This window comes from Streptomyces sp. NPDC102441 (assembly GCF_044765585.1).
GTDB lineage: Bacteria > Actinomycetota > Actinomycetes > Streptomycetales > Streptomycetaceae > Streptomyces.
Genome location: NZ_JBIWKH010000016.1, coordinates 1 through 55565 on the forward strand (window position 1 = coordinate 1; position 55565 = coordinate 55565).

A 55565-nucleotide genomic window follows, 5' to 3' on the forward strand; every position below is an offset into this window, starting at 1 on the left:
TTCACCGGCCCCTGAGCCGTGGTCCGCACCTTGCGGATCTCGAAGTCCATCGCACCCCTTGAGCTGGGGTGTTGCGACAACCACTAGAACCTAAGGGTGCGCCGGGCCCTTCGGACGTCAGGTCGGGGGAAGCGGCATCGGGGGGACAAGCCGCTTCCCCCGGTGAGAACGGGGACCGTAGGTCCTCGCCGCGGTCGGGGGAAGTCACGCGGTGGGGACCTCGTGGAGGTCCCGTTCCTCGGCCCGCGCATTCCTGCCTGAGCTGCGGGCTCACACCCCATCCTCCTCCCTGCCGTAAGCCGCACCCGACGACAAAGGGCCTGAATCGACGGGTCCTTAGACCCTAAAAGCCTCATCAGTGATCGGAAAACGGCCAGCGGATACGGCCATACGTGCGGCTAGAATCACCCGACTGCACGAGTGATCGAAAGGGAGGGGCGGACCGTGGTGCAAGCAAGGAAGATCGCGCTCTACATGATTGTGGTCTTCGTGCTGTACACGATCATCACCTCTCCCGAGCGGAGCGCCGACCTCGTTCAAATAGGGTTCGAGGGTGTTTCCAGCGCCGCGCAGAGCGTCGGAGACTTCATGTCCGAGCTCGTGAAGTAGGAGAGCCACCATGATCCGCCACCTGGTCCTGTTCAAGCTGAACGACGGCGTCGAGCGGGACGATCCGCGCGTCGTCGCGGGCGCGGAGGCCTTCCGGCAGCTCGAAGGGAAGATCCCCGAGCTGCGGTTCTGGGAGTGCGCCTGGAACATCACCGACCGGCCCATCGCCTACGACTTCGCCATCAACTCGGCGGTCGCCGACGAGGACGCGCTCAAGCGGTACATCGAGAACCCCGAGCACCAGGCGGCGGCCGGACAGTGGCGCGCGTTCGCCACTTGGGTGATCGCCGACTACCCCTTCTGACCCTTTCGGATCACCGGCCCCGCAGGCCCCTCCCCCACAGGAGAGGGGCTTTTCGGCATGTTTAAACCAAAACACCCTCAACACGACTCCATGCGGTGCTTGCACACAGTGGACATGTCTTGTGATGCTATGACCGCTTTTGACGGATGAGTTGACCGTAGTTGACCGCAAAGGGGTGGCGACACCGTGCCGGCCAGTACAGCGCCTCAAGTCCCGCCCCAGAACGTCCAGACGGACGACATCCAGACCGAGACCCCCGACCCCACCGCACCGGCCAGAACCCGGGGCGCGGACACCAGGGCACTGACCCAGGTGCTGTTCGGACGGCTCAAGGACCTGGAACCCGGCACCCCGGAGCACCACCGGGTGCGCACGGCACTGATCGAGGCGAACCTGCCGCTCGTGCGGTACGCGGCGGCCCGCTTCCGCAGCCGCAACGAGCCGATGGAGGACGTCGTCCAGGTCGGCACCATCGGCCTGATCAACGCCATCGACCGCTTCGACCCGGAACGCGGTGTCCAGTTCCCCACGTTCGCCATGCCCACCGTGGTCGGCGAGATCAAGCGCTACTTCAGGGACAACGTACGGACCGTGCACGTGCCACGGCGGCTGCACGAGCTCTGGGTCCAGGTCACCGGTGCCACGGAGGACCTGACGACCGCTCACGGCCGCTCACCGACCACCGCCGAGATCGCCGAGCGCCTGAAGATCTCCGAGGACGAGGTCCTCGCCTGCATCGAGGCGGGCCGCTCCTATCACGCGACCTCGCTGGAGGCGGCCCAGGAAGGTGACGGGCTGCCAGGACTCCTGGACCGTCTCGGTTACGAGGACCCTGCGCTGGCCGGTGTCGAACACCGCGACCTGGTCCGGCATCTGCTCGTCCAGCTGCCCGAGCGCGAACAGCGGATCCTGCTGCTGCGCTACTACAACAACCTGACGCAGTCCCAGATCAGCGCCGAACTGGGTGTCTCCCAGATGCATGTGTCAAGGCTTCTGGCCAGAAGTTTCGCCCGACTGCGATCCGCAAACAGGATCGAGGCGTAACCGGAACGGGTAGACCCCGGGAGGACGGGATCCGGGGGCGTAAAAGCCTCACACCCCCTGTTTCCTGCACAGTTTCGGCGCTGAGTTGTCGACAAGTCACTACAGCGTGTTGCCGACATGTGACATTCTGCTGGAACCGCGTTTGCCGCAGCCCCACCTCCGGTATTCAGGTGGAGGCTGCGTTCCTCCGATGGTCGTGGCCACCGCGACCGTCCGCGACCTCAAGGGGGTGGCATGTCCGCAGAACAGGGCAGCTCGAAGGTGCTCACGCTCACGAAGAGCGTGCCGGCACCAGCCGTGCTCACCAGCTCGCCGGAAGCCATCGACACCCGCACCCTGTCCCGCTCCCTGTTCCTGCGGCTCGCCGCGCTGGGTCCCGCCTCGGGCCCCGACGGAACGGACAGCCCTGAGCGGGCCTATGTGCGGGACACACTCATCGAGCTCAACCTCCCGCTCGTGCGGTACGCGGCGGCGCGGTTCCGGAGCCGTAACGAACCGATGGAGGACATCGTCCAGGTCGGGACGATCGGCCTGATCAAGGCCATCGACCGCTTCGACTGCGAACGGGGCGTGGAGTTCCCCACGTTCGCGATGCCGACCGTCGTGGGGGAGATCAAGCGCTTCTTCCGCGACACCTCATGGTCGGTGCGGGTGCCGCGCCGGCTCCAGGAGCTGCGGCTCGCCCTCACCAAGACCAGCGACGAGCTCGCCCAGAAGCTCGACCGCTCACCGACGGTGCCGGAGCTGGCCAAGGCGCTCGGGGTCTCCGAGGAGGACGTGGTCGACGGCCTGGCCGTGGGCAACGCCTACACGGCCTCATCCCTGGACTCACCGTCCCCCGAGGACGACGGCGGCGAGGGCTCGCTGGCGGACCGTCTGGGGTACGAGGACGCGGCGCTGGAAGGCGTCGAGTACCGCGAGTCCCTGAAGCCGCTGCTGGCCAAGCTCGCCCCGCGCGAGCGGCAGATCATCATGCTGCGCTTCTTCGCCAACATGACCCAGTCGCAGATCGGCGAGGAGGTCGGCATCTCGCAGATGCACGTCTCCCGGCTGCTGACCCGGACGCTCACCCAGCTCAGGGAGGGGCTCATCGCCGACTGACCCCTGACGGGTCGGCACGCACCGACCGAGGCCGCCGGGACGCCATGAGCGCCGCCCCGGCGGCCTCGGCATGTCCGGCCTTCCGAGGGGCGGGCGGGCAGCCCGTGGACGCGGAACGCTCCCGCGCCGACGGGCGGCGCGGGAGCGGCGAGGGCGTACACGCTCACGTGGACGCCTGGCCGGCCCTCGGGCCCCGGAGAGGGGCCACGCGGTCCGGCCGTCGAAGGGGACGGGCGGTGGTCAGCCGAGCGCGAGCCAGGCGACCGCGCCGAGGACCACGATGACCGCGACGACCGCGACGATCACCCCGGTCTTCGAGCCGGACGAGGCCGCGACGGGCTGCGGCATGCGCTGCGGCTCGCCCTCGTCGACAAACGCGCGGAACATCTGCGTGCTGCCCGCCGGGTCGTGAGTGCCCTCGGGGCCCGGCTGCGGGGCGTGGGGGTTGTGTGCCATGGGCCAGGACACTAGCGAACGCAGGCCTTCCGCCCAACCCCTGGGTCCATGGGGCCTGATGCCCTTCCTCCGCGCACACGGCCCCTTCACCCGTCCGCCGGAGCGCTCCGTGCCGTCCCCATGCGCCCCCGCACACCTCTCGGCCTGTGTCGAGGAACACATTCGACGGGGCTCCGGCGCTGTGGTCTGCAGGCTTGACCCGGCACCTACACAGCCTTTTGCGTTCCTTTACTTCTGCAAGGCCCATTTCGTTTGCCTGCGGCAACCAACCGCTTCTATCGTTGCCCTAAGCAACAAGATGACCTCGCGAAACGCCTGGAGGGCCAGTGGCAGCACGGAGCCAGTACGAAGAACTGGCCCGGCAGCTCAGCGCCGTCGGAGCCGTCAAGCGGGGACTCGCCCGCATCCTGCCCGCCGAGTGTCCCGGTGGCTCGGCCACCGTGTTGATGCTGCTGGCCAAGTACGGCGAGATGCGGATCTCCCGGCTTGCCGAGCTCCTGTCCGTGAACATGTCGGTGACCAGCCGCCATGTGACTCACGTGGTGGAGAGCGGCTGGATCGAACGGTCTCCGGACCCGGCGGACAAGCGGTCCCGCATCCTGCGGCTGACCCCCGCGGGAAACGAGCTGATCGACGAGCTGAACCGGCGGACGACGGAGATGTTCGCCGACCACCTCATCGACTGGTCCGACGAAGAAGTCGGTCAGCTCAACACGTTGTTGTCCCGGCTGCGCGACAGCTTCTCCTGCCGCGGCTCCGGAGGGTGTACCCCCGGACGGCACAGCGGCGACTGCCGCACCGAGCCCTCGGACAACTCGCACACCCGTACACCCGTGTAACAGAAGCAAAGAGAAGGAATTCAATGGCTACGACCACACCATCCGGTGTGCGGGGCGGCCACGCCAAGCACGGGGCTCCAGAAGCCCCCGCAGGCACGCCGATGACACACCGGCAGATCATGGAAGCGCTGACCGGGCTGCTGCTCGGCATGTTCGTCGCGATTCTGTCGTCGACGGTCGTTTCCAACGCCCTGCCCGAGATCATCTCCGACCTCGGCGGCGGCCAGAGCGCCTACACCTGGGTCGTGACGGCCTCGCTGCTGGCCATGACGGCCACCACCCCTCTGTGGGGAAAGCTCGCGGACCTCTTCAGCAAGAAGCTGCTGGTCCAGATCGCCCTGGTCATCTACGTGGGCGGCTCCATAGTCGCCGGCCTCTCGACCAGCAGCGGCATGCTCATCATCTGCCGTGTGGTGCAGGGCATCGGCGTCGGCGGTCTCTCCGCCCTCGCCCAGATCGTGATGGCCGCCATGATCGCCCCGCGCGAGCGCGGGCGCTACAGCGGCTACCTCGGCGCGGTCTTCGCCGTCGCCACCGTGGGCGGCCCGCTCCTCGGCGGTGTCATCACCGACACCAGCTGGATGGGCTGGCGCTGGTGCTTCTACGTCGGTGTGCCGTTCGCGATCATCGCCCTGATCGTGCTCCAGAAGACCCTGAAGCTCCCCGTGATCAAGCGCGAGGGCGTCAAGATCGACTGGACCGGCGCGTTCTTCATCAGCGCCGCGGTCTCGCTGCTGCTGCTCTGGGTGACCTTCGCCGGCGACAAGTACGACTGGGTGTCCTGGCAGACCTACACGATGCTCGGCGGCACCGTCGTCCTCATCGCGCTGTTCCTGTTCATCGAGTCCAAGGCCCGCGAGCCGATCATCCCGCTGCGCCTCTTCCGCAACCGCACCATCACGCTGGCCTCCGCGGCCTCGCTGTTCGTCGGTATCGGAATGTTCGCGGGCACCGTCTTCTTCAGCCAGTACTTCCAGCTGGCTCGGGACAAGTCGCCGACGATGTCCGGCGTCATGACCATCCCGATGATCGCCGGTCTGTTCCTCTCCTCGACCCTGTCGGGCCAGATCATCACCAAGACGGGCCGCTGGAAGGCCTGGCTGGTCACCGGTGGCTTCCTGCTCACCGCGGGCCTCGGAATGCTGGGCACCATCCGGTACGACACGGACTACTGGCAGATCGCGATCTTCATGTTCGTGATGGGTCTCGGCATCGGCATGATGATGCAGAACCTGGTGCTCGCCACGCAGAACCAGGTGGCCCCCGCCGACCTCGGCGCGGCCAGTTCCGTCGTGACGTTCTTCCGTTCCCTCGGTGGTGCGATCGGCGTCTCGGCGCTGGGTGCCGTCCTGGGCAACCGCGTCACCGGCTACGTCAAGGACGGCCTCGCCGACCTCGGACCCGAGGGCGCCGCACTGGGCCACGGCGGTACGGGTGGCGGGGGCATCCCCGACCTGGACTCGCTCCCCGGTCCGCTGCGTACGGTCATGGAGGTCGCCTACGGCCACGGTGTCGCCGACGTCTTCCTGTTCGCCGCGCCTGCCGCGCTGCTCGCCTTCCTGCTGACGATCTTCATCAAGGAGGTCGCCCTGAAGACGAGGGCCGGCAACGACAGCGCACCCGCCGAGACGGAGTCCGTCGAGGCCATCACCGGCGCCGCTTCGACCGCTGAGGGAACGGCCGGGGTCGCCTCGGTCGGCACCCCGGCGGAAACGGCCGTCACGAAGGAGCTCACCATCCAGGGCACGCCCGTACGCGGTGTGGTGCGGGGCGCCGAGGGCGCACCCGTCGCCCGTGCCGCCGTCACGCTGATCTCGCTGGGCGGCCGGCAGCTGGGGCGCTCCGTCGCCCAGGCCGACGGCGGCTACGTACTGGACGCGCCGGGTTCCGGCAGCTACGTCCTGATCGCCTCCGCCGACGGCTTCCAGCCGCAGGCGTCCACCGTGGTCGTCGGCGACGAGCCGCTGGCCTACGACATCCTGCTCGCCGGTACGAGCGGTCTCTCCGGGACCGTAAGGACCGCCGAGGGCAGCACCCCGGTCAAGGGCGCCATGGTCGTCGTGACCGATGTGCGCGGTGACGTGCTCGCCACGGGCGTCTCGGGCGAAACGGGTGAGTTCACCTTCGGTGAGCTGATCCCCGGCTCGGTGACCGTCGCCGTCACGGCCGCGGGCTTCCGTCCGATGGCCCTGCCGGTGGAGGTCGGCGGCCAGGGTGTCACCCGGGTCGAGGTGGCCCTGCGGTCCGGTGCGCTGGTGCGGGGTGTCGTCAAGGCCGGCTCCCGCCGGGCGCCGCTGAACGACGCCCGGGTCACGCTGGTCGACGCGGCCGGCAACGTGGTCGCCACCTCGACGACCGGGGAGGACGGCGTGTACGCCTTCACCGACCTGGACGCCGGTGAGTACTCCGTGATCGCGACCGGCTACCCGCCGGTGGCCGGCTCGCTGACCGTGAGCGGCGGCGGGGTCGACGGTCACGACATCGAGCTCGCCCACCCGGGCGAGTAGGAACGTAAGTTCCACAAGGACCCCTGGCGGGACGGCGCTTCGAGCGGAGAGGCTGTCTCCGCCGGTGGAAATGGGCCCCGTGGCGGGAACGGCAGGCAGGGGACGGCCTGCCGATCCCGCCCCGGGGCCCGACTCATTGAGTCGCTGCTTCAAGCAAGTGATTTGAGCAAGGAGAGAACACGGGATGGGACTTCGCGCACAGGTACGTACGCGGGACGGCTGGGCGGTCCAGCACGCCGTCGTGACGGTGACCGACATGACGGGCACCCAGGTGCTCCGGGCCGCCGCCGACGAGGACGGGGCCGTCCGCACCGACGACCTCCTGCCCGCCGGCGCGTACACGGTGATCGTCACAGCGGTGGGTTACGCCCCCGCCGCGTCGACCGCGCTCGTCACGGCCAGCGGCCGCGTCGAGGCCGGGACCGTGGTGCTGGCCAGGCAGGGCGGGGTGGAACTGCCGCCTCCGGGCATCTGGTCGCTGGACCCGGTGCACTCCTCGGTGGCCGCGGTCGCACAGCACCTGGGGATCTCCAGCGTGCACGGCCGGTTCACCGATTTCGGGGGCCGCATCGAGATCGCCGAGAACGTCCAGAACTCCAGGGTCGAGGCCTTCATCGCCTCCACCAGCATCGACACGGGCAACGCCATGCGGGACAAGCACCTGCGCTCGGCGGACTTCCTGGACGTGGAGACGTTCCCGGAGCTCACCTACCGCTCCAGCGCGCTGACCCCCGCCGGGCCGGACCGCTGGACGGTGCACGGCCTGCTCACGATGCACGGCATCGCGCGGGAGGTGGACCTCGACCTCAGCTACCTGGGCACCGGACCCGACCCGTGGGGCGGGGTGCGGGCGGCTTTCAACGCCACGGCGGAACTGCGCCGCGACGACTTCGCCATGAACTACAACCAGGTGCTCCAGGCGGGTATCTCCGCGATCGGCACGACCCTGCGCGTGGAGCTCGACATCCAGGCGGTCCAGGGCGACGCCGTCCCCGGATAGGTCCACCCGAACTAGGGTTGGCCGTATGGCACCCAACATCGCGACCAACACCGCCGTGGAACTCGGGGAACTGCTGGACTTCGTGCGGCCCAGGCACCGGGCGATCCTGCTGACCACCCGGTCCGACGGCCGCCCCCAGGGTTCCCCGCTCACCTGCGGGGTGGACAGCGCGGGGCGGATCGTCGTCTCGACCTACCCCGAACGGGCCAAGACCCGTAACGCCAAGCGGGACCAGCGGGTCAGCGTGATCGTCCTGTCGGACGAGTGGAACGGACCGTGGGTCCAGATCGACGGCTCGGCCGAGGTGATCGACTCACCGGACTCGGTCGAGCCCCTCGTCGAGTACTTCCGCTCCATCTCCGGCGAGCACCCGGACTGGGACGAGTACCGGGCGGCGATGATCAAGCAGGGGAAGTCCATCATCCGGATCACTCCGGAGCGCTGGAGCCCGGTCGCCACCGGCGGCTTCCCCGCCCATCTGGCCGGCGGCTGAGCGTACCGATGATGCCGCCCCACCCGGACCCGCTCGCGCGGGCCCGGCTGCTGACCTCCCCGTCCGTCGGCCCGGCCGTGGTCCGTGAGCTGGAACGGATCACCGGGCGACCGGCCGTGCCCGCGTACACCACGCCCGGCGGCCCCTTCGTGTACGTGGGGGACATGCTGCCCGAAGCGCTGCGGGCCGCCCCGGGCCTGTTGTGGTTCCACAGCGTCAACGCGGGCACGGACGCGCTGCTCGCCGCCGGGCCCTGGCCCGAGGAGGCCCTGCTGACGCGGACCGTGGGGCGGATGGGCGAGCGGATCGCCCAGTACACGCTGGCCTGGGTGCTCGCCGAGTGCCAGTCGGTCCCGGAACACACCGCACAGCACTCCAGGTCCGAGTGGCGCCGCCTCCCGTCCGAACTCGCCGCCGGACGGACCGCCGTCATCCACGGCACCGGGCACATCGGGTCCGCGGTCGCCGGCCTGCTGCGGGCCTGCTCCGTACGCACGGTGGGCGTGGGCCGCACTCCCCGTGCGGTGCCGGCCGGCTTCGACCGCGTGGTCATGGCCGGCTCGGACGAGGAGACCGTGGCGCTGGCGGACGCCCGGTGGGTGGTGTCCACCCTGCCCCTGACGAGCGCCACCGAGCGCTTCTTCGGCACCGCCAGATTCAGTGCGATGCGGGGCGCCGGCTTCGTCAACGTGGGCCGGGGCGCGACGGTGGACATGGCCGCGCTGGAGGCCGCGCTGCACAGCGGGTCGGTCCGCCGCGCCGTACTCGACGTGCTGCCCGACGAGCCCGCGGGCCCCGGCGACCGCGCCTGGCGGCTGCCGCGCACGGTGGTCACGTCGCACTCGGCCGGAATCACGGCCGACGAGGACGTCGTCGCCGACTTCGAGTCCTGCTGGGAGGCGGTCGCCGAGGGGCGTACGCCCCCGCTGGCCGTGGACACCCGGCGCGGCTACTGAGCGTCCTACGGGTGGCGCGCCTCGCGTTCGCACGTCGCCTCGATGCCCGCGATCAGGAGGTCCAGCGCGAACGTGAATTCGCGGTCGCGCATCTCCTCCACCGTGTCCCCGCCGCGCGCGTCCATCAGGTTCTCCGAGGGCCGCATGGCCCGGTGGGCCTCCGGGTCCGCGCGGATGGTACCCATCGCCCGCTCCAGGTACTCGTCCTGGGTGAGCCCGGCCTGCACGGTGCGCTGCACGAAGTGCCCCTCGATGGTGCCGAATCCGTAGACGAACTGGAAGACGGCCGCCATCGCGCCCGTCCGTCGCTCCATCGGCAGTCCGGTGGCCCCGACGACGTCCTGGACGGCGTACGAGAACAGCATCGAGTGCGGTCCGATGTTCAGGAAGCTGCCGATCAGTGCCGAGACCCAGGGGTGGCGGACGAACATCTTCCGGTAGCTGGTGGCCAGTTCGCGCAGCCGGTCGTGCCAGTCCGCGTCCTCCTGCGTGGCCGGGATCTCGCCGAAGACGGTGTCCAGGGCGAGTTCCAGCAGGTCGTCCTTGGTGTCGACGTACCAGTAGAGGGACATGGCCGTGACATCGAGTTCGGCGGCGAGGCGCCGCATGGAGAACTTCGCGAGGCCGTCGGCGTCCAGCAGCCGGACACTCGCCGTCGTGATCCTTTCCCGGTCGAGGCCGGCCGGCTGATCCGCCTTACGGGTGCGCGAGGGTGTACGCCGGTCCAGCCACACACTGACCCTGGATGGGTTCTTCACACGGTCTGCCGCGGACCCCATGCGCACACTCCTTGTCTTGCGGGAGCACTCGCGTACCGGCGCTCCTCCTCGATGCTATGCCCGTCCCCTGGCACCCTCGGCCCGCTCCGCCCGCCTCAGCAGGACCGCGGCGAGCAGACCCCCGGCCAGGACAGCCGCCGCGCCGACCAGCTGGCTGGTCTCCAGACCCGAGGCGAAGGCGTCCGTGACGCGCTCCCGGCCCGCCGCCCCGTCGGCGGCGGCGAGCGCGGCGGGCAGCGAGGCGGCCCCGGCGACTCCCGGTACGAGCGCGGCGAACCGGGAGTTGAGCACGGCTCCGAGCACGGCGACCCCGAGCCCGTTGCCGAACTCGGCGAGCGTGCCGTTCACCCCGGCGCCGACGCCCGCCTTCTCCGGGGGGATGGCACTCATGATCGCGTTGGCCATCGCGGGCATGGCGAGCGCGACGCCCGCCCCCATGACGACCAGGCCGAGCAGCATGCCGCCGTAGTCACGTCCGCCCAGCAGCGCGATCGCCCCGAGTCCGGCGGCCAGCAGGCTCATCCCGGCGGCGATGACGGCGGGCGTACCCAGCTTCCCCACCAGCCGGGCGCCGAGCCCCGTGAGGTTGAGCGCGACGACGGTGAGGGCGAGCGGAGCCGTCCGCAGGCCGGCCTCCAGCGGCTCGTAGCCGAGGACGAACTGCAGGTGCTGGGTGAGCAGGAAGAGTGAACCCGTCATCCCGAAGGCGACGAGGATCGCGCCCGCGACCGCACCGGTGAACCTCTGGTTGCGGAAGAAGCGCATGTCCAGCATCGGGTACGGGACATGGAGCTCCCACAGGACGAACCCGGTGAGGACGGCGGCACCGGCGAAGGCCGTCAGCAGGACCGGGCCCGAGCCCCAGCCGTGCTCAGGTCCGGAGATGATCGCGTACACGACCGATGCCATGCCGAGGGTGGAGAGCAGCGCCCCGACCAGGTCGGGACGGTCGCCCTGGGGGTTCCTGGACTCGGGGACGAGCCGGACGACGGCGATCAGGCCGATGACCGCCACCGGGATGTTGATCAGGAAGATCGCGCCCCACCAGAAGTGGTCGAGCATCGCCCCTCCGATCAGCGGACCGGCCGCGAAGCCCAGCGAGCTGACGGTGGACCAGATACCGATCGCCTTGACGCGCTCGGTCTCGTCGAAGATCTGCACCACCACGGCGAGGGTGGTCGTCATCAGCAGCGCGCCTCCGACCCCCATCCCGGCGCGGGCGGCGATCAGCTGTCCTGAGGACTGCGCGAGCCCCGCCGCCAGTGAGCCGGCGCCGAACAGCGCGAGTCCGGCGACCAGCATCTTCTTGCGGCCGTAGCGGTCGGCGGCGCTGCCCGCGGTGAGGACGAGACCGGACTGGACGAGTGCGTAGGCGTTGATCATCCACTGCACATCGGCGGTCGAGGCGTGGAGGTCGGCGGTGAGTGAGGGGATCGCGACGTTGAGGACGGTGTTGTCGAGCAGCACGGTGAGCTGGGCGAGGCAGATGACTCCGAGGATCACCCAGCGCCGCGCGTGGCCGCTCCGGGGGGTGAGGTCGTTCTGTTCGGCGGTGGTCGCCGTCATGCGGGCTCCTGGTTCCGGTGCACTTGTACGGTGTATGGGGCGCGTTCTTGTACACCGTAAGGCATCCCTGTACGCCGTACAACACTTTTCCGGTGGCCATCGGAAGCGCGAAAGGGCGGTGGCCCCGGAGCCTTGCTCCGGGGCCACCGCCCTGCGCTGATCCGTCGCTGCGCTCTCAGCCCTTCGGCTGGGTGAGGTCGTAGAAGGTCGCGCTCCCCGCGGTGACCTCCTTGAAGTTCTCCTCCACCCACGTCGTGATCCGGGAGGAAGAGCCTTCGCCACCTCCACCGCCCATGCCTCCGCCGCCGGAGCCGCTCGAGATCAAGTAGTGGATCTTGCCGTCCTCCACGTACTTCTTGAACTGGGCGAGCGTCGGGGACGGGTCGCTGCCGTTGAATCCGCCGATCGCCATCACCGGGTCACCGGTGGCGAGCTGGTAACTCGCGGCGTTCTGCGAGCCGATGGCCGCGGCGGCCCAGGTGTAGGCGTCGGCGTTCTGCTTCAGGAGCGTCTTCGCCTCGGAGTCGACGGAGGCGCCGTTGAGCAGACCGCCCATGCCTCCACCGCCGCCCATGCCGCCTTCGCCCGCGCCGCCGCCGGGCATGCCGCCCTGCTGACCGCCGGGAGCCTGACCCTGCTGGCCCTGACCCTGCTGGCCCTGACCCTGCTGGCCCTGGCCCTGCTGGCCCTGGCCCGGCATCCCGCCGCCGGGCATGCCGCCGGCCTGCGCGTTGCCCTGTGCCTGGCCGCCCTGCTGGGTGCCCTGGCCGGGGGGCTGCATGCCGCCGCCCTCACCGCCGCCGGGACCGCCGCCCCGGCCGCCACCGGGGCCGCCCATGCTCGCGCCCGACGGGCCCGCCGTGACGATCGAGCCCTGGTGCCCGGTGTTCAGCGTGCTGATCGTGTACGCCGTCGGGCCGGCCAGCGAGGCCGCGAGGCCCAGACCCGCCACGCCCAGCACGAGCCCCCGGCCCAGCCGTGGAGCCAGCAGCAGCCCCACCGCGGCCAGGAGGCCACCGATCAGGACGGCCCATCGCAGCCACGGGAAGTAGTCCGGCGTGCGCCCCAGCAGGACGTACGACCAGACGGCCGTCGCCGCGACGGTCACGCCGAGCGCGGCGCCCGCCCACCACTTGCCCCGTTCCTCCCAGAGGATCGTGGCACCCATGCCGACCAGCGCCGCGATATAGGGCGCCAGGGCCACCGTGTAGTACTGGTGGAAGATGCCGGCCATGAAGCTGAAGACGAAGGCCGTCATCAGCAGCGACCCGCCCCAGGCGAGGAACGCCGCACGGGTCGTGTCGGTCCGCTTCGCCCGCCAGGTCAGCCAGACACCCGCGACCAGCAGGATCAGCGCCGCGGGCAGCAGCCACGAGATCTGGCTGCCGATCTCGGAGTTGAACATGCGGCCGACGCCGGTCTCACCCCAGCCGCCGCCCATGCCGCCGCCACCGCCGCCACCGCCACCGCCACCGACGCTGCCGGTCTCCTCGCCGTTGATCCGGCCGAGTCCGTTGTAGCCGAAGGTCAGTTCAAGGAAGGAGTTGTTCTGCGAGCCTCCGACGTACGGGCGCGAGGAGGCCGGCCACAGCTCGACGATCGCCACCCACCAGCCGCCGGAGACGACCATCGCCAGGGCCGCCAGACCGAGCTGGCCGAACCGCTTCCGCACGGACACCGGCGCGAACACCGCGTACAGCACGGCCAGCGGCGGCAGGATCAGGAAGGCCTGCAGGGTCTTCGACAGAAACGCCAGACCCACCGCGACACCCGCCCAGACCAGCCACTTCGTCCGGCCGCCCTCCATCGCGCGCAGCACGCAGTAGACGGTGACGGTCATCAGGAGCGCGAGGAGCGCGTCCGGGTTGTTGAAGCGGAACATCAGCGCGGCGACCGGCGTCAGCGCGAAGACCGCCATCGTGATCAGTCCGGCGGGGGCGCTGAAGCGGCGGCGTACGGCCCCGTAGAGGACACCGGCCGTGGCGACGGCCATCAGCACCTGGGGCGCGAGGATCGCCCAGGAGCTCAGGCCGAAGATCCGCACCGACAGGGCCATCGGCCAGAGCGTGGCCGGGGGCTTGTCGACGGTGATCGCGTTCGCGGAGTCCAGCGAACCGAAGAAGAAGGCCTTCCAGCTCTGGCTGCCGGCCTGCACGGCCGCGGAGTAGAAGGAGTTGGCGTAGCCGGACGCGCTCAGATTCCACAGGTACGCGAGCCCGACGACCAGCAGCAGTCCGAGGAAGGCGGGCCTCGCCCAGCGCGGGTCCTCGGGCCGGCCCCGGCGGATGCGCCGCGACAGCGGCTCCCGCCTGCCGGCGGCGTGCGCGGGCGCCCCTGGGGTGTCGGGCGGGGCCTGGAGATGGTCGGAGTGGGTGGCGGCGGTCATCGGACGTTCCTCAGTTCGTGTGCGGCACCCTGGCGGGCGTCCTGGTGGTCGGTGCGCCGGTCGGGGAAGACCCAGGCACGGAAGAGCAGAAACCGCAGCACCGTTGCCGCGAGGTTGGCCGCGATCAGCACGGCGAGCTCGGTGCCGTGCGACGCCGACCCGGACGCCGTGCCCAGGGCGGCGAGCGAACCGCTGGTGAGGGCGAGCCCGATCGCGAAGACGACGAGCCCCTGCGCCTGGTGGCGCACGGCACCACCCCGGCCGCGTACGCCGAAGGTGAGCCTCCGGTTCGCGGCCGTGTTGGCCACTGCGGACACCAGCAGTGCCGCCGCGTTGGCGAACTGCGGGCCGACGCCCAGCCGGAAGAGGGAGTACAGGGCGAGATAGGCCAGGGTGGAGAGCGCGCCCACGACGCAGAACCCGACCAGTTGCCTGGCCAGTCCGCGCGGCACCCCTGGCACCGCCCGGTCGCGGGGGTCGTCACCGAAGGGCCGCGCCAGACGGTCCAGCGGAAGCGCTCCGGTGGCCAGGGCCCGGCCCACCCGCCAGACACCCCTGAGGTCCTCGGTCGCGGTCCTCACGATGTGCACCGTGGAGTCGGGGTCGTCGACCCAGTCGACCGGCACCTCGTGGATGCGCAGCCCGGCCCGCTCGGCGAGCACCAGCATCTCGGTGTCGAAGAACCATCCGGTGTCCTCGACCATCGGCAGCAGCCGCTGCGCCACCTCGCCCCGTATGGCCTTGAAGCCGCACTGGGCGTCGCTGAACCTGGCGGCCAGCGAGGAGCGCAGGATGAGGTTGTAGGCCCGCGAGATGAACTCCCGCTTCCCTCCCCGCACCACCCGCGAACTGCGCGCCAGACGCGAGCCGATGGCCAGGTCGGAGTGGCCCGAGATCAGCGGGGCGACCAGGGGCAGCAGGGCGTTGAGGTCCGTCGAGAGATCGACGTCCATGTAGGCGAGGACCGGGGAGTCCGAGGTGGACCAGACCGTCCGCAGCGCACGGCCCCGGCCCTTCTCCTCCAGCCGGTACGACCGCACCTCGGGGATGAGGGCCGCGAGCCGGGCCGCCACCTCGGGCGTACGGTCGGTGCTCGCGTTGTCCGCCACGGTGATCCGGAATCCGTAGGGGAACGTCCGCGCCAGATGGTCGTGCAGGCGCAGCACGCACGTTTCGAGGTCCTTCTCCTCGTTGTAGACGGGGACCACGACGTCAAGTACGGGAGCGCCGACCGCTGCGGCCAGGAGATGTTCCCGGGCCGGCAGGGTGCTCCAAGGAGTGTCGGTTCGCATGACACCCACACTCGCCAGCCGCGCTGTCACATCCGTGTGCTGGGCCTGTGGCCGGCCTGTGAGTGCCCCACGGAAGCGTCGTGGGCTGTATCGCCCCGGTTCACCGGCGTGTCACGAAGCCGTTCCCCCCGGGTGCCGCAGTGGTTCTCCGTCCCTTCTCCGTACACCGCGTCGGCCGGCAGATGGACCGCGAACACCGTGTTGCCGGGCACCGAACGCACCTCGGCCAGCCCGCCGTGGGCGGAGACGACGGCCTGCACGATGGCGAGGCCAAGACCCGTCGACCCGGCGTGCCGTGAGCGTGAGGCGTCGCCGCGCGCGAACCGTTCGAAGACGCGCGGCTGCAGCTCGGCCGGGATGCCCGGACCGTCGTCCTGGACCTCCAGGGTCACCCAGGGCAGCTCCCTGCGCGCCTGCCGCACACGGGCCGTGACCGTGGTCCCCGGCGGGGTGTGCGTGCGCGCGTTGGCGAGCAGGTTGACCAGCACCTGCTGGATCCTCGTCGGATCGGCCGACACCGTCGTGGGCACCTCGGGCAGTTCCAGCCGCCAGTGATGGGTGGCTCCGGACGTACCGTCGGGGGCCCGGTCCGCGACGCGGGCATCACTCACCGCGTCGATGACGAGCGGCGAGAGATCGGTGCTCTCGTACGAGAGCGGCCGTCCGGCGTCGAGACGCGCAAGGAGCAGCAGGTCCTCGACCATGCCCGTCATCCGTTCCGCCTCGGACTCGATCCGTCCCAGGGCGTGCCGGGTGTCGGGCCCGGTGCTCTCCCGTCCCCGGCGCGTCAGTTCGGCGTACCCGCGGATCGAGGCGAGCGGTGTGCGCAGCTCGTGGCTGGCGTCCGCGACGAACTGCCGTACCCGCGTCTCGCTCTTCTGTCTGGCCTCCAGAGCCGAACCGACGTGGCCCAGCATCCTGTTGAGTGCCGCGCCGACCTGGCCGACCTCCGTACGAGGATCGGCCTCGGCGCCCGGGACGCGTTCGAGCAGGGCGACCTCGCCGCTGTGCAGCGGGAGTTCGGAGACCCGGGTCGCCGTGGCGGCCACCCTGCGCAGCGGGCGAAGGGCGACACCGACCATCGCGGCACCGGCGATCCCGGCGGCGATGAGACCGGCCCCGGTGACACAGACCTCCACGACGATCAGGGTGTTGACGGCCTTGTCCACCTCGGCCGTGGGGATGCCGACCAGGACGGACGTACCGTCGCCCGACGGGGCGACCTGCACGCGGTAGCCGCCGAGCCCGGGGAGCTCGACGTCATGGGCTTCACCGTCCGGGGCCACGTCGGCGGCTTCGAGGGCGTCCTCCTGCGCACCGGTCAGCTCCTCGGCGCTCTGCCGGGCATCCGGGCCCTTGATCACCTTCGACGTGGTGACGGAACCGCCGGAGACCACGGCACCGAACGTGTCGGGCGTCCCCCTGCCTATGAAGGCCAGCGGCCCCTCGGCGTTGCTCTCCGGGCCGCCCCGGTCGATCTTGCCGCTGCCCGGCGGAGGCTCCTTGGCCAGCATGGCGATGTCGTGCAGCTGGCTGTCCAGCTTCCCGTCCATATAGCTCTGGAAGGCGATCGCGGTGACCGAACCGATCACAGCGGCGACCACCGCGATGAGCGTCACCGCGTACACGACGAGACGGGTGCGGAGCGTCCAGGGGCGGCGCGTGCCGGCCCTAGTCACCGGGCTTGATGAGGTATCCCGCCCCACGCCGGGTGTGGATCATCGGGGTGCGCCCCGCGTCGATCTTCTTGCGCAGGTAGGAGATGTACAGCTCGACGACGTTGGCCTGACCGCCGAAGTCGTAGTTCCAGACCCGGTCCAGTATCTGCGCCTTGCTCAGCACCCGGCGCGGATTGCGCATCAGGAAGCGCAGCAGCTCGAACTCGGTCGCCGTGAGGTGGATCGAGTCGTCGCCCCGGTGCACCTCGTGGCTGTCCTCGTCCAGCACCAGGTCACCCACGACGAGCGTCGACTCACTGCGGGCCGAGGCCGTCCCGGAGCGCCGGATCAGCCCGCGCAGCCGTGCCACGACCTCCTCCAGGCTGAACGGCTTGGTGACGTAGTCGTCGCCGCCCGCCGTGAGCCCGGCGATCCGGTCCTCCACCGCGTCCCGCGCGGTCAGGAACAGCACGGGCACGTCGGAGAGCTCGCGCCGCAGCCGGCCGAGCACCGCGAGACCGTCCATGTCGGGGAGCATGACATCGAGGATCACCGCGTCGGGACGGAAGTCACGCGCCGTGCGGACGGCACCCGCGCCGTCCCCGGCGCTGCGGACCTCCCACCCCTCGTAACGAAGGGCCATGGAGAGCAGCTCGGCAAGCGGAGCCTCGTCGTCCACGACCAGCACGCGGATGGGGTTGCGGTCGGGCCTGAGCAGTTCTGTACGCCCCTGGGGCGAGGTCGTCGTCATGGCTCAAGCCTGTGAGACGGCCGTGAGAGCGAGCTTTCGCCTACCTGTGAATTTCCTGAGAAACGCTTCGGAGACCGGCCTGTCCTACGCGGCGGAGGAACGGCCGTCCTACCGGAAAAGCTCGCTCGCGTTCCCGTGGCAGACCGCCCGCAGCCATTCGTCGCCCAGCCCCAGCCGCTCCAGGGCGTGCAGCTGGTGGGCGTACGGGTACGGGATGTTCGGGAAGTCCGTGCCGAGCAGGATCCGGTCCCCCAGATCGGCGAGGCGGCCGCGCTCCGTGGGCGGGAACGGCGTGAAGTCCTCGGTGAAGTCCGTGAACGCCATGGTCGTGTCCAGCCGTACGCCGGGGTACGCCGCCGCCAGCGCCATGAACTCGCCGTACTCCGGCATCCCCATGTGCGCCACCACCAGCTTCAGCCGGGGATGGCGGGACAGCACACGGCCGATCGGCCCGGGGCCCGTGTGAGCACCGGGGGCCGGCCCGGAACCGCAGTGCGCCACCACCGGGATCCCGGCCTCCGCGAGCAGCCCCCACACGGGCTCCAGCAGCGGATCGGTGGGGTCGTAACCCCCCACCTGGAGGTGCGACTTGAAGACGCGCGCCCCCGCCTCGACCGCCTCGCGCACATAGGTCTCCACGCCCTCCTCCGGGAAGAAGGTCGCGGTGTGCAGACAGTCCGGCACCCGCGCGGCGAAGTCCGCCGCCCAGCCGTTCAGCCAGGCCGCCATGCCGGCCTTGTGCGGGTAGAGCATCGAGGTGAACCGGAGCACGCCGAACGAGCGCAGCAGCGCGAGGCGCTCCTCCTCGTCCCGCCGGTAGGTGATCGGCCACACAAGACCGGTCAGCGGACCCACCGAGTCGAAGTACGCCCACACCTTGCTGAGCACACGCTCCGGCATGAAATGCGTGTGGACGTCGATGATCCCGGGCAGCCCGAGCCGCTTCCAGAACCGCACCACGTCGTCACGGTCACGGTCGTCGCCGCTCATCCGCCCCACCCTCTGCCTCAGACGTCTCGCACCCCTCGTGCGCCACAGGGAACGATCCCGGCGACGATCTCAGAACAGCCCGTCCTGCACACCACCGCCCCCCAGAGCCACGACGGGCACACCGATCCCCGCCCGCGCGTCGGCGGCCACCAGGTCCCAGCCGGTGACGAGCCGCGTGTCCAGCACGACGATCCCCTCGTCCACGGTCTCCAGATGCAGATCGGGCCCGGCCGCCGCCACCAGCCGCCCGGCCACCACGCCACCGTCCACCAGCCCGGTCACCACCCGCGCCGCCACCCCGGCGCCGTCGAGGCCGAACACCCCGGCGTGGTCCACCGCCTCGAACGGCAGCCGCTCCAGCGCCTCCGGCCACCCGGCGCCCTCCAGGGCGGCGGCCCGCCCGTACAGCCCCTCGATCTCGGCGGCCCGTTCCGCGGCCCCGGGCAGCCCGCCCCGCACCGCGCGCTTGCGTGCGTACGGGATGCGGTCGGGCACCCCGAGCGCCGAGCGCAGCAGCTCCTCCGTGCGCCGTGCGGCCATCAGCGGGCCGCGCCCCAGCCAGCTGAACACCACGGCTCCCTGCTCCCGCAGCCGCGCGGCGTCCCGTGCCTCCCCGGTGATCCCGACCTTGACCATGCCCGGCCCGAACCAGGCCAGATAGACGCGGTACGTACCCGGGTCGTCGGCGATCGTGTCGGCCGCCACCGAGTGCGCCCGGTCCAGCCGCGCGCACTCCGCGCACCGCGCCCCCGTGCTCCGTACGGGCACCACGGCCCCGACGGGGCACGGGTTGCCGCGCGCCCCCACACAGTGCCGTTCCCCCTCGGCCCGGAAGCCGAGCTCCTTCCCGTACGCCAGGACACTCACCCGCGCCCGCCCGGAACCGTCGTTCCGCACCCACCCGAGCACGGGCTCGCCGTGGGGCCAGCGCAGCCCGGTGCACCGCCAGCCGCTCATGGGCCCCTCCCGGTTCGTGTTTCTCCAGAGTAGGTTTCTGGAGACCACCCGTGTCCGTCTCCCGCCCCTCCAGGACCGCTGCGGCGCTAGGATCCGAGCCATGGCTCTGACCATGGATGACGTGGACCGGTTCGAGGCCTTCATGCCCCGCCTCGAGGCCATCGCCTACCGCCTCCTCGGCTCGGCGAGCGATGCCGAGGACGCCGTGCAGGACACGTTCCTGCGCTGGCAGGCCGCTGACACCGGCCGTATCGAGGTTCCCGAGGCCTGGCTGACGAAGGTCCTCACCAACCTCTGCCTCAACCAGCTCACCTCGGCCCGCGCCCGGCGCGAGAAGTACGTGGGCCAGTGGCTGCCCGAGCCGCTGCTCGCCGGGGACCCGATGCTCGGCCCCGCCGACACCGCCGAGCAGCGCGAATCCGTCTCGTACGCCGTCCTCGCCCTCATGGAACGCCTCTCCCCCAACGAGCGGGTGGTGTACGTGCTGCGGGAGGCCTTCGGCTACCCGCACCGGAAGATCGCGGAGATCCTCGACATCACCGAGTCCGCCGGCCAGCAGATCCACCACCGCGCCAAGAAGCACGTCGCGGAGGGCAGGGCCCGCAGCGAGGTCGACGAGGCGGCGGCCCGGCGGGTCGTCGAGGAGTTCATCGAGGCCGCCACCAGCGGCCGGACCGAACCACTCGTGCGGCTGCTCACCGATGACGCCTTCTCGATCGGCGACGGCGGCGGAAAGGTCCCGGCACGCACCAAACCGTTCGAGGGCGCCCTCGCGGTCGCGACGTTCATGCGGGGCCTGTTCAAGCCCGGCAAGGGCAAGCGCGCCCTCGCCGGCGGCTCACCCGAGGTCTACGCCACGACCGCCAACAACGTCCCCGCCCTGGTGGCGGTGGTCGACGGCCGGGTCATCGGCATCTTGTGCCTGGAGATCACCACCGACGGCATCGCCGCGATCCGCGCCCAGGCCAACCCCGACAAGCTCGAACGCGCGACCCGGCGGTGGGCGGCCTCCAACCACGGAGAGCCGCTGCTCAACCTGTACTGATCTCGATGTGACCTGCTTCACAACCCGCTCCTGTCAGGAAACGGCGGGCTGCCCGGTTCAAGGGGTGAACCGGGCAGCGACCACCGCGAGACAGGAGCAGGGAAATGAAGCACCGCATCATCGTTCTCGGAGCCGGATACACCGGAGCCATCGCCGCCGGCCGCCTCGCCAGGCGACTGCGCCGCGAGGATGTCGCCATCACCCTCGTCAACGCCGAGCCCGACTTCGTCGAGCGCGTCCGGATGCACCAGCTGGCGGCCGGCCAGGACCCCAGGCCCCGGCCCTTCAGCGAGATGTTCGCGGGCACCGGTGTCGAGCTGAAGTTCGCGAGGGTCACCGGTGTCGACGTCGACCGCGGGACCGTCGCGGTCATCGACGCGAACGGCGCCGAGGAGCTGGAGTACGACAGCCTCGTGTACGCCCTCGGCAGCGCCTGGAACCCCCAGGGCGTCCCCGGCACCGCCGAGCACGCCCACGAGATCGCCGGCCGGCCCGGAGCGCTCCGGCTGCGCGAGCGGCTGGCCGGTCTGGACGCCGGGCAGCCCGTGGTCGTCATCGGCGGCGGCCTCACCGGACTGGAGGCCGCGACCGAGATCGCCGAGACCCGCCCTGACCTCGACGTCGCCCTCGCGACGCGCGGCGTACTCGGCGACAGCCTCTCGGCCAGGGGGCGTCAGCACCTGCGGAAGGTCTTCGGCAAACTCGGCATCACCGTGCACGAGCACACCGCCGTGACCGGCGTGGAGGCCGACCGCGTCACCACCGCCGACGGCACGGCCGTCCCGGCCGCGGTCACGGTGTGGACCACCGGCTTCGCCGTCCACCCGATCGCGAAGGCCACCGCCCTGGAGGTCAACGACACCGGCCAGATCGTGGTCGACGGGACCATGCGCTCGGTCTCGCACCCGGACGTGTACGCCATCGGCGACGCGGCCATGGTGACGGGCCCCGGCGACAAGCCGCTGCGGATGTCGTGCGCCTCGGGCGTCCCCACGGCGTGGCAGGCCGCCGACGCGATCGCCGCACGCCTCACCGGCGGGAAGCTCCCGAACACGACCCCCCGCTACTTCAACCAGTGCATCTCCCTGGGCCGCAAGGAAGGCCTGATCCAGTACGTCACCGCCGACGACCGAGCGGTCCGGGCGGCCCTGACCGGCCGGCTCGCCGCCTTCTACAAGGAACTGGTCTGCAAGGGCGCGGCCTGGGGCGTCGCCAACCCGACCCTCGGGATCCCGACCCGCCGCCGCCCGGTGGTGCGCGAACAGACCCAGGAGGACCTGGCCGTCAGCGCATCGCCCGCCTGACCTGACCGGCACCGTGTGAGGCCGCAGCGCCTGACACCGCAAGGCCCCTGGAGTGCTTGGGTTCCAACGGTCCCCGCCAGGGGCCTTCCTCATGCCCGTAGGCGTTCCGGGTCGGTACGCCCACGGCGCACCCCGGTGAACTCGTACAACAGCACCTCGTCCACGAGCCGGTTCGTGTACAGACGGCGGGTGTCCCTCTCGCCGAGGTTCTCCAGGGCGGCGAGCACCAGGCCCGGGTCCGTCGCGGCGGCCGAACGTAACTCGACGACCTCCCCGCGCGTCAGCCCGTCAATGCCGTCCGACGGACTGACGGCACCCACCGACACCACGCAGCCGGCGGACTCGGCCGACGACTCCCGCACATCGGTCACGGCACGCCGGAATGCCTCCGGCGGCTCCGTACCCCCGTGCCCCACGGGCGCCTCCCGGTCACGTGCCAGGGCCGTGGTGATCCAGGCCGCCGGGCGGCTCGGCCGCCACCCGACGGCCGAGCCGCAGAGCTCAGCGGCGATGTCGCGGGCATCAAGACCCCGGTCGATGAGCGGGCGCAGCGCGAACGCGAGGCGGCGCAGCCCCTCGTGCTGGGTCCAGCCGACGAGCGGTCGCACCTGCCGGGCGACGGCGATGTCACGGGCGACCTGGAGCGGCGACCGCCGCCGCCCGTGGCCGGGTGTCGCGCGCCCGCGCGAGGTGTAGTTCGACTTCCCACTCACATCAGCTGTGCGTACGTCGTGGTGGGGCCCGGAAGAATGGGGCTCACACCCGCCTGAACTGCGCTTTCCCTCAGGCGAGTTATCTACAGGCCGAGGCCTTTCCTGTGCTGCTCCCACCGCACGGTCCCGGCCCGCGTCCGTCACGCCGCACACCCGCGCCCCGTATCCGGCGCCCTCCAGGCGGTGGCCCATCGCGGAGTCGTACACGGCCGGGATCGTCGCGGCATAGATCGTCGCCATGCCCGCGTACCGGCGACCGGACAGGTGCAGGTTCCGCTTGCTCCCGTGCCGCTGCCACACCAGCGCGCCCAGCTCCCGCAACACCCGGACGTGCCGCTTCACCGTCGCCGCCGACACCCCGCACCGGGCGGCGGTGCCCTCCAGGTCGTACAGCACCAGGCCGAGCCGGTAGTCCATCCGCCCGGCCAGATCGCGCGCGACGGCCAGCGTCGTCGCCCCGGCTCGTCGATGCAGGCCCGCCTCGACGAGCCACACCACCGCCCGCAGCCACGCGCCCGGCCGGGCGTGCCGGGAGGCCGTCGCGTCGAGCTCCTGGAGGAGGCGGGGAACGGGGATCCAGGCCGGATCCGGGCATGACGGAGAAGCGCAGCACGAAGCCGCGCCGATGGGGTGGCGCATCACAGTCCGTGGGGTGAGGGGCGGCCGGTTCTGGGCCGCGGGGGTTACGGAAGCGGGGCCGTCACGGACGGCTCGCGGGCATGGGAGTGGTCACCACGCGGGTACTGGCTGTCCTACGATCGAACGCGAATCCTTCTCTTCACATGGGTGGATTCCGGATCGGCGGGGTGATGACCCGCTGGTCACTACGGCCGGGCGGTGGTCTCCACACCGCCCGGCCGTCCACTACTCAGCCGAGGCCTCGGTGCTCTTCTTGGGGCGGTTCTTCCCGGACCCGGAATAGCCCCGCTCGATGTCCTGCACGGTTCCGATCGAGACCCCCAGGCTTTCGGCGATCTCTCGGTACGTCACCTTCTGCGACCGCAGGTGCAGCACGATCCTCCGGCGGTGCTCCTTCAACCTCTTGGTGCGCTCGGTCTGATCTCTGAGCAGGCGGCTGATGATCTGCGCCTTCTCTAGCGAGTCCTCCATCGACTCGATGGCGTCCAGGCCATCGAAGACACGTTGCACCTCCTCCCTCTCGGCCAGCCCTTCGCCTTCTGTCTCGGCCATCCCGTTCCTTCGAATCGGGCGTGCCGCTTGACTTGCATTATGGGGGCCCCATAAATTGGCCGTCAAGTGGCGCCGCCACCCAGCAACAGAAAGGCCCCGGCCCGGAGTTCGTACCTCCATATGGCCGGGGCCAGTCAGAACCCTGAGATCACCAGGAGACCGACCATGCGCCATCCTTCCACCCCGGACTCCCCGCCCGACAGGCGGCTCGTCACGCTGCCGCCGATCGTGGAGCTGTCCGCACAGCAGCAGCGAGGCGTGCACTGCGTCTTCTGCGGCACGACCCTGCGCACCGGGGCGGTCCGCGACCTCGGTCCGCAACTGATCGAGGCGCACGGATCGGTGGTCCGCTGGTTTCCCCGCAGCTGTCTGTCCTGCCCGAAGGAGCAGGCATGCCGCTGATCTGCGATCGCTGCGGCAGGCCGATCGCTGCCGGAGACGGGGAACGCGTGGTGATCCACAGCGCGTCGGGGGCGGGCGGCGCGGTCACCGTACACAAGGCGTCCTGCGCCGGTTCACGGTCACGGTCGGCTCCTAAATGAGTGCTACCCATCTGCAGTCCGACACGGAGTCCGTCTCCTTCACCGACCTCTCACTGAACCCCAAGGCAGTGGCCGCGAAGGCCGCTTCTCTGGGAAGACTGCGGGTCACACACCGAGATGCACCGGACATGGTGCTGTCGACGGCCGGCTACGCGGAGCACGCGGAGGAGAACCTCTCGACTGCGTCCCGGCTTTTCCTGGCCCTGATGAAGCAGGACGAGGGCGCCCGCTCTCTCCCGCTCGCCCTTCCTGAGGTCTTCCCCTGGGTCGGACACCTGGACGAGGGAGAGGTCCGCGAGTTCACGGTGGAATTCGTCGGTGCCTTGTCGGACGCCGCTGAACTCGGCGCCAACGAGGCGGCCCACCGTGCGATCGTCTCCTGGCGGGCCACCGCTCGCATCAACGCCGACCCCGACCAACTCCGCGAGGCCCTGCGCCCGCTGGCGGGCGTGGACCTCGGCCCGGTCGAGGCCCACACGTGAGCCCGAAGAAGGCGACCGGGTCAGCACGCCTCCTCTCAGCGGCTGGAATGTCCTTTACGGCACGACGGAAGCGGCTGTCGGCTGGGAAGAGCTCTGCCGGGTCGCCCTCCCGAATGCCCCGGAACGGCCACTAGCCGACCTCGTACCGGCCGACCTCCAGGAAGTGGCGCAGCGCTTCCGGGGTGTTGTCGTCGAGAGCAGCACCGGCCGCTGCGCGCAGGGCGTCGCTGATGTCGGGGTCGGCGAGGAGCCGGGAAATGGCGACCCCGTCGTCCTCGGCCTGGGCCAGGCGGTAGCCCGTCTCCAGCCAAGCGCTCGTCTGCTGGGGATTGTCGTTGTCGAGAAGCTGGTTGACTTCCGCGATGACGCGCCTGCCGCTGTCCGGGTCGGCGAGAATACTGGCGAGCGCGACCCGGTCGTCCTCGGCCTGGGCGAGGGGGTAGCCCGTCTCCAGCCAAGTGCGCATCTCCTCCACGGTGCTGCTGTCGAGGAGTGCGTTCGCCTCCCGGATCACTCGCTTGCCGCTGTCGGGGTCGCCGAGGATGCGGGCTATCGCCACCCGCAGGTCGTCTGCACTCATCTCATCGTAGGGCGAGCCGGCCGTCGCGACGGTGCCTGCGGGGGCGATGGACGCGGCCATGGACGGGGTAGCGAACAACAGCGCCGGGGCAAGAGCGCCTGCGGCCACAGCAAGGATCACGCGAGTCGATCTCATGAGGTCAACCACCTTTGTCATCTTCAAGGAGTGCGTTGCTGGGGATCCTTGCAGAAAGGGGCGGGGCAGCGCAGTGCCTTCCCGCAGCACGTAGCGCGGCCAGCCAGGGCGAAGGCAGAGGGAGGCCGCGCCGGACAGCGCGCCCGGTAGGCCGAGGACCGCTGCGAGCAGGCGCTTCGGCAGTCAGTGGGAGGTTGAGGACACGAAAATCGGGCATAACGCCCGCGTTTTGGTCCGTTTCCTCCCAGTGACCAGCTGAACCCGGCGGTCGAAGCAAGCCCAGCTGTCCGACGCGATGGGTGGTACTGGCTGAGCCGTCCCTAGCTGCATCGATGCGCTGAAGACCCAGGCGACTAGCCCCTGGGTCTTCTCCATGCGGCTCGTCTAGGCCGATGAGGCGCCGACGGTCAATACGTAGTCCACGTCGACAGAGAAGTCGCCTGATTGCCCATGGATCCTCAGTGAGTGCGCGCCGGGAGCCAAGAGCGGCAGCTGCACCCAAAGACCGCACGCTGTAGCTGTGAAGCGGCCTTCCTCCCCGGTGACCTGGTTGTCTTGTACGCCTTCCACCAGGATCGAGTCACCTTCGTAGGTCTCCGGTTTCACCGGTTTACCGTCCAGCGCCACGGTCCCTTGCGCTCGCCCCATGAAGGCTGCACAGCTCTGGTCGTCTCCGACAAGGTTGATGACAGGCACAGCGATCGGACGGCCGTTGGGAATTTCGCACGCGCGTACAGCCCGACCGCCATGGGTGCCGGCCAGAAACCACACGTCGGGCGGTTGATTGCGTCCGCACCTGCTCCCGTTGGTGTCAGTGACAGGGTTGGTCGTCTCAGGCTCCGAGGCGACCCATGTCCACCATCGGCCCTGTAGCTCCGCGGAAAGGATCTTTCCGTTCTCCGCCACCGGCGCCGTACTCATCGAAGCTGGACCCTCTGTGTCACCCGAGCCTCGGGCTGTCCGTGTCCCACACCCCACCACGGCTGCCAGCACGACAGCAGCTGTCAGGCTCGCTGCCCCAACCCTGAACCACATATAGCCCCCTCCGGCCGTACGCGCCGCCCGGCATCAGAGCCGACGCGACATGAGCGGACACCGTATCCACGGGTTGGGGACCAGGCTGCTTCGAGCCCGTTGCTGTACTTCGCTGCTGTACGCACAACGTGAGAGGCCCCCAGGATCCCTCCTGGGGGCCTCTCACCTGCTGTGCACTCGGCAGGATTCGAACCTGCAACCTTCTGATCCGTAGTCAGATGCTCTATCCGTTAAGCTACGAGTGCGTGTCCTCGGCCTGAGCCTTGGTCCCGCCTCCCGGGCTTTTCTGCCCCGTCGGCGTTGCGAGAACAACATTACATGACCTGCGCCGGGACGCGAAATCCATTACCCAAACCTCGCCTGACCTGCGAAAACACCGTTCTGGAGCAGGTTTTCGGGGCCGGGTACGACCGAAGCCCCGTGCCTGGGGCACGGGGCTTCGAGTTCCTGCGGAGGCGGAGGGATTTGAACCCTCGATGGGCTTTAAGACCCAAACCGCATTAGCAGTGCGGCGCCATAGACCGGACTAGGCGACGCCTCCAGCACACCCCACGCGAGCGCGGGTGGTGCGTGCAGATGATGACACAGTCGAGCGCGCTGTCACCAATCGCCGCCCACGGTACTAGGCAGGTGGGCGGCGAGGCAAAGCGCCCTGCGGCGGGTGTTCCTGTCCGCTGTTCCGGCCGTGTGCCCGGCCCGGGTAACGCCCGCGCCCGGCGCCCCCGCGCGACCGGTCGGTGTTCGAGTGCGTACGGCTCTTCCGGTCGGCCCCCCATGAGTTGCGCAACGTGCGGGCGTAAGGAGCGTTAGAGAGGACGAGGGCTCCGCCCTCGGTCCTTCACCCCGTGTGCCCGGCGCGCGCCTCCACCCGGCGCGTGCCCGAGCAGACCCGGCGCGCTCCTGGGCGCGCCAGAACAACAGGAGCCCCGCATGCTGCGCCGTCTCACCCTCACCGCCGTCGCGTCCCTCGCCGTTCTGGCCGCCGCAGCGCCCGCCGCCACAGCGGCGTCCCCCCTTGTACCGCTGCCTCCCCTCCCCCTGCTCCAGGGCGACTGGCCGGCGGCGCAGAACACGGAGACCCGGCTCACCGTGACGGTCTCGGACTCCGGCAATCCGACGGCCGACGGAGTGTTCGAGCTGGAGTGCGGTCCTGCGGGCGGCAGCCACCCGGAGGCGCAGCGAGCCTGCGACCTGCTGGACGAGGCCGTGGAGGCCGGGGACAACCCCTTCGTGGCCACGGACCGCAACGCCATGTGCACCCAGCAGGCCGGCGGGCCGGCCGCCGCCCGGGTGCAGGGCACCTGGCAGGGAGAGGACGTCGACGCGCGCTTCAGCCGGGCCAACGGCTGCGAGATCTCGCGCTGGAACAATCTCGTGCCGGTGCTCCCCTCCGCGAGGTAGCCGGCTGGGCGACGCGGGGGCCAGGCACCCGGCCCCGGCCCCCGCGCGAGTTAGCCGGTTCGGCGGGGCGTGCGCCGGGAGATTTCGACCGGGCCTGAGGGCGCGCACAGGGGCGCGTACAGGCCGCCCCGGGCGGCCTTGCCGGCCGGGTTCCGGGGCGGTTCCGGGGGCCTCCGGGCGCACCCCGGAATGCATCAGTGCACGTCAGAGGGGGCGCTCGCCGTCACGACATAGTCCACCGGCGTACACCGTGTGCACAGAACCTTGGTGAGAGCTCCCCCTCATCCGCCGCCCGCCACGCGCTCCCTGCCTTTAGACTCCTCCAGTGACAGCCTGAGGCCCGAGGGGCAGGATGGGGCCCGCTGTCGGCAAGGTGCGGTATTCAGGGAGGAAGCGTCTCGTGAGCAGCAGGCCATCCCGAGGCGCTGCTCGCCTCGCAGCCATACTCGATGCCCTTCCGGACGGGCTCGTGCTCGTCAACTGCAACGGCACGGTCGTCAACGCCAACACCATCGCCCTCGAAATGTTCGAGACCCCGGGCACCGCGCTCGTGGGCCGGGGACTGCTCGATCTGCTTCCGGAGTTCGACTCCAGGCTGATCCCGGGGTCGATGCGCAGGCCGGATGCTGCGGACGAGCAGGGCAGGACCAAGCCGACGCGGATGATCGCCCGCCGGACCGACGGCACCGAGTATCCGGTCGAGGTCACCAGCGCCTCCCTGGACAGCGGCCAGGCCGACTACAGCGACATCCACTCCAGCTACACGGGCGACGAGCTGCTGATGCTCGTCGTACGGGACCTCTCCGGCACCGTCGACACCGAGGCCGAGCTGGCCCGTTCGCAGCGCCAGACCGAGATGATCCTGCGGGCCGCCTCCGAGGGCGTCGTCGGCACGGACACGGATGGCCGGGTCGTCCTGGTCAACCCCGCCGCCGCCCACATCCTCGGTTTCCGGGCCAGCGACCTCGGCGGCGAGGAGCTCCACCCGCTGATCCTGCACTCCCGCGCGGAGGGCGACCCGTTCCCGTACGAGGAGTCGCCGCTCGCCGACACCCTGCGGTCCGGGCGCAAGCACCGGGTGCGCGGGCAGGTGCTCTGGTCCAAGAGCGGCGCCCAGGTCCCGGTGGACCTGACGACCGCCCCGGTGCGCGACGGGGACCAACTGGTCGGCGCGGTCATGACGTTCACCGACCGCAGGCCCTACGCGGAACTGATGGAGCAGCACGCCGACGAGGTCTCCGGGCTGACCGAACGGCACGCGGCCGAGCTCGCCGAGCTCACCGAGAGCCACCGGGCCGAAGTCGCCGCGCTCACCGAACAGCACGCGGCGGAGTCCGCCGACCGCACCGAGCGGTACGCCTCCGAACTGGAGGAGCAGGCGGAGCTTCTCACCGGTCTCGACGCGCGGCACACCCAGCTGACCGCCGTGCTGGGCGAGTCCCTGCGCGGGCCCCTGGAGGAGCTGCGCGGCGAGCTCTCGTCCCTCGCCGCGGACCCGGCGGGCCAGCTCTGGCCCGAGGCCAACCAGATCCTTCACCACCTCGCCGCGGGCTATGCGCGCATGACGACGCTCGTCGACAACGTACTGAGCTACCAGCGCCTGGACACCGGAGCCGAGGAGCTCGTCAAGCAGACGGTGCTGCTCGACTCGGTGGTGACCGCGGGCATCGACGGTGCCGTCGAGCTGATCGGGCCCGGACGTGCGCAGTTCGCGGTGCACGCCCCGCCGATCGAGGCCGAGGTCGACGCGGGCCGGCTGATCACGGCGCTCGCCCATCTCGTCGCCGACGTGGCGGGTGTCGACTCGACCGGCAAGGCCCGGCCGGTGCCGGGCGGCGGCTATGTCGACTCCACGGTCGTCGTGGCCGCGGCACAGCGCGGTGACGTCGTACGGATCGAGGTGCGCGGGCCGTTCGCCGGGGGGGACCCGGTGCATGTGCCGATCGTGCGCGGGATCGTACGCGCGCACGGCGGTGTGCTCCAGACGCACGAGATGCCCGGGATGAGCGGCAGCGCGTACGTCCTCGAGGTGCCGCTCGGCACGGGCGCCGGGACCATCGCGCCCGAGCCGCTCCCGGTGCCGGAGGCGAGCGCCGTGGCGGAGCCCGCCCCGCAGGGCGGCCGGCGCAGGGCGCGCAGGGCGTCGACGGACGCGTTCCTGGACAGCCCCGTCGACGCGGAAGCGGCCGGCCCGGAGTCCGGTGACACCGGGGTCACGGAGCCGACCGGACGGCGCAGGGCACACCGTGGGTCCACGGCCCCACAGGCAGAGCAGCAGGAACAGGAACTGACCGCGCCTCAGCAGAGCGAGGGCTCCGGTCGCAGGCGCGGCCGGCCCAGCCCCGCGGAGACGGGTGCGGACACGGCGGCGGAGCAGCCGCGGCAGGCGCTGGCTCTTCCCGCGGCGGCCTCCTCCCCCTCCGAGGGATCCGTGGTCACGGCGGCCGAGGGCGCGCAGGGGGGTGGCGGGCGCCCGCAGCGCGGGCAGACGGTGCCGCCCCAGGGCGTGCCGCAGAACGCCGCCTCCGGGCGCCAGGGCGGCAACGGCGGCCACCGTCCCGCGCTGCCCGCCCTCGCCTCGCCCGAGGCCTCTGGGCAACAGGAGCAGGCGCGGCAGGAACAGCAGGCACAGCAGCCCGGGGGGCGGCGGGCCCGCCGGGCCCTCGCGGCCGCGCAGGAACGCGCCGCCGCGGCCGAGCCCTCGGAGCCTCGTACCGCCTTCGCGCTCCCGCCCGCCGCGGCGGACCGGGTCCCGCCGGTGGCCCCGGGCCCGCCTGTCGTGGCCCCGCCTTCCGCCGCCTACCCGGCGTCACCCGCGCCTCAGCCGCTTCCGGCCGGGGAAGGGCAGCTGCCCGATCGCCACGACGCCGTACGGACCGTTCCGGACGCGGACCACACCCCGCCGCAGCCGCACCCCCTGCCGGCAGGCCGCCGGAGGGCACAGCCCTCGGAGGCTCCGGAGGCGGAGGCCCGGCCCGGCCATCCCGTGCCCGGGCAGCCGCTCCCCCCGGTTCCTCCGCAGCCCGACTGGGCGATGGGCGGCACCTCGGCGCAGGGTCCGGCCGGGCCTGGTCCCGTTCGCGGGCCTGGTCCCGTTCCCGGTCCTGGGAACGGCCTGGACCCGGAGGACGACGAGTCCTGGGCGGGCACCGGCAGCACCACTCACACCACGGGCACCGCTGCCGCCCCGGCCGCCCGCGCATCCGCGCCGGAGGCCGCACCGGCGCCCGCACCCGTACCCGAGCCCCCGTCAGCACCGGAGTCGCATCCGGCCGACCGTGACGTGCCCGCCCCCGTCGCGGACGCGCGGCGACAGCCGCTGCCCGCCGAGGCGCCCATGCGGGCGTCCTCGGATTCGACCCAGGGCCGTGCGTTCAGCGTGCGGACCCTGGGGCAGGGCATGCCCTTCGCGCAGCACCTGGCGCATCAGCAGAACCAGACGCTCGGTGCTGCCGGGCGGCGCCGTAAACTCGCCGCCCCGCCCGAGGCCGAGCCCCCGGCCCCGCCCACGGCGGCTCCGGCGCCGCCGGGCTCAGCCCCGGCCCCTGTTCCGCCGCAGCCCGGCGGCACACAGAGCAGCACCGTGCAGGGCTCCGGCTCCAGCAGGCTGATGTCCCCGCCCGCGTCCGAGGGGCGCGCATACGCGATAGGGGCCCCCGACGCGGGCGCCGAAGGGCCGGAGCCGCTGGACGGCCCCGGTGGCGCCGTCGAGGTGGCGAACCGTCCGCAGCCGCAGCCCGTCGACGACGAACTGCCCCCGGAGCCCCTGGACAACCCGAGGCGGCTGCTCGTCTGGCCCGCCCCGGACGTCTCCACCCAGCAGGCCCTCAGCGACCGCGGCTACCGCCCGGTGATCGTGCACTCCCGCGAGGAGGTCGACGCCCAGATCGCGGCGTTCCCCGCCGCGCTGTTCGTCGACCCGCTGACCGGGCCGATCACCCGTACGGCGCTGCAGTCACTGCGTCAGGCGGCCGTGGCGGCGGAGGTCCCTGTGCTGGTGACGGCCGGTCTGGGGCAGGCGACCAGGGAAGCGGCGTACGGTGCCGATCCCGCCGTACTCCTCAAGGCACTCGCCCCGCGCGACAGCGACCAGCATCCGCCGAGGGTTCTGGTGATCGAGGAGCACCAGGAGATCGCGCTGGCGCTGACGGAGACGCTGGAGCGGCGCGGCATGCAGGTCGCCCGGGCGTCGGGCGACAGCGAGGCCGTCGACATCGCCACCCGGATGAGGCCGAATCTGGTGGTGATGGACCTGATGCAGGTGCGCCGCCGGCGTGCCGGGATCATCGACTGGCTCCGCGCGAACGGCTCGCTGAACCAGACGCCGCTGGTCGTCTACACCTCGGCCGGCATGGAGGAGGCGGACCTGCCGCGGCTCGCCTCCGGTGAGACGGTGCTCTTCCTCGCCGAGCGCTCCACGAGCGACGAGGTGCAGTCCCGGATCGTGGATCTGCTGGCGAAGATAGGGACGAACTGACGCCCGGACGTCATCGGGCGCGTACGACGAGGGCGGTACGGATCTTCCCGTACCGCCCTCGTCGTGGTCCCGTGCTCACCCAGTGGCCCCGCTCACCCCGTGGCCCCGCCCTCGCCGTGCGCCGGACAGGGCCGCCCCCGCTCAGAGCTGTGTGATGTCCAGCTCCCCGTCGGCGTACTGCCTGCGGATCACCTTCTTGTCGAACTTTCCCACGCTCGTCTTAGGCACCGCCGGGACGATCGTCCAGCGCTCGGGCAGCTGCCACTTGGCGACGGACTGGGCCAGGAAGGTCCTGAGCTCCGCGTAGCCGACGGTGGCGCCCTCCTTGAGGACGACGGTCGCAAGGGGACGCTCACCCCACTTCTCGTCGGGGACGGCCACGACCGCGGCCTCGGCCACATCCGGGTGCGCCATGATCGCGTTCTCCAGGTCGACGCTGGAGATCCACTCGCCACCGGACTTGATGACGTCCTTGGCCCGGTCGGTGAGCGTGAGGTAGCCGTCCCCGCTGATCACGCCGACGTCGCCGGTCTTCAGCCAGCCGTCCTCGCTGAACTTGTCCTCGGGACGCAGGTCCTCGCCGTCCGCACCGCCGTAGTAGGCACCGGCGATCCAGGCACCGCGGACCTCCAGCTCACCGGCGGACTCCCCGTCCCACGGCAGGTGTTCCCCTCCGGGCCCGGTCAGACGCGCCTCGACACCGGCCGGGAACCGGCCCTGGGTGATGCGGTACGGCCACTCCTGCTCCTCGGTCAGTCCGGCGGGCGGGTTGGACATGGTGCCGAGCGGCGACGTCTCCGTCATGCCCCAGGCGTGGCAGAGACGGACACCGAGCTTGTCGTACGCCTCCATCAGGGAAGGCGGACAGGCGGCCCCACCGATCGTGACACGGACCATGGAGGAGAGGTCTCGCGGCTTGGCGGTGACCTCGGCCAGCAGCCCCTGCCAGATGGTGGGCACGGCCGCCGCGTGCGACGGCCGCTCCTGCTCGATCATGTCGGCGAGCGGAGCCGACTGCAGGAAGCGGTCGGGCATGAGCATGTTGACGCCGGTCATGAACGTCGCGTGCGGCAGCCCCCAGGCGTTCACGTGGAACTGCGGCACGACGACCAGGGTCGTGTCCTTGTCGGTCAGCCCCATCGACTCGGCCATGTTGACCTGCATGGAGTGCAGGTAGATCGAGCGGTGGGAGTAGACGACGCCCTTGGGGTCCCCCGTGGTGCCGGAGGTGTAGCACATGGCGGCTGCCTGGCGTTCGTCGAGCTCGGGCCAGTCGTAGGACGTGGGGCGCCCGGCGATCAGCTCCTCGTACTCGTGCACCCGGGCCGCCGCGCCGTCGAGTACGGAACGGTCGCCGGGCCCGGACACCACCACATGCTCGACGGAGGGGAGGCGGGGGAGCAGCGGGGCGAGCAGCGGCAGCAGCGAACCGTTCACGAGGACGACCTTGTCGTCGGCGTGGTCGACGACCCAGACCAGCTGCTCGGCCGGGAGCCGCAGGTTGAGCGTGTGCAGCACGGCGCCCATCGAGGGGATCGCCAGATACGCCTCGACATGCTCGGCGTTGTTCCACATGAGGGTCGCGACACGCTGGTCGCCGTCGACACCCAGCTCGTCACGCAGGGCATGTGCCAGTTGCGAGGCACGCCTGCCGATGTCGGCGAAACTCCGCCGGTGCGGCTCCGGCTCGCCGGTCCAGGTCGTCACCTGCGACTTCCCGTGGATGGTCATCCCATGGGTCAGGATGCGGGTCACAGTCAGCGGTACGTCCTGCATGGTGCTCAGCACGGCGTCCTCCCGGTGGGCGCTACGCGGCGGTAAGGGTGCGCTGATTCTGCTCACATACCACGCGGTATGTCACTACTTCCGGGAGTACGAATCGGTGTCGGCCGGCAGAACCGGGGCGCGGGAAGACCCGCGCGAGCTGCGGGAGAGCCCGCGCGAGGGGAGGAGATCCACCGGCACCGAGGCCGGGGCACCCGCGTCAGAGGTCCTGCACCGCCCGCACGGAGCAGCCGCGGTCAGCGGACCGGGGTGAGCTCCGGATCCTCACGGAGCTTCCTGAGCGCCCGTGACACGGCACTCTTGACCGTGCCGACGGACACGCCGAGCACCTCGGCCGTCTGGACCTCGCTCAGGTCCTCGTAGTACCTCAGGACGACCATGGCGCGCTGGCGGTCAGGGAGCTTCAGCACGGCACGCCACATCGCGTCGTGCAGCGACTGCTGCTCGGCCGGGTCCGGCGCGGGCGCGGCCTCCTTCTCGGGCACCTCCTCGCAGGCGAACTCGTCCACCTTGCGCTTACGCCACTGCGAGGTCCGGGTGTTCACCAGGGCCCGCCGGACGTATCCGTCGAGGGCCCGGTGGTCCTCGATCCGCTCCCAGGCGACATACGTCTTGGTGAGGGCCGTCTGCAGCAGGTCCTCGGCGTCGCTGGGGTTCGCGGTGAGGGAACGCGCGGTGCGCAGCAGCACGGGGCCCCTGGCCCGCACGTAGGACGAGAACGACGGATAGCGACGGTGTCCGGCGGAGGCAGCGACCGCCCTGGAGGCGCCGGTGCAGACTGGCGTGGTCATAACTCCACGCTAGGAGCGGGGGCGGCCGAGGGGATCGGCCCCAGGTCCCGAAGCCACGTCCGCCTCAGGTTGTAGGGGCCGGGCGGGCCCCACCTCCTGAAGGTGGAGGGAGGACCCGCCCGCATCAGGGTCCTCACCCCGGGTACGCCGCCGTTCGTACGGAAGCGGCCCGTGCGCCGGCGGCATCACCGCCACCACACGGGCCCGCCCCGCTCAGCTCACCAGAGCGGCGTGAAGGTCACCGCGATGATGTCCGTGGACTGGTCGATCGCGGTGAAGGCCGATCCGTTCACCTGGGCCGAGTTGCTGTGGTTGGAGGCACCGAGGCCGGTGGCCTGCTGCTGCGACGTGGACGAATTTCCGGAGTTGTTGCCGCCTACGCCGCCGTTCCCGATGGTCGCCACTGCCGCGTTCGATCCGTCGTTCGCGAACGAACCGTTGTCGGCGACCGCGACCCCTCCGAACAAGGCGGCGGCGAGAGGCAGGGCGGCGACGACGGCGAGGGCGCGAGCGGTACGGATACTTGCCATGTCAATTCCTCCAGGAACCGAGAACGCTGCTTGATACGGGTGGTCTCCGAAGCGGTTGGCCTACCGCCTCAATGCTGGTCACGACGTCGCGGAAGCAGAACTGCCCATCGCATCCCCGGCGAACCGCACATGCCGCGCGATTCCCCCGCACGTATGAAGAACACCCGATAAACCTCCCGCGCGAGGAGAAGCGTTCCACCCCGAGAAGCCCACCCCTCTCCCCTTCTTCGAACGCGTGTGCGAAAATAACTCCATGGCCACCACCGACCGGCAGACCGCCACCCTGGCCCTGGCCCACGCGCTCTCCGCCGCCGAGCGTGGGCTCCCCGTCTTCCCGCTGTCCGCCACCAAGCTCCCCGCACTGCGTTCACCGCACCACGACGAGGACCCTCCCGTGCACTGCCGGGGCGCCTGCGGGCTGCCCGGCCACGGAGTGCACGACGCCACCACCGACCCGGCCGCCGTCCGCGCCCTCTTCGCCGCGGCGCCCAGGGCCACCGGATACGGCATCGCCTGCGGGCAGGAGCCGCACCGCCTGATCGGCATCGACCTCGACGTCGACACCACCCACGGCAACGACTCCGTCGCCGCGCTCCAGCAGCTGGCCCTCCAGCACCTGTTCACCATTCCGCCCACCGTCACGGTGCTCACACCCAGCGGCGGCCGGCACCTCTGGCTGACGGGCCCGTCCGGCGTCTCCGTCCCCAACTCCGCCGGCCGCCTCGCTCCCGGTATCGACGTACGCGGAGCCGGCGGCTACCTGGTCGGCCCCGGCTCGGTCACGGCCCACGGCAGATACCAACTGGCCCCCGGCACGGCCCACCTCGCACCGGCCTCCTGCCCCCGCGCGCTGCTGCGCCTGCTCACACCCCCGCCGCGCCCCCGCCACGCCACCGGCCGGATCTCACCCAACCGACAGGGGCAGGGCCTGGTCCAGTTCGTACACGCCGCGCACGAGGGCCAGCGCAACACCCGTCTGTTCTGGGCAGCCTGCCGCGCGTACGAACACGGCTTCGGCGACGAACTCGCGGACTCCCTCACCGCCGCCGCGATCAGCACAGGCCTCACAGAACAGGAGGCCCGCGCCGCGATAGCCTCGGCCGCCCGCCTGACCACCCCACGGCGGAACGCCTGACGGGCCCCGCTCCGGGATGAACTGCTGACCCGCCATGAGAAAGGCCCCCGACCGATTCACCTGGTCAGGGGCCGTCTCTCTGCGGTGGGTGTGGGATTTGAACCCACGGTGACATCGCTGCCACGACGGTTTTCAAGACCTTTCGCGGGTCGGCCGGTTTCTGGACTCCGCCGCAGGTCAGACGGGTACAGGCATCCTGGAGGAGCCGTTGTCATCGTCTTCGTGCCCGCTACGTGCCCCTCGCTCAGCGTCGTGACTCCTGATGCCAGGCGTAGACACGGACCGGGTCAAGGTGAAGTTCATTCGGGCCCAAACAATCGGCCGCCCAAGTGGCCAGGCGGGAGCCGCAGGGGCAGGCCAGGTTGGGGCCGTGCGCGCCAGTGGGACCGCAGCACCCAAGCCAGTTGTCCCCGAGGGTGAAGGGTTCAAGGCGCGGCACGACATCGTCCGGGTGAAGGACAAAGCTGTCACGGCATCCGGCGGACGTAGTGACATGGGAGTCAGCTCTCAGCAGCTCACGGCCCGTGCTGTGAGCCAGGCGGGGGGATGCATCGGCGACGACGAACGGAGCGCCCCACGGGTCGAGGTCGATGGCGTAGTGCCCCCTGGGAACAGTGGAGGGAGCCCGACCGGTCTTCTTGTCCCGACCACGATCGGAGTCATCCACTTCTGGGACGATCGGCAGCGCCACCAGGTCTCCAGTGAGCGCGGTCCCACACTTGGCGCAGTAGAAGACGGTCATACATCGGGTTCTACCGCGTGCCGGGCCGGGACGTCCAAGGGGTTCATCAGGAAAACGGCCCCGGACCAGGTACATGGTCCGGGGCCGTTCAACTGCCTGGAGAGGCGCGGTGGTCAGTCCGAAGCGACACCGGCAGGGCCGTCGTCGGTGTCCGACCCGCTGAGCCAGGAGTCCGACGCCTCCGCCACCTGGTCGTCACGACCTGCCACAGGCCGGGCGTAGTGCCGAGTGGTCACGCTCGCGTTCGAGTGTCCGAGCCTATGGGCTGCGGTCATCACGCCGTACCGGTCGGCGACCCAAGTGCCGTGTGAGGCGCGGAGATCATGCGGAGTGACGTCGGTCAGCCCGGCCGCCGCCACGGCGGGGTCGAAGTACGCCTTGCGCCACTGGTTGTATCGCAGAGGCTTGCCGCCAGGGGTGACGAAGAGGAGGGCGTCCCCCCCACCCGACAGCGTCCCCAGGTGCCGGCCGATCCGCGACGCGAGCGAGGGGCCGATCCGCAGGACCCGTTTCTGATGGGACTTGGGGGTGTCGAAGACGAGGGTGCCGTTCGCTTCGGCCAGGTTCTCATCGACGAGGACCAGGCCGCCGGACACATCGATGTCCGCTCGCCGGAGCGCGAACGCCTCACCGACCCGCAGACCCGCGTAGGCGAGCAAGGAGATCAGCAGGTCATGCGGTTTCGTCGCGCTCCGCACGATCCGTGAGGCTTCCAGCGGGGTGAGGATGTGAGGCTCGGTCTGCGGCATTCGAGGCAGCTTCACACCCCGGCACGGGGTCTGCCCGATCATCTCGTTGTCGACGGCCGCCCGCATGATCTGCGAGAGCACCCGGTAGGCCTGCCTGATCCGCGAGGCGCTGAGACCACGAGTCTTCATCGCACCGACCCATTCGACGATGGTGATAGGCCGAAGGCTGGAAAGCTCACGGTCACCGAGCGCCGGAACGATCAGCGAGTTGATCAGGGATCGGTACGACGCCCGTGTCTTGTGCTTCAGCTGCGGGGAGACCGCGGTGAGCCATCGTGCCGACCAATCGCGGACGGTGGTCTGTCCCTCAGCGGGGTCGAGCCAGCGGCCCTCTTCCATCTCGATCCGCTTCCGTGCCAGCCAGCGATCGGCGTCCGTCGTTGTCGCGAACGTCTGATCAGCGGCACGCAGCACGCCGTCAGGCCCCGGATACCGAGCCTGGAACCGGCCGGACGGCAGCTTCCGGATCCGGCCGAAGGCGCGTCGGGACTTACGCTTGGCGGCCATCAGGCGGCCCTCCGGTACGAGTACGCCGAGGTGGGCCGCAGGACGATCGGCGCCACCGTGTGGGCACTGACGTACTCCTCCACGGCGCTCTCGGGGATGCGGACATGTCGGCCGACCTTGACGAACGTGATGCGGCGTTCCTCGATGAGCCGGCGTGGGAAGCGGAGACCGGTGCCGAGGCGTTCGGCGACCTGGTTCACGGTGAGCAGTCGGTCCGCCACGGTCACCACTCCCCCTCGTTGGCAGTGCGTTCCTTCAGCGCGTCGCGGGCGGTCTCGCGGTTCGTCTGGAGGTCACGGGCGATGGTGGCGGCGAGAGCTCCTTCGCCGGGTGTGTGTCCATGGCCGACGTACTGCCAGTCCGCCAGGACGAGGACGGTGTCCGGTTCACGGTCTGCGAGGCCGAGGGCAGGCGCCTCCTGGGCGGCGCGGTAGTCGGCGCGTTCCTGGCGGAGGGCACCGAGAGTGGTCGAGTACGTGCGGGACTTGGACGAGAAGTGACCGCGAAAGCCGAGCATGTGCGCCCAGGCCCAGAGGCGCCGGTCCGGATAGAGGCTGTCGAGCTCACGGCATGCGGTGATGAGCCGACGGGTGTGATCGGGAACGCGGTGGCGGTCGAGTTCGGCTAGCTCACCGATACGGCGGTCCAGGGTGCCGGTGTTCTCGGCGGCTTTGGTGGCGTACTTGGCCACGTAGGAGGCGACTGCCTGTTCGGTGACATCTGAACCGTCGCCGAAGGCCTTGACCGGGCGGACGTCGAGCTGCCGGCCCCACCGGAAGGTCCGGGCCGACTGTTCACCGGCAGCCGGGACGGAGACCGACGTGTACGAGTGCGCGGCTGCGGCGCGTATCGCGTCGGTGAGGAGATCGACGGTGGCCCAAGAGGGCGGCGGAGTACAAGGTCCCTCCGGGCCGTCGAGACGTACGACGGCGTGGAAGTGGAGGGCTCCACGCTTCTGGAATTCGGCGACCTTGCCGAAGGAGACGCGGAGGTGGTCGCCCAGCTCACGGCGGGGGACGCCCGCGTGGATGGCGAGTTCGCGGCGGAGTCGGGTGGTGAAACGCTGCCAGAGCTCCCCAGCATGGTTGTTGAAGAGCACGGCGCCCGCGTAGTCGTAGGTCTCCGGATCAAGGGCGGAGCCCAGGTCCCCGGAGTCCGAGGCGTGCGCGGTACCGCACCGGCAGGTGCCCTGGTCGGGGCGGTTGTGGACAGGGCCGAACGAGAGTGCGGTGAGGGTGGCGAAGACGCGCGGGTGGTCGCGGACGGCGGCGGTGATGTCGCGGCGGTCGTCTCCGGCGAGGCCGGCGCGGATCAGGTGGTAGGTGTCGCCCGCGTAGGTCCAGGCGCAGGAAGGGCAGCGGGAGGCGCGGCGGTTGCCGCAGGCGATGCGGAGGCGTCCGCCCGGCTCGTACGCGGTCGAGTAGCGGTGCAGGGTCTCGCCGGTGGTCTTGTCCTTGTGGGTTACCCAGCCGCTCAGATGGACGGGGTCGGCACAGCCGCCGGTGCGGCGGATCTGGTCCTCCCAGCGGGTGTAGTCGGAGGCCGAGGCCACCCGGAGGACGTCCCCGAGGACGGTCGGGTCGAGCTGTGGGGCGGGCATGAACGGCTTCTGTTTCGAGGGTGAGGGCCGGTGGGCCATGCTGGGGGTTCCTTCCGGTTGCGAGATCGATCGGTGGGCACGGCTCCCGGGCGGCGGATGCTTGGCGGTATCGAGGCCGCCCGGGGGCCGGTCAGTGGCGTTTGGCGTCGGACGCGATCAGGGAGCGCAGGACGACCGCGCAGACGGCGACCGAGGCACTGGTGACGGCGACCGCCAGGAGCAGCGAGACCAGGACGGTGCCGACGACCAGGGCGACGGCAGTACCGGCACCGACGAGCGCGACCGCAGTGCCGGGGGTGAGCTGTAAGACCGGACGGGTCGACGGAGTGGCGGCGGCGGGTGCCGGGGCAGGCGTGCCCGGCGTGATGGTGGTCGGCTGGACGACGGCGGGCGGGGTGACCAGGCCCGAGGGCTGCGGCATGATCGGGATCTTGGGCTGGAACATGGGTGGTTCTCCTCTTCCGGGCGCGGGTTACTTGACGGCGGTGTCGATGACGGACGCGAAGAGACTGTCGGCGAGGAGGTAGCCGCCGAGGAGGAGCACGCAGATCAGCCACACCGGCGGGCGGAAGAGCTTGATGCCGAGGTAGCCGACGACCAGCAGGGCGATCCAGAGGGGGACGTCCATGGACGCTGTCTCCTAACGGACGGTGCAGCGGTGGGTACGGGCGGCGAGTTGGGCGGCGGTCCGGCTGGAGTAGTCGGCGGACCAGCCGCAGCGGTCGGCCGTGCAGACGGCGGCGTGGGCGGTGCGGCCGGTGCGGTCGCGGTGGGTGCCGATCTGCACGGGGCCGATATGCATCACGGAGTGGAAGCTGTCGCGGGCGGGCATGCCGGTCAGCCCCTGTCGGTCGTCGGGTCGGTGTACTGGGCGCGGATGCTGCGGGCGGTGGCTGGGTCGTCGACGCGCCGTGCGGCTTCCTCGGCGAGCAGGTGAGCGAGGAAGGGACGTCCGGCTGCGGCCATCTCACGCGCTCCGTCGAGGTAGTCGGCCACGGTCAGGTCGGCGGGGTCGTGGGTCATCTCAGTTCTCCTTTGCGGTCAGCTGAGGCGGGCGGCGATAGCGTCGGCAAGGTGGGGCGGAACGCCGAGGCGGGAGCGGAGGGTGTCGGTGTCGATCGGTGATCCGGTGCGGGTGCGGTACTCGTCGGCGACCTTGCGGGCGTGGTCGATCAGCACGGCGGGAACGGGCGTATCCGGGGACGGGGTCGGTGGCGAGGGCAGGGCCGTTGTCGCAGGGGGTTCATCGACCGGGGATGGGATCGGGGCGGCGTCAGGCACACGCGCCGGCTCAACGTCCTTCGTCTCCGTGACGGCGGCTGGCGGGGCTGGCTCCGGCTTCCCCGATGAGTGGGCGAGGAGAGTGCCGCCGAGGAAGGCGAGTGCGGGCCATCCGGCGATGCCGAGCCGGAGCGGGGCCGGCGGGTCGGCCAGGTCGAGGAACCCGGCGGTGGCGACGTTGGCGCCGAGCGACGCGAACAGGGCGATCAGGAACCAGCACCAGGCCAACCGGGACGGACCCTCGCTGCGCAGCCGACGCCAGGCGGCGACAAGGAGCAGGTCGACGCTGACCGGGTAGGCCCATGCCTTCCAGCCGTCCTGTCCGGCCGCGGCGGCGAGGTCGTGCAGGTGCGCGAAGGACAGAGCTCCGGCGATGACCGCCTGGATCAACACCGCATCGATCCGGAGACCGTGCCGGGCGCCCATCAGGAGTCCTCAGCGGGGTCGGAGCCGTCCGGGAACGTGCCCGGCGGCGGCTCCGGCAGCGACACTGCGAGCGACGGGCTGACGACGTCCACGAAGTCGAGGTCGGCGCCGGCCATGTCGGCGTACAGAGCGAGTTGGCCGAGCAGAAGCACGGTCCGGGCGAAGTCCTCGCAGTCGGGGCACATGGCGGTTCTCCCTTCTCTGGGCATGGCAGTGGTAGGGACTCGGCGCGAAGACGGTCACGCCTACCGGGTGGGGGGGGAGAGTTCAGGCGGTGGCCGGAGAGGCCTTCGCCGATGGCACAAGCTCGGTGGCGGTGCCGGTGGTGGGCCGGAAGGGGACCAGCTCGGGCAGGTCCGGGGTCCTGTCGGCGTACCGGTTGCAGAGGTTCACGGCCTGGCGGAGCGAGGTGTGCGGAGCGCGGATGCGGTGCCAACCGCCGGACGCGTCTCCCGCGATGGCGAGGCCTCGCAGTTCGGCGGGAATCTGGATGGCGGCGAGGACCGCGTCCGGGGCGATGTCGCCGAAGGCCATGTTGGCGGAGGTCTCGTCGTTGAGACGGTGGGCGGTGCGGCCGGTGAGTTGGGCGCGCAGCATGGTGATGCCCTTGCCGAGTTCGGAGCCGAAGCGCTGTCCGCAGATTTCGAGATAGATACCGGCGGCGCGGCCGAGCTGCGCGAGACGGACGAGGGCGGTGATGATGCGGTCCCGCCGCCTCTCCTCCTCCTTCGTTGCGTACAGGGCGAGTTCGGCCACCTCGTCGACCAAGACGACGACCGGGGTCGGGCGGAGCTCCTTGGGCAGGTCCCAGATGTCGGCGGCGATCTCCGCGTCCGGCACATCGACGGTGATGCGCTGTTGGGTACGGATGAGGCGGTAGACGTCCGCCATCCGCGCCACGAGTGCATCGAGGAGTTCGGCAGCTGTGTCCGGGCTGTCGGCCAGCGCTGAGAACCGGCGCGCCAGCGGGAAGAGTTCGACCCCCTGCTTGCAGTCGATGCCGACGAGGGCAACGTCCAGAGGAGCAAGGCCGGCGACCAGGTTGCGTTGGTAGACCGACTTGCCGGACTCCGTGGCACCGAGAGTGAGGGCGTGAGGTATCGCGCGGTAGTCGCGGTAGTGCACCGATCCGTCCTCCCGAAGGGCGACCGGTACCCGCATCGCCCGGGTCTCCGTCTCAGCGGGCATCTGCACCCGCTTGAGCACGTCGTATCCGGTCATCCGCACCTCGACGACACCGGACCGCACCTCACGCGAGGTCACGCCGAACATCGAGAACGAGTGCCGAAGCCGGTCCGAGGCCGCGGCGATGTCGAAGACGTCCTGGCCGGGGCGGAGCTTGAGTCGGAGGACCAGGCCGGTGCGAGTCGGCCGCAGTCGCCGGATACGCGGTGGGCGGGGCTCAGGTATCGGCTGGTTGGTGGCCCGAGCCAGAGATAACCGCCACCGCGCCGGCGGAACGGTCAACCCGCACGCGTCCATGACCGAGCGGTATCGGACCAAGACCCGCAGCGCGGCCAGGGTGACCCCGAAGACCAGCCAGTACCAGGCGGGCCGCCGCCACCGCAGGAGACCCGCAGCAGCGACGACCAGCACCAGAGCGACCGTGAAGGCGGTCATGATCAGGCCGCCTTCGACCCTGTGGCGTCGGCGAGCGAGGTGACCGCGACCGCGCGGAACGCGATGCCGTGCCGCCGCTGGCCGTTGAAGTCGTTCTCCCACGGACGGGCGACCAGGCCGGTGAGCGCGACCGGCGTACCCATGGCCAGCTCACCGGTGATCCCGGGCTCCGGAACGGTGACGGACAGGATCTCCACCTCCTCGTTCGCCGCGAACATCACGTCCACGGTCATGAGCTGAGCACCGGTCTCCATGTCGGTGGCGATCTCACCGGTGCGGCGGTCACGGACCTTGACCTGCGGAGGCTTGGCGACCATCACGACAGCGCTGGAGGTGTCGACGGGAATCTGACGCACAGCAGATCACTCCTCTATAGATGCCGAACTCCACCACTCATATACATGAGTGACATGAAGAAGAGTGCCTGACTCCTGTACATGAGTCAACCCGCCGCGATGAAGAACTCACGACGGGTTGCGGGAAGTTGAGCGGACGTCAGTCGTCAGCAGGGATCCGATACTCGAAAACGAACTGGTCAGCGGCCATGAGCGTGTCGCACACCTCGACCACCCGACCCGCGGTCGTACGGGCCTCCCGGATCAGGTGAACCACGGGCGCACCAGGGCTGAGCGCCAGTTCCGACGCCTCCGACTTCGAGGCCGGGCGCGCTTGCAGCGTCTCGACGAACTCTGCGAACTCATGCCCGTGGTCTTCGAGTCGGGCGTAGATGCCACCGCCCCCGGGGTTCTCGGCGAACAGCTCCGGGATCTCCTTCACCACGTCCCAGGGTAGGTAGGACGAGGCGGTCTCGACCGGGGTGCCGTTACGGAAGTAGAGGCGCCGACGGGCCAGCACCTGCGTACCGGCGGGGACGCCCAGGCGCTCGGCGGCATCGTCGGGCGCCTCTATGGGGCCGATGTAGAGGACGCTGACCTTGGCGGTGGCGCCGGACTGCGTCGACTCCGCGAGGTAGGCAGCCTGGCCACCCTGCCGGAGCGAACGCCGGAAGCGATCGGAGGAGCGGTGCCGCACGGGGGGCCGGTTCTTCACGATCGAGCCCTTGCCGTGCCGGGTCTCGACGAGCCCACTCGCCCGCACCTCGACCATGGCCTTACGGATCGTCCCGCCGGAGACGCCGTAGCGGTCCACCAGCTCGGATTCACTCGGCACCATGTCGCCGGCCTTGAGAACCCCCGCCCGGATCTGCTGCACGAGGTCCTCAGCGATCTGCACATACCGAGGCCCGGAACCGGCCCCTCCCGCCACAGTTCCCATAGTCCTTCCCTGCGTCCTATGCTCCTCTACATGAGTCAACCACAGGAAGCGACACCCCCTCCCCTGCACTCCGTGTCCGTCGCCGGAGTAGTGGTGCGCGAGGACGGCCGCCTCCTGGCAATCCGCCGAGCCGACAACGGCACCTGGGAGCTCCCCGGCGGCATCCTCGAACTCAACGAGACACCCGAGGCCGGCGTTGCCCGCGAGGTCTGGGAAGAGACAGGCATCCACGTCGAGGTGGACCAGCTCACCGGCGTCTACAAGAACACGACCCGAGGCATCGTCGCCCTGGTCTTCCGCTGCAAGCCGTCCGGCGGCACCGAGCGCACATCAAGCGAGTCGACAGCCGTCTCCTGGCTCACACCCGACGAGGTCAGCGAGCGCATGTCCGAGGTCTACGCGGTCCGTCTCCTGGACGCCTTGGACGGCAACGGCCCCCACGTGCGGAGCCACGACGGCAAGCAACTCACCACAGCGGGATAAGACTTTCTCTACTTCATCAAGGCCCGCGCACGGCGCGGGCGCGCGCCGCCTCAGCGGCGCGGCCTGCCTCTGTCTTCGCCCCGGCTGGCCGCGCCCGGCGGCGCGCTCGGCGGCTGCGGGCATGGAGTGGGGAGACACCCTCTGTGGCTGGGGCGGTCGGCTCCACGGCTTTAGCCACCTCCCCGGTTCGGGTCCCGCGTCGAGCAAGACCAGGGGGCCACTCGTTCAAATTCCGGGCAGGATCACAGCCTGCCCGAGTTGCCGACCAGCGTACGGCCCCCTGATCATGCTCGACCCCAAACCGGGCAGGACACCGGCCAAACCCGCTCCGCCGACGTGCTCACAGCCGCAGCGAATTCGGACCGATCATCGATCAATTTTAGCGATCCCTACTTTAAAGCCCGACTTCCGAAGATCCATGGCGCGTTGAACCAGATTCACCTTACTGAAAAAGTAAAGCGACTGAGCTATAGGTCCGGGCTTATCCGTCGCGATGGCAAGAACCATCCTCCTGTTCGCTTCCACGCCGTCAGGAGCACCCCACTTAGCCCTGTAAAGCGACCTCACGTGGTCTGCGTAGCCTATGGCGTTCGCCCCCTGCCCAACCGCATTTACCGAATACAAATCAGCCGAGACCGCCGCCTGACTGAAAAGATGGGACATAGTGGCAGAGTCTTCCATTTTCTTGACGCATACGAAATCGTATCCGCGCGTCAAAAAATCGCAAACTTCAACCTTCTGATGAGGCCCGCCAATCATGAAGTTTCGAGCATCCAGGTGAATGTGCCCTTGCGCCTTGCATGCCGCCTTATTGTAGTCGCCTTCTCGACCCCCCTTCCAAGGCGGCAGGTTCAGTGAGCCCGTCACATCCTCAATTTCGACGACCCTTTTATTTATCTCACTCACATAGTCTGACGCGATGCGGAACCATTGACCAAGACAGAGCGCATAGGTTTCACCGTTGAAATCCATCTCGAAGACGAAATAGTCACAAAGGTTTCGCTTCGTACGGATTGGCGCATCTGCCGAGTTCAGCGGAATAATTTTCAGCTTTTCGCGATTCTCTCCGAAGTCTCCCAGTTGCGCGACGACATTTTCAAATGTGAGCTCCTCGATGGGCTCCCTACGCTTACGGTCGCCAAAAATCTTCCAGTACGCAACGTCTGCCCCGACAAGATCATCGGGACAGGCGACCCCCACCTTCTTACCCTGCGGATTCTCCACCGCCGCGATAAGCTCGCCCCAAAGCTTTTCCCTCACCGGATCCCCCTTGGGGATGGGCACAAAGTTGTCAATGTAAGGAAATTTGGCTTTGTACGAATCAGAGTGAAACTCGGAGAGAAGAGCGCGAAGTATTTCGGGAAAATCCCTGAGACCCTGCGAAGTTGTCAGGGAAAGGGATTGCGATCCCCCCACCCCACTTGCCCAATCAACGCCGTCGGTGACATCCGCCTTAAGATAGCGCAGCCACTCCTTCTCTACCTCCAAGTCAAATTCAGCCACACGAGTTTTATTGGCTGTTTGACTTCGCTGCTGTCGAGAGTTCTCGCTCAACGTCCTAACCTGCATGGCTGCAACTTTGAGCGGGTCGGCCATATTTGCGGTGACACGCAATCCAAATTCAGGCTCCAGCAGCTCTCCATTCAGAAGAGAGTGAGCGTACCCGAAGCAGACCGCAAAGAATCTGTCGTCAACCTTAAGGAACACGGCTACAGAGGCAGTGGAATTCTTGAGATCAGAAACTGAAACGATGGGGGATACATATTTGGCCCACATCGGCGGCTTCGGGTCTTGCGGCATCACCCAAATCTCGCAGTCCAATTCTACCCCGTCGATGACATCTCGCTGCTCCGGGAGCCTAGCCCCGTCAGGAAACTCCCGCAGCAAGCGTCCAAAGTCTTGGACTTCTTCGCGAAAAAGGTAAATCGAAACACGCATGCGCCCCGCCCCCAGCGTCGATCATGATGATGAATCATGCTCTCAGATTGTGCAGGAACTGAAAAGGGGGCGAGCGCGACTATCATCGCGCGATTACTACCCGAAAGTAATAAAACATTGATTCGATTCCATTGGAATCAGGCCCCAGTCGTACAGCCCCAGCAAGATCCCGCCCACGGGCTGCATCTTCGCAAACCGCCTGATCACATAGCCCTTAAGTCATCCCGCACCGGCTCAGATCATTGTCAGAGGGCCCGGCCCTGGGGCAATGAGGTGGGACCTGCCTTTAGTTATCGATCTGACTGCCGAGCCCAGGTTGGCGCGGCGTGGCGGCATCAGCAGCTGCGGCCCTGCCCTGCCCCCATCGTCGTACACACCGAAGCAACCAACTGCCGGCAGCCACGCCACCGGCGGCGAGAAGTGAGCCCAGTGCCTCGCTCAGAGCACCTTCGATGATGGCGTGCCAGGCTGACGCAGATACCCACATACTGATCCCCCTCGTCGACAACGCTGCTGCCACCGAGGGTGGTTGAGCGGGAAGCGCCCCAGACACGGCCGGACAACTGTCTGTACAGTCGGACGTCATCGGACGGAATCGGACAGGGTGGTGGGATATGCCAAGGCTGAGGAAGCCTCCGTTACGAGAAGGACCGCAGAAGGCTCTAAGTGATGCCCTCCACGGCCTGCACCTGCGAGCCGGGCTACCGTCCCTTCGCGACCTTGCGGATGGTGTCGGCGCCGGCGTCGCCAGCAAGAGCCGAATTCACGACGTCTTCTCCAGCGATCGATTGCCTACCTGGGGGCTAGTTCAGCTACTCACCGAGGTGATGGTGCAGACGATCCCCGGATCGGATCTGGAAGTCGAGGAAGGCCACCTCTACAATCTTTGGCTGGCAGCATCAGGAAATGCAGCAGCAACCGACCCGCCAGGATTGGCCGAGCAGCCGTTGTACGTGCCGTCCTCCTCGGCACCTCTTGAAGCCCAGGGGAAACCAGATACTCCGCCCACCTCCATTTCACGGGAAGGCACGCGCAGCGCCCTCCCGCGGCTCAAATACGCGGCACTGTCCTACACCATCGACCGCATCGAACTCGATCTAGCAGCGTCCATACGTGAACGTGGCTTCTACCTATCTGCCGGGCTGGAAGCGGATCCACTCGCCGTTACACCGAGATCGTCTTTACCAGGGCCGTCCATCGAGGAAATCACGTGCCAGGCACCTGAGAAGGTCCGCCGACTGAGAAGTGCACAGCATCTGGGCAATCTACGTGCCGATCTCCTCACGTTGGGAATGGACTTTGCCGATGGTTTCAAAGATGTGGTTGACAAGATCATGCAGGGCGAGACCGTTCACATCGTGGCTCGTCGCTCGTGACCTGCACCCGAGAGTCTTGGCAAGTCAAATGTGCCCGCATCGTGACAGGGGCTTCCGCGCCAGATGTGCACAGGCAACCGGTTGCTAGCGGTCGTTGGCGGAGCGAGTGGCACAGGCCAGGGGAAGGAAGCCCGGTTCAGTGCTCGGGTTCCCCTCCCCGCGTAAGAGAAGGCCTCCTTCAGCCAGCGTCTAATCAGGTTCGGTGAGGATCGGCCGCCACCCGATGACCGCGGCTGACCGCGATACGGAGCACGTCCTTCACGGCGCCGGTCAGGGCGCGGCCCAGGCGGCGAAGTTCAATCGGATCCGTGTCCTCATCGTCGAGGGTTACCGCTGCCATCTCCAACAGTTCTGCGGCCATGCCCAGTTGGACGGCTTCGATGGTGTCCGCCAGGCGGGACATGTGACCGCCCACGTCGTCAGTGCTCAGGTAGCAGGGCTTGTCCCCCGGGCCTGACCACGGGAGCAGCCGAAGTTCGTTCGGTGTCGTCATCCTTGAGTTGGCCTCTCGTCGAGCACGTGGTGGGCGGTGAAGACGGCGTCGACTCGGTCCCCCGGAAAAGCCAGGAGCGTGGCTTCTACGACGCGGCCATTGGTGTCGGTGGCGATGCGGGTGATCGCGAGGACGGCCGTGGTGGATCCGATCCGGAGGGCCGACGCTTCGTCTGGGGTGGGAGAGCGGGCGGAGACCGTTTCTCGGATGGTGGCCGGCGACGGGCCGAGGACGGCGAATCGCGTGGCTGCCTCCCGGCACACGGAGTCGTCGTCGAGGACTCCGGCCGGGGCCAGGTCTCGCGGGATGTAGATGCGGGCCAGGCCGTGCGGCGTCCCTTGTTCGAGGCTGAGGCAGGTGTACTCGGCGAGAGGGCTGCCCGTTGGCACCTTCAGCAACGTCGTCAGGTGCACGGAAGCCGGAACCGTGGTGTGGCGAACCGTGATGCGCAACATTGGCTCGGCCGCCGTCCAGGGGTCCAGCGTGCCCCAGCCGCCGACGTACATGATCTTGCGGCGGGGGCGACGGACGTAGTTCCCCTTGCCGTGGATCTTCTCGACGAGTCCTTCGCCTTGGAGCACGGCGAGAGCGCGTCGCAGGGTCACCGTGCTGACCCTGTACCGGGCGGCAAGACCTGCTTCGGACGGGAGGCGTTCGCCAGGCTTGATGCTGCCTGTCGTGATCTGTTGGCGTAGGTCGTCGGCGATGTCGTGATGGCGTCGGGGCACGGAGTGGGTCACCGCCTTCTCCGCAGTCGCAGGGCGATGAGCCGGGTACGCGTGTGTATGGCCAGCAGTTCGCCTGACTCGAAGACCAGTTGCTTGGCTCCGTGGGGGAGCTGGAAGAGGTCTCTCACTCGGCAGGCCTGGCCGCCGAGTTGGATGATGTCGCCGCGCTGCACGGTTGCCGCGGTGACCTCGACGGGGGAGGCCAGCGCACCGACGGGGGCTCGGTCCCTCACGCCGTCACCTCCACGGGCACAGACGAGTCAGGGGTCGAGTGGCACGGGCAGTCACACACCTCGTAGATCACCGGTACGTCGGCCGGCGCCAAAGACGGGGAGGGCTCGATGCAGGAGTGGTGTGTGCCGATCCAGCACGCGATCGAGCGGTACGGGGAGGGAACTGTGCCCGTGGGGTGTGGTTGTCGGCGAGGTGGCATCAGTGGGCCCCCGCGAGGGCCGACCAGGCGTCGGCCGGCAGATGGGGGGCCACGAGCACCGTGCGCGTCCGTACACGCTCTTCCCACGCCAGCAGATACGGACGGACAAGCGCGACGTCCTCGCCCCTAAGCAAGTATCGGTGAACCGCGCCGGCCGGAGCCCGCCCGAGGGCGGCGCTCGACGCTTCAGCGGGCGCGGGGCGAGTGGCAGCGGCCAGCGGCCGGGAGGGCGTTAAGGCGCGGCGGTGCCGACCGTTGGGGAAGCACCGCTCTCTAGTGCGCAAGATGGCATGGCGGATACGGTTGAGCATGCTGTTCAGCTCCTATCGCTGATAGCCCGGTCCCCCGACGTCGCCTGTCGTGGGGACCGTTTTGCGTACGACCGCCCATAAGGTGCGGCCGTTCAAGCTGGTGGCCAGGAGGCCGAATCGATCGGCCACGGCCACCGCGTCCAGGACCTCCCGCCATGAATCGACGGAGAGCGTGTCTGGTACTTCTGCCTCGACCGTCGTGAACCGGGTGTGCTCCTCCACGCGCGGGCGGAGGCCAGCAGCAGACAAGCGGGCAGCGAGAGCCGCCGCAGACACTCCCGAAGCGGACACAGCGCAGCCTCCGTCACCAGCAATCACTTTCAGTGAAGCTAGTTAACTAGATTAGAGCTAGTGGACTAGATTTTCCATATGTCTGAGCAACCGCCGTATCTCCGCATCGCCGACGAACTCCGGCAACGCATCGCGGAGCACGTCTGGGAACCAGGTGACCGCCTCCCCTCCCGCGCCCAGATCGGCCAGGAGTGCGGCGTCGGCGAGAACGTGGTGCGCCGGGCACAGGAGCTGCTGATCTCCCAGGGAGTGCTGGAGGGCCGAGCCGGATCGGGCACCTACGTCGCCGAGCCCCGGCAGCGCGTGAGAGTCGTCCGGTCATCCGCCCGCGAGCAGCCCAGCGGCTCACCGTTCCGCCAGGACATGAAGGCCCTCGGCAGGCAGAGCGACTGGGAAAGCCGAACCGAGGCGAAGGTGCCGGCTCCGGCGGAGATCGCCACGCGACTCGGGATCGCCGAGGGCGAGTTGTGCGTGCGGACGACGTACGAGTTTCTGGCGGACGGCAGGCCGGTGCAGCTGTCAACGAGCTGGGAGCCTTACGAGCTCACCGCCGGCACTCTCGTCGTCCTACCCGAGGGAGGGCCGCACGCCGGGGCAGGCGTCGTGAACCGCATGGCCGCGATCGGAGTCACCGTCAGCCATGCGGTGGAGCAGCCGGAGCCACGGCAGGCGACCGCCGAGGAGGCATCACTACTCGGCATCCAGAAAGCCGCACTCGTGACGCACATCCGGCGGACGTACTACAGCGACGAGGGCCGGCCCGTGGAGACAGCGGACATCGTGGTGCCCGCAGCGCACTGCGAGATCGTCTACGAGATTCCGATCAGCCACTGACGAGCTGACCCCGGCAGTTCCAAAGCCGTGCCCCAGCCGTGCCCCCCGCGTGCCCCTTCCGTGCCCGATAGACCGGGAAATCAGGGGGAACAGCGGTACCCGATGGGGAACGGGCATGGCGAAGGCCCCTGACCAAACGCACTGCTCAGGGGCCGTTCACCTGCGGTGGGTGTGGGATTTGAACCCACGGTGACATCGCTGCCACGACGGTTTTCAAGACCGTTCCCTTAGGCCGCTCGGGCAACCCACCCTCGCCCCGCCTACCTGCGGCGGAGCGCCTACAGCCTACCGGTTCACCGGACCTGCTGGACGATCCTGGCCAGAGCTTGACCACGAGCCGGCCTGAAGGCAGCAGAATCGGCTCGACTGTCCGCATGCAGACGTGAGTCGGTCACGTTCCAGAGCCGGACGGTATGGTCCGCGCCACGGTGGCGAGGGTATGGCCGTCGGGGCTGAACGCGAGGAGGTAGGCCGTGCCGCCACGGCCGGCCACTGGTGACCCGAGCGGCTTCGGGCGGCTGGGATCCCGCGCGTCCCACAGGCGAATGGTGCCGTCCCCTGCACCTGGACCTCCGGACCGGAAAACTCAGCTTTCTTCGATTCGCGCCCGACACAGCGCGCGCCGGCGCGAGTCAAGGCCGATCTGCAGCGCGGAACCCGGCTGTGCACGGACAGCGGCGCCGGAGCTGCCAGACTGCGCGATCCGGTGCGGGAACCCGCAACGAGAGCGATCGGGATTTCTTCAAGACCGTTCTCTTAGGCCGCTCGGGCGACCCACCCCGCACCGTCGCCGGGCCCGGTGGCCCGGAGCCGGCCCGGTGCGTGGAACAGCCCAGCCGGTCAGCTGTCGCCCTTGCGCTCGCCCAGGGTGAGTTCGGCCGTGGAGGTCTTGCCGTCGCGCTTGTAGGTGAGCGTGACCTTGTCGCCCGGCTTTTGGGTCCAGATCTCGCCGATCAGCGTCGGGCCGCTCTCGACCGTCGTGTCGTTGAACTTGGTGATCACGTCGCCGGCCTTCAGACCCGCCTCGGCCGCCGGGCCGTTCGGGGTGACGGCGGGGGTGCCGCCCGCGCCCTCGTCCGAGATGACGGCGCCGCCGGTCTTCTCCTCCATCGTCACCGTCGCACCGATCACCGGGTAGACGGGCTGGCCCGTCTTGATCAGCTGCTCGGCGACGTTCTTGGCCTGGTTGACCGGGATGGCGAAGCCGAGGCCGATGGAACCCGCCTGGGACTGGCCGACGCCGCCGCCGCTGGTGGACTGGATGGCCGAGTTGATGCCGATGACCGCACCGCCCGCGTCCAGGAGCGGGCCGCCCGAGTTGCCCGGGTTGATCGAGGCGTCGGTCTGGAGGGCGCTCATGTACGAGTTCTTGTTGCTGGAACCGTCACCGGAGGCGACCGGGCGGTTCTTCGCGCTGATGATGCCCGTGGTGACCGTGTTGGAGAGCCCGAAGGGCGCGCCGATCGCGATGGTGGAATCGCCCACCGCGACCTTGTCGGAGTCCCCCAGAGCCAGCGGGGTCAGTCCGTCCGGGGCCTTCTTCAGCTTCAGCACGGCCACGTCGTAGCCCTGGGCGCGGCCGACCACCTCGGCGTCGTACTTCTTGCCGTTGGAGAACGTCGCGGTCAGCTGACCGCTGTCCGCCGCGGAGGCCACCACGTGGTTGTTCGTGAGGATGTGGCCCTCCTTGTCGTACACGAAGCCGGTGCCCGTGCCTCCCTCGCCGTCGCCGGACTGCGCGTCGATGGTGACCACGCTCGGCAGCGCGCCCGCCGCGACGCCCGCGACCGTGCCCGCGTCGCGCTTGAAGTCCTTCGGGCTGTTCGAGGCCGCGACCGTCGTCGACCCGGAGGAGGAGCTGGAGTCGTTGCTGTCGGCGGCCCAGTAGCCGAGGGCTCCGCCGACGCCGCCCGCGACCAGTGCGGCCACCGCCACGGCGGCGACCAGACCGCCCGATCGGCGCTTCCGCGGGGGCTCGTGCTCCGAGGTCTCCGGGGTGCCCCAGGCCGGGGGGCTGCCGCCGTCGGCGTACGCGGGGATGGCGGGAGGGGGCGGCGGCCAGCCGGCCGAGGCGGCCGGAGGCTGCTGCGGCGACGGCGGCGCGTACGGGTGCTGCTCGTGCCCGGCGGTGGGCGCCGGGTGCTGCTCGTGCCCGGCGGTGGGCGCCGGGTGCTGCTCGTGCCCGGCGGTGGGCGCCGGGTGCTGCTCGTGCCCGGCGGTGGGCGGCTCGGTGCCGTCCTGGTGCGTCGCGGCCGGAACATGGGCCGTCGGCGCGTCCGAAGGAGCGGCAGGCGGGGCCTCCGGCGCGGGCGGGCCGCCCTGCGGGGTGCCCTCAGGAGCGGCAGCCGGCACGGGAGGTGCGGACGGAACAGACGGTACGGACGGAACCGCGTTGCCCTCGTTGCCCTCGTTCTCGGTGCTCACAGCTCTTTACTCCTCGGTTCCACTCGGCATTCGGCAAGAGATCCGCTGTGCACGTGTCTGCAGTCAGCTTTTCCCACAGCACGTCAGGCCACTGTAAGCAGGACCTGTGCATCCGCACACCAATCTTTACATCAGGCAAAACGGTCCTACACAACAAGGTGTCAGCACCTGACGCGTCTCGGTGACACGATGACGCGGTGACCTACGCACGCCTACCCTCACAACAGCCTCCCATCCAGGTCATCGCCCACCGCGGCGCCTCGGACGACGCCCCTGAGCACACCCTGGCGGCGTATCTGAAGGCCGTCGAGGACGGGGCGGACGCCCTGGAGTGCGATGTCCGTCTCACCGCGGACGGGCAGCTCGTCTGTGTGCACGACCGCAGGGTGAACCGCACGTCGAACGGCCGGGGCGCCGTCTCCGCCCTGGAACTGGCCGATCTCGCCGCGCTCGACTTCGGTTCCTGGAAGGACCACGAGGAGTCCCCGGACTGGGACCCAGTGCCGGGTGAGCTCACGTCCGTACTCACCCTGGAACGGCTCCTCGAACTGGCCCACGACGTCAGGGCGGGCGGGCGGCCGCTCCAGCTGGCCATCGAGACCAAGCACCCCACACGCTGGGCCGGGCAGGTCGAGGAGCGGCTGCTTCATCTGCTCAAGCGGTTCGGCCTGGACACCCCGCCGGCGGACGGACCGTCCCCGGTACGCGTCATGAGTTTCTCCGCGCGGTCCCTGTACCGCGTCCGGGCCGCCGCCCCCACCCTGCCCACCGTCTTCCTGATGCAGTTCGTCTCACCCAGACTGCGCGACGGTCGGCTCCCCGCGGGGGCACGGATCGCAGGCCCGGGGATGCGGATCGTACGCAATCACCCCGGGTACATCGAACGGCTGCACCGGGCGGGGCACCGGGTGCACGTGTGGACCGTGAACGAGCCGGAGGACGTCGAGCTCTGCGCGCGCCTCGGAGTGGAAGCAATCATCACGAACCGCCCGAAGCAGGTTCTTTCGCAACTTGGCCGCTCTTAACATCAGTTACACGGGGTGCACCGGCGCATTCGCTCCGCAATCGATCGTTACGAGTGCATCACTGACAGGGCTTTGGCCGGTTTCCGGCGCAGCCCAGGGGGGCATCCAATCCGTGGCGTGGGGCGAAGGAGGTCTCGGGGGTGGCGTTTGTGGTGGCACAGGAAGTGCCCGCGTCGTCGAGCATGGCCGTTCCCC

Annotated in this window: 55 protein-coding genes, 3 tRNA genes and 1 pseudogene (1 of these 59 running past the window's edge); 21 read left to right on the forward strand and 38 right to left on the reverse strand. The window is 69.7% G+C overall.

What is annotated here, in order from left to right; translation table 11 throughout:
- The first annotated feature begins 444 nt into the window (after positions 1-444).
- The 4 genes from ACIREO_RS30675 (at position 445) to ACIREO_RS30690 (ending at position 3058) form a co-directional block, all read left to right on the forward strand.
- The gene (locus tag ACIREO_RS30675) at positions 445-609 is read left to right on the forward strand and encodes a hypothetical protein (protein WP_362886675.1); all 165 of its coding nucleotides are present in this window, start codon (positions 445-447) and stop codon (positions 607-609) included.
- A gap of 10 nt (positions 610-619) precedes the next feature.
- On the forward strand, positions 620-913 hold the full coding sequence (locus ACIREO_RS30680; RefSeq protein WP_404116087.1) for a Dabb family protein: 294 nt from the start codon (positions 620-622) through the stop codon (positions 911-913).
- Between the two features lie 186 nt (positions 914-1099).
- Positions 1100-1957, forward strand: coding sequence for an RNA polymerase sigma factor SigF (locus ACIREO_RS30685; protein ID WP_356708873.1), 858 nt, complete (start codon positions 1100-1102; stop codon positions 1955-1957).
- Positions 1958-2191: 234 nt separating this feature from the next.
- Positions 2192-3058: an RNA polymerase sigma factor SigF gene (locus ACIREO_RS30690; RefSeq protein WP_073750853.1), complete on the forward strand. Its 867-nt coding sequence runs from the start codon at positions 2192-2194 to the stop codon at positions 3056-3058.
- 240 nt (positions 3059-3298) lie between these two features.
- Here the strand turns inward: ACIREO_RS30690 and ACIREO_RS30695 are convergent, their stop codons facing one another.
- On the reverse strand, positions 3299-3514 hold the full coding sequence (locus ACIREO_RS30695; RefSeq protein WP_404116089.1) for a hypothetical protein: 216 nt from the start codon (positions 3512-3514) through the stop codon (positions 3299-3301).
- Between the two features lie 326 nt (positions 3515-3840).
- On the opposite strand from ACIREO_RS30695, the gene ACIREO_RS30700 reads away from it, so the two are divergent.
- The 5 genes from ACIREO_RS30700 (at position 3841) to ACIREO_RS30720 (ending at position 9309) form a co-directional block, all read left to right on the forward strand.
- Complete coding sequence (locus ACIREO_RS30700; protein WP_404116091.1) at positions 3841-4353, forward strand: MarR family winged helix-turn-helix transcriptional regulator; 513 nt, start codon at positions 3841-3843, stop codon at positions 4351-4353.
- A 23-nt stretch (positions 4354-4376) separates the two neighbouring features.
- The gene (locus ACIREO_RS30705) at positions 4377-6860 is read left to right on the forward strand and encodes an MFS transporter (RefSeq protein WP_404116093.1); all 2484 of its coding nucleotides are present in this window, start codon (positions 4377-4379) and stop codon (positions 6858-6860) included.
- A gap of 184 nt (positions 6861-7044) precedes the next feature.
- Complete coding sequence (locus ACIREO_RS30710) at positions 7045-7860, forward strand: YceI family protein (protein WP_404116095.1); 816 nt, start codon at positions 7045-7047, stop codon at positions 7858-7860.
- A gap of 25 nt (positions 7861-7885) precedes the next feature.
- Positions 7886-8353, forward strand: coding sequence for a PPOX class F420-dependent oxidoreductase (locus ACIREO_RS30715; protein ID WP_404116097.1), 468 nt, complete (start codon positions 7886-7888; stop codon positions 8351-8353).
- An 8-nt stretch (positions 8354-8361) separates the two neighbouring features.
- Positions 8362-9309, forward strand: a complete 948-nt coding sequence (locus ACIREO_RS30720) for a D-2-hydroxyacid dehydrogenase (RefSeq protein ID WP_404116099.1) — start codon at positions 8362-8364, stop codon at positions 9307-9309.
- Positions 9310-9314: 5 nt separating this feature from the next.
- On the opposite strand, the gene ACIREO_RS30725 is transcribed toward ACIREO_RS30720, so the two are convergent.
- The 8 genes from ACIREO_RS30725 to ACIREO_RS30760 all read right to left on the reverse strand — a co-directional run bounded on the left by ACIREO_RS30725 (position 9315) and on the right by ACIREO_RS30760 (position 19688).
- Positions 9315-10088, reverse strand: a complete 774-nt coding sequence (locus tag ACIREO_RS30725) for a TetR/AcrR family transcriptional regulator (RefSeq protein WP_404116101.1) — start codon at positions 10086-10088, stop codon at positions 9315-9317.
- A gap of 54 nt (positions 10089-10142) precedes the next feature.
- On the reverse strand, positions 10143-11654 hold the full coding sequence (locus ACIREO_RS30730) for an MFS transporter (RefSeq protein WP_404116103.1): 1512 nt from the start codon (positions 11652-11654) through the stop codon (positions 10143-10145).
- 175 nt (positions 11655-11829) lie between these two features.
- A complete protein-coding gene (locus tag ACIREO_RS30735; protein ID WP_404116105.1) occupies positions 11830-14040 on the reverse strand; it encodes an ArnT family glycosyltransferase in 2211 nt (736 codons plus the stop codon).
- Positions 14037-15332, reverse strand: coding sequence for a glycosyltransferase (locus ACIREO_RS30740; RefSeq protein ID WP_404116107.1), 1296 nt, complete (start codon positions 15330-15332; stop codon positions 14037-14039). Before ACIREO_RS30740 ends, ACIREO_RS30735 begins: the two co-directional genes overlap by 4 nt.
- Positions 15333-15358: 26 nt before the next feature.
- Positions 15359-17011 (reverse strand): ATP-binding protein, encoded by a 1653-nt coding sequence (locus tag ACIREO_RS30745; RefSeq protein ID WP_404116109.1) that lies wholly within the window; start codon positions 17009-17011, stop codon positions 15359-15361.
- Complete coding sequence (locus ACIREO_RS30750) at positions 17004-17741, reverse strand: response regulator transcription factor (protein ID WP_404116111.1); 738 nt, start codon at positions 17739-17741, stop codon at positions 17004-17006. The genes ACIREO_RS30745 and ACIREO_RS30750 overlap by 8 nt, the downstream gene beginning before the upstream one ends.
- Before the next feature lie 108 nt (positions 17742-17849).
- Positions 17850-18731, reverse strand: a complete 882-nt coding sequence (locus ACIREO_RS30755) for an amidohydrolase family protein (protein WP_404116113.1) — start codon at positions 18729-18731, stop codon at positions 17850-17852.
- Between the two features lie 69 nt (positions 18732-18800).
- Positions 18801-19688 (reverse strand): DUF2797 domain-containing protein, encoded by an 888-nt coding sequence (locus ACIREO_RS30760; RefSeq protein ID WP_404116115.1) that lies wholly within the window; start codon positions 19686-19688, stop codon positions 18801-18803.
- 100 nt (positions 19689-19788) lie between these two features.
- On the opposite strand from ACIREO_RS30760, the gene sigJ reads away from it, so the two are divergent.
- The gene (gene sigJ / locus ACIREO_RS30765; protein WP_404116117.1) at positions 19789-20733 is read left to right on the forward strand and encodes an RNA polymerase sigma factor SigJ; all 945 of its coding nucleotides are present in this window, start codon (positions 19789-19791) and stop codon (positions 20731-20733) included.
- Positions 20734-20837: 104 nt separating this feature from the next.
- On the forward strand, positions 20838-22037 hold the full coding sequence (locus tag ACIREO_RS30770) for an NAD(P)/FAD-dependent oxidoreductase (protein WP_404116119.1): 1200 nt from the start codon (positions 20838-20840) through the stop codon (positions 22035-22037).
- Between the two features lie 89 nt (positions 22038-22126).
- On the opposite strand, the gene ACIREO_RS30775 is transcribed toward ACIREO_RS30770, so the two are convergent.
- Together ACIREO_RS30775 and ACIREO_RS30780 are read right to left on the reverse strand one after the other, a co-directional pair.
- Positions 22127-23389, reverse strand: a complete 1263-nt coding sequence (locus ACIREO_RS30775) for a cell wall protein (RefSeq protein WP_404116121.1) — start codon at positions 23387-23389, stop codon at positions 22127-22129.
- A 225-nt stretch (positions 23390-23614) separates the two neighbouring features.
- On the reverse strand, positions 23615-23941 hold the full coding sequence (locus ACIREO_RS30780) for a helix-turn-helix domain-containing protein (RefSeq protein ID WP_206432728.1): 327 nt from the start codon (positions 23939-23941) through the stop codon (positions 23615-23617).
- A 165-nt stretch (positions 23942-24106) separates the two neighbouring features.
- Here ACIREO_RS30780 and ACIREO_RS30785 point away from each other — a divergent pair, with 165 nt between their 5' ends.
- Positions 24107-24343: a hypothetical protein gene (locus tag ACIREO_RS30785; RefSeq protein WP_404116123.1), complete on the forward strand. Its 237-nt coding sequence runs from the start codon at positions 24107-24109 to the stop codon at positions 24341-24343.
- A gap of 136 nt (positions 24344-24479) precedes the next feature.
- Positions 24480-24965, forward strand: coding sequence for a prevent-host-death family protein (locus ACIREO_RS30790; RefSeq protein ID WP_404116125.1), 486 nt, complete (start codon positions 24480-24482; stop codon positions 24963-24965).
- 130 nt (positions 24966-25095) lie between these two features.
- Here the strand turns inward: ACIREO_RS30790 and ACIREO_RS30795 are convergent, their stop codons facing one another.
- The 4 genes from ACIREO_RS30795 to ACIREO_RS30810 all read right to left on the reverse strand — a co-directional run bounded on the left by ACIREO_RS30795 (position 25096) and on the right by ACIREO_RS30810 (position 27256).
- The gene (locus ACIREO_RS30795) at positions 25096-25680 is read right to left on the reverse strand and encodes a hypothetical protein (RefSeq protein WP_404116127.1); all 585 of its coding nucleotides are present in this window, start codon (positions 25678-25680) and stop codon (positions 25096-25098) included.
- Positions 25681-26064: 384 nt separating this feature from the next.
- Positions 26065-26601, reverse strand: a complete 537-nt coding sequence (locus tag ACIREO_RS30800; RefSeq protein ID WP_404116129.1) for a signal protein — start codon at positions 26599-26601, stop codon at positions 26065-26067.
- 286 nt (positions 26602-26887) lie between these two features.
- A tRNA-Arg gene (locus tag ACIREO_RS30805) sits at positions 26888-26960 on the reverse strand.
- Between the two features lie 205 nt (positions 26961-27165).
- Positions 27166-27256: transfer RNA gene (locus ACIREO_RS30810), tRNA-Ser, on the reverse strand.
- Positions 27257-27645: 389 nt separating this feature from the next.
- Between ACIREO_RS30810 and ACIREO_RS30815 the strand changes: the two genes are divergently transcribed.
- Entirely contained in the window at positions 27646-28116 is a 471-nt protein-coding gene (locus ACIREO_RS30815) for an SSI family serine proteinase inhibitor (RefSeq protein WP_404116131.1), read from the forward strand.
- A gap of 400 nt (positions 28117-28516) precedes the next feature.
- Positions 28517-32593, forward strand: coding sequence for a PAS domain-containing protein (locus tag ACIREO_RS30820; protein WP_404116133.1), 4077 nt, complete (start codon positions 28517-28519; stop codon positions 32591-32593).
- Between the two features lie 141 nt (positions 32594-32734).
- On the opposite strand, the gene ACIREO_RS30825 is transcribed toward ACIREO_RS30820, so the two are convergent.
- From ACIREO_RS30825 to ACIREO_RS30835, 3 genes are all read right to left on the reverse strand, one after another.
- Positions 32735-34381, reverse strand: coding sequence for a long-chain fatty acid--CoA ligase (locus tag ACIREO_RS30825; protein WP_404116135.1), 1647 nt, complete (start codon positions 34379-34381; stop codon positions 32735-32737).
- A gap of 233 nt (positions 34382-34614) precedes the next feature.
- The gene (locus ACIREO_RS30830) at positions 34615-35169 is read right to left on the reverse strand and encodes a SigE family RNA polymerase sigma factor (protein ID WP_404116137.1); all 555 of its coding nucleotides are present in this window, start codon (positions 35167-35169) and stop codon (positions 34615-34617) included.
- A gap of 218 nt (positions 35170-35387) precedes the next feature.
- Complete coding sequence (locus ACIREO_RS30835; RefSeq protein WP_404116139.1) at positions 35388-35699, reverse strand: hypothetical protein; 312 nt, start codon at positions 35697-35699, stop codon at positions 35388-35390.
- 253 nt (positions 35700-35952) lie between these two features.
- On the opposite strand from ACIREO_RS30835, the gene ACIREO_RS30840 reads away from it, so the two are divergent.
- Positions 35953-36834, forward strand: a complete 882-nt coding sequence (locus ACIREO_RS30840; RefSeq protein ID WP_404116141.1) for a bifunctional DNA primase/polymerase — start codon at positions 35953-35955, stop codon at positions 36832-36834.
- Between the two features lie 855 nt (positions 36835-37689).
- Here ACIREO_RS30840 and ACIREO_RS30845 read toward each other — a convergent pair.
- The 12 genes from ACIREO_RS30845 to ACIREO_RS30900 form a co-directional block, all read right to left on the reverse strand.
- Complete coding sequence (locus tag ACIREO_RS30845; RefSeq protein ID WP_404116143.1) at positions 37690-38832, reverse strand: tyrosine-type recombinase/integrase; 1143 nt, start codon at positions 38830-38832, stop codon at positions 37690-37692.
- Positions 38832-39053 (reverse strand): helix-turn-helix domain-containing protein, encoded by a 222-nt coding sequence (locus tag ACIREO_RS30850; protein WP_030123122.1) that lies wholly within the window; start codon positions 39051-39053, stop codon positions 38832-38834. Before ACIREO_RS30850 ends, ACIREO_RS30845 begins: the two co-directional genes overlap by 1 nt.
- Positions 39054-39055: 2 nt before the next feature.
- Positions 39056-40471 carry a replication initiator protein RepSA gene (gene repSA / locus ACIREO_RS30855; RefSeq protein WP_404116145.1) on the reverse strand — a complete coding sequence of 472 codons (1416 nt, stop codon included), beginning with the start codon at positions 40469-40471 and terminating at the stop codon, positions 39056-39058.
- 91 nt (positions 40472-40562) lie between these two features.
- Positions 40563-40877 carry a SpdD-like protein gene (locus ACIREO_RS30860; protein WP_404116147.1) on the reverse strand — a complete coding sequence of 105 codons (315 nt, stop codon included), beginning with the start codon at positions 40875-40877 and terminating at the stop codon, positions 40563-40565.
- Between the two features lie 27 nt (positions 40878-40904).
- Entirely contained in the window at positions 40905-41060 is a 156-nt protein-coding gene (locus ACIREO_RS30865) for a hypothetical protein (RefSeq protein ID WP_010060553.1), read from the reverse strand.
- 12 nt (positions 41061-41072) lie between these two features.
- The gene (locus ACIREO_RS30870) at positions 41073-41264 is read right to left on the reverse strand and encodes a mobile element transfer protein (RefSeq protein WP_404116149.1); all 192 of its coding nucleotides are present in this window, start codon (positions 41262-41264) and stop codon (positions 41073-41075) included.
- Between the two features lie 5 nt (positions 41265-41269).
- Positions 41270-41455: a hypothetical protein gene (locus tag ACIREO_RS30875; RefSeq protein ID WP_126931169.1), complete on the reverse strand. Its 186-nt coding sequence runs from the start codon at positions 41453-41455 to the stop codon at positions 41270-41272.
- A gap of 18 nt (positions 41456-41473) precedes the next feature.
- The gene (locus ACIREO_RS30880; protein WP_404116151.1) at positions 41474-42139 is read right to left on the reverse strand and encodes a DUF2637 domain-containing protein; all 666 of its coding nucleotides are present in this window, start codon (positions 42137-42139) and stop codon (positions 41474-41476) included.
- The gene (locus ACIREO_RS30885; protein ID WP_056702247.1) at positions 42139-42324 is read right to left on the reverse strand and encodes a hypothetical protein; all 186 of its coding nucleotides are present in this window, start codon (positions 42322-42324) and stop codon (positions 42139-42141) included. The genes ACIREO_RS30880 and ACIREO_RS30885 overlap by 1 nt, the downstream gene beginning before the upstream one ends.
- A gap of 82 nt (positions 42325-42406) precedes the next feature.
- On the reverse strand, positions 42407-43759 hold the full coding sequence (locus ACIREO_RS30890) for an FtsK/SpoIIIE domain-containing protein (RefSeq protein WP_404116153.1): 1353 nt from the start codon (positions 43757-43759) through the stop codon (positions 42407-42409).
- Between the two features lie 2 nt (positions 43760-43761).
- A complete protein-coding gene (locus ACIREO_RS30895; RefSeq protein ID WP_404116155.1) occupies positions 43762-44115 on the reverse strand; it encodes a hypothetical protein in 354 nt (117 codons plus the stop codon).
- Between the two features lie 139 nt (positions 44116-44254).
- Entirely contained in the window at positions 44255-45034 is a 780-nt protein-coding gene (locus ACIREO_RS30900) for a GntR family transcriptional regulator (protein ID WP_404116157.1), read from the reverse strand.
- A gap of 18 nt (positions 45035-45052) precedes the next feature.
- On the opposite strand from ACIREO_RS30900, the gene ACIREO_RS30905 reads away from it, so the two are divergent.
- Complete coding sequence (locus ACIREO_RS30905) at positions 45053-45517, forward strand: NUDIX hydrolase (RefSeq protein ID WP_404116159.1); 465 nt, start codon at positions 45053-45055, stop codon at positions 45515-45517.
- A gap of 366 nt (positions 45518-45883) precedes the next feature.
- On the opposite strand, the gene ACIREO_RS30910 is transcribed toward ACIREO_RS30905, so the two are convergent.
- The gene (locus ACIREO_RS30910) at positions 45884-47455 is read right to left on the reverse strand and encodes a TIGR04141 family sporadically distributed protein (RefSeq protein ID WP_404116161.1); all 1572 of its coding nucleotides are present in this window, start codon (positions 47453-47455) and stop codon (positions 45884-45886) included.
- An 827-nt stretch (positions 47456-48282) separates the two neighbouring features.
- Between ACIREO_RS30910 and ACIREO_RS30915 the strand changes: the two genes are divergently transcribed.
- Positions 48283-48831, forward strand: coding sequence for a hypothetical protein (locus tag ACIREO_RS30915; protein ID WP_404116163.1), 549 nt, complete (start codon positions 48283-48285; stop codon positions 48829-48831).
- Positions 48832-49024: 193 nt separating this feature from the next.
- Here the strand turns inward: ACIREO_RS30915 and ACIREO_RS30920 are convergent, their stop codons facing one another.
- The 4 genes from ACIREO_RS30920 to ACIREO_RS30935 form a co-directional block, all read right to left on the reverse strand.
- Complete coding sequence (locus ACIREO_RS30920) at positions 49025-49324, reverse strand: hypothetical protein (RefSeq protein ID WP_014155141.1); 300 nt, start codon at positions 49322-49324, stop codon at positions 49025-49027.
- Positions 49321-50064 (reverse strand): GntR family transcriptional regulator, encoded by a 744-nt coding sequence (locus ACIREO_RS30925; RefSeq protein WP_404116165.1) that lies wholly within the window; start codon positions 50062-50064, stop codon positions 49321-49323. The genes ACIREO_RS30920 and ACIREO_RS30925 overlap by 4 nt, the downstream gene beginning before the upstream one ends.
- Positions 50061-50285, reverse strand: coding sequence for a hypothetical protein (locus ACIREO_RS30930; RefSeq protein ID WP_014155143.1), 225 nt, complete (start codon positions 50283-50285; stop codon positions 50061-50063). Before ACIREO_RS30930 ends, ACIREO_RS30925 begins: the two co-directional genes overlap by 4 nt.
- Positions 50286-50808: 523 nt before the next feature.
- Entirely contained in the window at positions 50809-51087 is a 279-nt protein-coding gene (locus tag ACIREO_RS30935) for a hypothetical protein (RefSeq protein ID WP_404116167.1), read from the reverse strand.
- Positions 51088-51165: 78 nt separating this feature from the next.
- Here ACIREO_RS30935 and ACIREO_RS30940 point away from each other — a divergent pair, with 78 nt between their 5' ends.
- On the forward strand, positions 51166-51921 hold the full coding sequence (locus tag ACIREO_RS30940) for a GntR family transcriptional regulator (RefSeq protein WP_404116169.1): 756 nt from the start codon (positions 51166-51168) through the stop codon (positions 51919-51921).
- A gap of 163 nt (positions 51922-52084) precedes the next feature.
- Here ACIREO_RS30940 and ACIREO_RS30945 read toward each other — a convergent pair.
- From ACIREO_RS30945 to ACIREO_RS30955, 3 genes and pseudogenes are all read right to left on the reverse strand, one after another.
- Positions 52085-52171: transfer RNA gene (locus tag ACIREO_RS30945), tRNA-Ser, on the reverse strand.
- Positions 52172-52307: 136 nt separating this feature from the next.
- Positions 52308-52480, reverse strand: a pseudogene (locus tag ACIREO_RS30950) (WD40 repeat domain-containing protein); the annotation flags it as partial.
- Positions 52481-52761: 281 nt separating this feature from the next.
- The gene (locus ACIREO_RS30955) at positions 52762-54345 is read right to left on the reverse strand and encodes a S1C family serine protease (protein ID WP_404116171.1); all 1584 of its coding nucleotides are present in this window, start codon (positions 54343-54345) and stop codon (positions 52762-52764) included.
- A gap of 197 nt (positions 54346-54542) precedes the next feature.
- Here ACIREO_RS30955 and ACIREO_RS30960 point away from each other — a divergent pair, with 197 nt between their 5' ends.
- Complete coding sequence (locus ACIREO_RS30960; RefSeq protein ID WP_404116173.1) at positions 54543-55370, forward strand: glycerophosphodiester phosphodiesterase; 828 nt, start codon at positions 54543-54545, stop codon at positions 55368-55370.
- A gap of 140 nt (positions 55371-55510) precedes the next feature.
- On the forward strand, positions 55511-55565 hold the 5' portion of the coding sequence (locus ACIREO_RS30965; protein WP_404116175.1) for an ATP-binding protein. 551 nt of this gene lie beyond the right edge of the window; the window shows 55 of its 606 coding nt (coding positions 1-55); it begins with the start codon at positions 55511-55513; the stop codon falls past the right edge of the window.

What these genes read in the sequence shown, in the direction of transcription:
- ACIREO_RS30680 (WP_404116087.1), top strand. Translation starts at nt 620, where the DNA reads ATGATCCGCCACCTGGTCCTGTTCAAGCTGAACGACGGCGTCGAGCGG.
- ACIREO_RS30690 (WP_073750853.1), top strand. Translation starts at nt 2,192, where the DNA reads ATGTCCGCAGAACAGGGCAGCTCGAAGGTGCTCACGCTCACGAAGAGC.
- ACIREO_RS30695 (WP_404116089.1), bottom strand. Translation starts at nt 3,514, where the DNA reads ATGGCACACAACCCCCACGCCCCGCAGCCGGGCCCCGAGGGCACTCAC.
- ACIREO_RS30705 (WP_404116093.1), top strand. Translation starts at nt 4,377, where the DNA reads ATGGCTACGACCACACCATCCGGTGTGCGGGGCGGCCACGCCAAGCAC.
- ACIREO_RS30710 (WP_404116095.1), top strand. Translation starts at nt 7,045, where the DNA reads ATGGGACTTCGCGCACAGGTACGTACGCGGGACGGCTGGGCGGTCCAG.
- ACIREO_RS30715 (WP_404116097.1), top strand. Translation starts at nt 7,886, where the DNA reads ATGGCACCCAACATCGCGACCAACACCGCCGTGGAACTCGGGGAACTG.
- ACIREO_RS30720 (WP_404116099.1), top strand. Translation starts at nt 8,362, where the DNA reads ATGATGCCGCCCCACCCGGACCCGCTCGCGCGGGCCCGGCTGCTGACC.
- ACIREO_RS30725 (WP_404116101.1), bottom strand. Translation starts at nt 10,088, where the DNA reads ATGGGGTCCGCGGCAGACCGTGTGAAGAACCCATCCAGGGTCAGTGTG.
- ACIREO_RS30730 (WP_404116103.1), bottom strand. Translation starts at nt 11,654, where the DNA reads ATGACGGCGACCACCGCCGAACAGAACGACCTCACCCCCCGGAGCGGC.
- ACIREO_RS30735 (WP_404116105.1), bottom strand. Translation starts at nt 14,040, where the DNA reads ATGACCGCCGCCACCCACTCCGACCATCTCCAGGCCCCGCCCGACACC.
- ACIREO_RS30740 (WP_404116107.1), bottom strand. Translation starts at nt 15,332, where the DNA reads ATGCGAACCGACACTCCTTGGAGCACCCTGCCGGCCCGGGAACATCTC.
- ACIREO_RS30750 (WP_404116111.1), bottom strand. Translation starts at nt 17,741, where the DNA reads ATGACGACGACCTCGCCCCAGGGGCGTACAGAACTGCTCAGGCCCGAC.
- ACIREO_RS30755 (WP_404116113.1), bottom strand. Translation starts at nt 18,731, where the DNA reads ATGAGCGGCGACGACCGTGACCGTGACGACGTGGTGCGGTTCTGGAAG.
- ACIREO_RS30760 (WP_404116115.1), bottom strand. Translation starts at nt 19,688, where the DNA reads ATGAGCGGCTGGCGGTGCACCGGGCTGCGCTGGCCCCACGGCGAGCCC.
- sigJ (WP_404116117.1), top strand. Translation starts at nt 19,789, where the DNA reads ATGGCTCTGACCATGGATGACGTGGACCGGTTCGAGGCCTTCATGCCC.
- ACIREO_RS30770 (WP_404116119.1), top strand. Translation starts at nt 20,838, where the DNA reads ATGAAGCACCGCATCATCGTTCTCGGAGCCGGATACACCGGAGCCATC.
- ACIREO_RS30775 (WP_404116121.1), bottom strand. Translation starts at nt 23,389, where the DNA reads ATGCGCCACCCCATCGGCGCGGCTTCGTGCTGCGCTTCTCCGTCATGC.
- ACIREO_RS30780 (WP_206432728.1), bottom strand. Translation starts at nt 23,941, where the DNA reads ATGGCCGAGACAGAAGGCGAAGGGCTGGCCGAGAGGGAGGAGGTGCAA.
- ACIREO_RS30785 (WP_404116123.1), top strand. Translation starts at nt 24,107, where the DNA reads ATGCGCCATCCTTCCACCCCGGACTCCCCGCCCGACAGGCGGCTCGTC.
- ACIREO_RS30790 (WP_404116125.1), top strand. Translation starts at nt 24,480, where the DNA reads ATGAGTGCTACCCATCTGCAGTCCGACACGGAGTCCGTCTCCTTCACC.
- ACIREO_RS30795 (WP_404116127.1), bottom strand. Translation starts at nt 25,680, where the DNA reads ATGAGATCGACTCGCGTGATCCTTGCTGTGGCCGCAGGCGCTCTTGCC.
- ACIREO_RS30800 (WP_404116129.1), bottom strand. Translation starts at nt 26,601, where the DNA reads ATGAGTACGGCGCCGGTGGCGGAGAACGGAAAGATCCTTTCCGCGGAG.
- ACIREO_RS30815 (WP_404116131.1), top strand. Translation starts at nt 27,646, where the DNA reads ATGCTGCGCCGTCTCACCCTCACCGCCGTCGCGTCCCTCGCCGTTCTG.
- ACIREO_RS30830 (WP_404116137.1), bottom strand. Translation starts at nt 35,169, where the DNA reads ATGACCACGCCAGTCTGCACCGGCGCCTCCAGGGCGGTCGCTGCCTCC.
- ACIREO_RS30835 (WP_404116139.1), bottom strand. Translation starts at nt 35,699, where the DNA reads ATGGCAAGTATCCGTACCGCTCGCGCCCTCGCCGTCGTCGCCGCCCTG.
- ACIREO_RS30840 (WP_404116141.1), top strand. Translation starts at nt 35,953, where the DNA reads ATGGCCACCACCGACCGGCAGACCGCCACCCTGGCCCTGGCCCACGCG.
- ACIREO_RS30845 (WP_404116143.1), bottom strand. Translation starts at nt 38,832, where the DNA reads ATGGCCGCCAAGCGTAAGTCCCGACGCGCCTTCGGCCGGATCCGGAAG.
- repSA (WP_404116145.1), bottom strand. Translation starts at nt 40,471, where the DNA reads ATGGCCCACCGGCCCTCACCCTCGAAACAGAAGCCGTTCATGCCCGCC.
- ACIREO_RS30860 (WP_404116147.1), bottom strand. Translation starts at nt 40,877, where the DNA reads ATGTTCCAGCCCAAGATCCCGATCATGCCGCAGCCCTCGGGCCTGGTC.
- ACIREO_RS30865 (WP_010060553.1), bottom strand. Translation starts at nt 41,060, where the DNA reads ATGGACGTCCCCCTCTGGATCGCCCTGCTGGTCGTCGGCTACCTCGGC.
- ACIREO_RS30870 (WP_404116149.1), bottom strand. Translation starts at nt 41,264, where the DNA reads ATGCCCGCCCGCGACAGCTTCCACTCCGTGATGCATATCGGCCCCGTG.
- ACIREO_RS30875 (WP_126931169.1), bottom strand. Translation starts at nt 41,455, where the DNA reads ATGACCCACGACCCCGCCGACCTGACCGTGGCCGACTACCTCGACGGA.
- ACIREO_RS30880 (WP_404116151.1), bottom strand. Translation starts at nt 42,139, where the DNA reads ATGGGCGCCCGGCACGGTCTCCGGATCGATGCGGTGTTGATCCAGGCG.
- ACIREO_RS30885 (WP_056702247.1), bottom strand. Translation starts at nt 42,324, where the DNA reads ATGTGCCCCGACTGCGAGGACTTCGCCCGGACCGTGCTTCTGCTCGGC.
- ACIREO_RS30890 (WP_404116153.1), bottom strand. Translation starts at nt 43,759, where the DNA reads ATGACCGCCTTCACGGTCGCTCTGGTGCTGGTCGTCGCTGCTGCGGGT.
- ACIREO_RS30900 (WP_404116157.1), bottom strand. Translation starts at nt 45,034, where the DNA reads ATGGGAACTGTGGCGGGAGGGGCCGGTTCCGGGCCTCGGTATGTGCAG.
- ACIREO_RS30905 (WP_404116159.1), top strand. Translation starts at nt 45,053, where the DNA reads ATGCTCCTCTACATGAGTCAACCACAGGAAGCGACACCCCCTCCCCTG.
- ACIREO_RS30910 (WP_404116161.1), bottom strand. Translation starts at nt 47,455, where the DNA reads ATGCGTGTTTCGATTTACCTTTTTCGCGAAGAAGTCCAAGACTTTGGA.
- ACIREO_RS30915 (WP_404116163.1), top strand. Translation starts at nt 48,283, where the DNA reads ATGGTGCAGACGATCCCCGGATCGGATCTGGAAGTCGAGGAAGGCCAC.
- ACIREO_RS30920 (WP_014155141.1), bottom strand. Translation starts at nt 49,324, where the DNA reads ATGACGACACCGAACGAACTTCGGCTGCTCCCGTGGTCAGGCCCGGGG.
- ACIREO_RS30940 (WP_404116169.1), top strand. Translation starts at nt 51,166, where the DNA reads ATGTCTGAGCAACCGCCGTATCTCCGCATCGCCGACGAACTCCGGCAA.